The sequence below is a fragment of the Colwellia sp. Bg11-12 genome (genome assembly GCF_014076955.1).
Taxonomy (GTDB): Bacteria; Pseudomonadota; Gammaproteobacteria; order Enterobacterales; family Alteromonadaceae; genus Colwellia_A.
Genome location: NZ_JACGUZ010000081.1, coordinates 57,672 through 115,342 on the forward strand (window position 1 = coordinate 57,672; position 57,671 = coordinate 115,342).

At 37.5% G+C, this 57,671-nt stretch carries 55 protein-coding genes and 5 tRNA genes (2 of these 60 cut by a window edge); 18 read left to right on the forward strand and 42 right to left on the reverse strand.

The window, feature by feature from the left end; all coding sequences use genetic code 11:
• Positions 1-1,449: the 3' portion of a catalase/peroxidase HPI gene (gene katG, locus H4J39_RS17430; RefSeq protein ID WP_182229614.1), read on the forward strand. 726 nt of this gene lie to the left of the window's left edge; the window shows 1,449 of its 2,175 coding nt (coding positions 727-2,175); its start codon lies beyond the left edge, outside the window; its stop codon occupies positions 1,447-1,449.
• 203 nt (positions 1,450-1,652) lie between these two features.
• Here the strand turns inward: katG and H4J39_RS17435 are convergent, their stop codons facing one another.
• The 6 genes from H4J39_RS17435 to H4J39_RS17460 form a co-directional block, all read right to left on the reverse strand.
• Positions 1,653-2,762: a HupE/UreJ family protein gene (locus tag H4J39_RS17435; RefSeq protein WP_182229615.1), complete on the reverse strand. Its 1,110-nt coding sequence runs from the start codon at positions 2,760-2,762 to the stop codon at positions 1,653-1,655.
• 53 nt (positions 2,763-2,815) lie between these two features.
• Complete coding sequence (locus H4J39_RS17440; protein ID WP_182229616.1) at positions 2,816-3,880, reverse strand: lipopolysaccharide assembly protein LapB; 1,065 nt, start codon at positions 3,878-3,880, stop codon at positions 2,816-2,818.
• Between the two features lie 48 nt (positions 3,881-3,928).
• Complete coding sequence (locus tag H4J39_RS17445; RefSeq protein WP_182229617.1) at positions 3,929-4,483, reverse strand: Ig-like domain-containing protein; 555 nt, start codon at positions 4,481-4,483, stop codon at positions 3,929-3,931.
• A gap of 11 nt (positions 4,484-4,494) precedes the next feature.
• Complete coding sequence (locus H4J39_RS17450; protein ID WP_259368881.1) at positions 4,495-6,048, reverse strand: DUF4331 domain-containing protein; 1,554 nt, start codon at positions 6,046-6,048, stop codon at positions 4,495-4,497.
• A 195-nt stretch (positions 6,049-6,243) separates the two neighbouring features.
• Positions 6,244-6,942, reverse strand: a complete 699-nt coding sequence (locus H4J39_RS17455) for an anti-sigma factor domain-containing protein (protein WP_182229619.1) — start codon at positions 6,940-6,942, stop codon at positions 6,244-6,246.
• Entirely contained in the window at positions 6,939-7,469 is a 531-nt protein-coding gene (locus tag H4J39_RS17460) for a sigma-70 family RNA polymerase sigma factor (RefSeq protein ID WP_182229620.1), read from the reverse strand. The genes H4J39_RS17455 and H4J39_RS17460 overlap by 4 nt, the downstream gene beginning before the upstream one ends.
• Positions 7,470-8,026: 557 nt before the next feature.
• On the opposite strand from H4J39_RS17460, the gene H4J39_RS17465 reads away from it, so the two are divergent.
• On the forward strand, positions 8,027-8,797 hold the full coding sequence (locus tag H4J39_RS17465) for an ABC transporter substrate-binding protein (protein WP_182229621.1): 771 nt from the start codon (positions 8,027-8,029) through the stop codon (positions 8,795-8,797).
• Positions 8,798-9,195: 398 nt separating this feature from the next.
• Here the strand turns inward: H4J39_RS17465 and H4J39_RS17470 are convergent.
• The 18 genes from H4J39_RS17470 to H4J39_RS17555 all read right to left on the reverse strand — a co-directional run bounded on the left by H4J39_RS17470 (position 9,196) and on the right by H4J39_RS17555 (position 25,098).
• Positions 9,196-9,285 (reverse strand) — tRNA-Ser (locus H4J39_RS17470).
• A gap of 168 nt (positions 9,286-9,453) precedes the next feature.
• Entirely contained in the window at positions 9,454-10,497 is a 1,044-nt protein-coding gene (gene nadA / locus H4J39_RS17475; protein WP_182229622.1) for a quinolinate synthase NadA, read from the reverse strand.
• Between the two features lie 607 nt (positions 10,498-11,104).
• A tRNA-Lys gene (locus H4J39_RS17480) sits at positions 11,105-11,180 on the reverse strand.
• Between the two features lie 164 nt (positions 11,181-11,344).
• Positions 11,345-11,420, reverse strand: a tRNA-Lys gene (locus tag H4J39_RS17485).
• Positions 11,421-11,498: 78 nt separating this feature from the next.
• Positions 11,499-11,574: transfer RNA gene (locus H4J39_RS17490), tRNA-Lys, on the reverse strand.
• A gap of 80 nt (positions 11,575-11,654) precedes the next feature.
• Positions 11,655-11,730 (reverse strand) — tRNA-Lys (locus tag H4J39_RS17495).
• 162 nt (positions 11,731-11,892) lie between these two features.
• On the reverse strand, positions 11,893-12,705 hold the full coding sequence (gene ybgF, locus H4J39_RS17500) for a tol-pal system protein YbgF (protein ID WP_182229623.1): 813 nt from the start codon (positions 12,703-12,705) through the stop codon (positions 11,893-11,895).
• Positions 12,706-12,717: 12 nt separating this feature from the next.
• The gene (gene pal / locus H4J39_RS17505) at positions 12,718-13,266 is read right to left on the reverse strand and encodes a peptidoglycan-associated lipoprotein Pal (RefSeq protein WP_182229624.1); all 549 of its coding nucleotides are present in this window, start codon (positions 13,264-13,266) and stop codon (positions 12,718-12,720) included.
• Positions 13,267-13,319: 53 nt separating this feature from the next.
• A complete protein-coding gene (gene tolB / locus H4J39_RS17510; RefSeq protein ID WP_182229625.1) occupies positions 13,320-14,666 on the reverse strand; it encodes a Tol-Pal system beta propeller repeat protein TolB in 1,347 nt (448 codons plus the stop codon).
• Between the two features lie 55 nt (positions 14,667-14,721).
• Complete coding sequence (tolA, locus tag H4J39_RS17515; RefSeq protein ID WP_182229626.1) at positions 14,722-15,618, reverse strand: cell envelope integrity protein TolA; 897 nt, start codon at positions 15,616-15,618, stop codon at positions 14,722-14,724.
• A 3-nt stretch (positions 15,619-15,621) separates the two neighbouring features.
• Positions 15,622-16,047, reverse strand: a complete 426-nt coding sequence (gene tolR / locus H4J39_RS17520) for a protein TolR (RefSeq protein ID WP_182229627.1) — start codon at positions 16,045-16,047, stop codon at positions 15,622-15,624.
• A gap of 15 nt (positions 16,048-16,062) precedes the next feature.
• Positions 16,063-16,746 carry a protein TolQ gene (gene tolQ, locus H4J39_RS17525; RefSeq protein ID WP_182229628.1) on the reverse strand — a complete coding sequence of 228 codons (684 nt, stop codon included), beginning with the start codon at positions 16,744-16,746 and terminating at the stop codon, positions 16,063-16,065.
• The gene (ybgC, locus tag H4J39_RS17530) at positions 16,736-17,212 is read right to left on the reverse strand and encodes a tol-pal system-associated acyl-CoA thioesterase (protein ID WP_310649772.1); all 477 of its coding nucleotides are present in this window, start codon (positions 17,210-17,212) and stop codon (positions 16,736-16,738) included. Before ybgC ends, tolQ begins: the two co-directional genes overlap by 11 nt.
• Before the next feature lie 437 nt (positions 17,213-17,649).
• Positions 17,650-18,666, reverse strand: coding sequence for a Holliday junction branch migration DNA helicase RuvB (ruvB, locus tag H4J39_RS17535; protein ID WP_182229629.1), 1,017 nt, complete (start codon positions 18,664-18,666; stop codon positions 17,650-17,652).
• Between the two features lie 123 nt (positions 18,667-18,789).
• Entirely contained in the window at positions 18,790-19,413 is a 624-nt protein-coding gene (ruvA, locus tag H4J39_RS17540; protein WP_182229630.1) for a Holliday junction branch migration protein RuvA, read from the reverse strand.
• A 76-nt stretch (positions 19,414-19,489) separates the two neighbouring features.
• On the reverse strand, positions 19,490-20,026 hold the full coding sequence (gene ruvC, locus H4J39_RS17545; RefSeq protein ID WP_182229631.1) for a crossover junction endodeoxyribonuclease RuvC: 537 nt from the start codon (positions 20,024-20,026) through the stop codon (positions 19,490-19,492).
• 239 nt (positions 20,027-20,265) lie between these two features.
• On the reverse strand, positions 20,266-22,065 hold the full coding sequence (aspS, locus tag H4J39_RS17550) for an aspartate--tRNA ligase (RefSeq protein WP_182229632.1): 1,800 nt from the start codon (positions 22,063-22,065) through the stop codon (positions 20,266-20,268).
• A 186-nt stretch (positions 22,066-22,251) separates the two neighbouring features.
• Positions 22,252-25,098 (reverse strand): transporter substrate-binding domain-containing protein, encoded by a 2,847-nt coding sequence (locus H4J39_RS17555; RefSeq protein ID WP_182229633.1) that lies wholly within the window; start codon positions 25,096-25,098, stop codon positions 22,252-22,254.
• 180 nt (positions 25,099-25,278) lie between these two features.
• On the opposite strand from H4J39_RS17555, the gene cmoA reads away from it, so the two are divergent.
• Both cmoA and cmoB read left to right on the forward strand, forming a co-directional pair.
• On the forward strand, positions 25,279-26,013 hold the full coding sequence (cmoA, locus tag H4J39_RS17560; RefSeq protein WP_182229634.1) for a carboxy-S-adenosyl-L-methionine synthase CmoA: 735 nt from the start codon (positions 25,279-25,281) through the stop codon (positions 26,011-26,013).
• A gap of 8 nt (positions 26,014-26,021) precedes the next feature.
• Positions 26,022-26,984, forward strand: a complete 963-nt coding sequence (gene cmoB, locus H4J39_RS17565; protein WP_182229635.1) for a tRNA 5-methoxyuridine(34)/uridine 5-oxyacetic acid(34) synthase CmoB — start codon at positions 26,022-26,024, stop codon at positions 26,982-26,984.
• Between the two features lie 31 nt (positions 26,985-27,015).
• On the opposite strand, the gene H4J39_RS17570 is transcribed toward cmoB, so the two are convergent.
• Complete coding sequence (locus tag H4J39_RS17570) at positions 27,016-27,753, reverse strand: ABC transporter substrate-binding protein (RefSeq protein WP_182229636.1); 738 nt, start codon at positions 27,751-27,753, stop codon at positions 27,016-27,018.
• A 196-nt stretch (positions 27,754-27,949) separates the two neighbouring features.
• On the opposite strand from H4J39_RS17570, the gene H4J39_RS17575 reads away from it, so the two are divergent.
• Positions 27,950-29,290: an anti-phage deoxyguanosine triphosphatase gene (locus H4J39_RS17575; RefSeq protein ID WP_182229637.1), complete on the forward strand. Its 1,341-nt coding sequence runs from the start codon at positions 27,950-27,952 to the stop codon at positions 29,288-29,290.
• Positions 29,291-29,384: 94 nt separating this feature from the next.
• Here H4J39_RS17575 and H4J39_RS17580 read toward each other — a convergent pair whose 3' ends face one another.
• Positions 29,385-29,759: a VOC family protein gene (locus tag H4J39_RS17580; RefSeq protein WP_182229638.1), complete on the reverse strand. Its 375-nt coding sequence runs from the start codon at positions 29,757-29,759 to the stop codon at positions 29,385-29,387.
• Between the two features lies 1 nt (position 29,760).
• Positions 29,761-31,602 (reverse strand): protein kinase domain-containing protein, encoded by a 1,842-nt coding sequence (locus tag H4J39_RS17585; protein WP_182229639.1) that lies wholly within the window; start codon positions 31,600-31,602, stop codon positions 29,761-29,763.
• A 153-nt stretch (positions 31,603-31,755) separates the two neighbouring features.
• Here H4J39_RS17585 and H4J39_RS17590 point away from each other — a divergent pair, with 153 nt between their 5' ends.
• On the forward strand, positions 31,756-32,505 hold the full coding sequence (locus tag H4J39_RS17590) for a hypothetical protein (RefSeq protein ID WP_182229640.1): 750 nt from the start codon (positions 31,756-31,758) through the stop codon (positions 32,503-32,505).
• 80 nt (positions 32,506-32,585) lie between these two features.
• Here the strand turns inward: H4J39_RS17590 and H4J39_RS17595 are convergent, their stop codons facing one another.
• The 7 genes from H4J39_RS17595 to seqA all read right to left on the reverse strand — a co-directional run bounded on the left by H4J39_RS17595 (position 32,586) and on the right by seqA (position 40,975).
• Complete coding sequence (locus tag H4J39_RS17595; protein ID WP_182229641.1) at positions 32,586-34,178, reverse strand: dihydrolipoyllysine-residue acetyltransferase; 1,593 nt, start codon at positions 34,176-34,178, stop codon at positions 32,586-32,588.
• A gap of 10 nt (positions 34,179-34,188) precedes the next feature.
• The gene (locus tag H4J39_RS17600; RefSeq protein ID WP_182225031.1) at positions 34,189-35,166 is read right to left on the reverse strand and encodes an alpha-ketoacid dehydrogenase subunit beta; all 978 of its coding nucleotides are present in this window, start codon (positions 35,164-35,166) and stop codon (positions 34,189-34,191) included.
• Positions 35,166-36,350, reverse strand: a complete 1,185-nt coding sequence (locus H4J39_RS17605) for a thiamine pyrophosphate-dependent dehydrogenase E1 component subunit alpha (RefSeq protein ID WP_182229642.1) — start codon at positions 36,348-36,350, stop codon at positions 35,166-35,168. The genes H4J39_RS17600 and H4J39_RS17605 overlap by 1 nt, the downstream gene beginning before the upstream one ends.
• 241 nt (positions 36,351-36,591) lie before the next feature.
• Entirely contained in the window at positions 36,592-37,695 is a 1,104-nt protein-coding gene (astE, locus tag H4J39_RS17610; protein WP_182229643.1) for a succinylglutamate desuccinylase, read from the reverse strand.
• Positions 37,696-37,860: 165 nt separating this feature from the next.
• Positions 37,861-38,595 carry a GGDEF domain-containing protein gene (locus H4J39_RS17615; RefSeq protein WP_182229644.1) on the reverse strand — a complete coding sequence of 245 codons (735 nt, stop codon included), beginning with the start codon at positions 38,593-38,595 and terminating at the stop codon, positions 37,861-37,863.
• Positions 38,596-38,674: 79 nt separating this feature from the next.
• Positions 38,675-40,330 (reverse strand): phosphoglucomutase (alpha-D-glucose-1,6-bisphosphate-dependent), encoded by a 1,656-nt coding sequence (gene pgm, locus H4J39_RS17620; protein ID WP_182188804.1) that lies wholly within the window; start codon positions 40,328-40,330, stop codon positions 38,675-38,677.
• Between the two features lie 51 nt (positions 40,331-40,381).
• Entirely contained in the window at positions 40,382-40,975 is a 594-nt protein-coding gene (gene seqA / locus H4J39_RS17625; protein ID WP_182229645.1) for a replication initiation negative regulator SeqA, read from the reverse strand.
• Between the two features lie 160 nt (positions 40,976-41,135).
• Between seqA and H4J39_RS17630 the strand changes: the two genes are divergently transcribed.
• From H4J39_RS17630 to fldA, 4 genes are all read left to right on the forward strand, one after another.
• The gene (locus H4J39_RS17630) at positions 41,136-41,903 is read left to right on the forward strand and encodes an alpha/beta fold hydrolase (RefSeq protein ID WP_182229646.1); all 768 of its coding nucleotides are present in this window, start codon (positions 41,136-41,138) and stop codon (positions 41,901-41,903) included.
• A 168-nt stretch (positions 41,904-42,071) separates the two neighbouring features.
• Positions 42,072-42,293 carry a DUF2788 domain-containing protein gene (locus tag H4J39_RS17635; protein ID WP_070376277.1) on the forward strand — a complete coding sequence of 74 codons (222 nt, stop codon included), beginning with the start codon at positions 42,072-42,074 and terminating at the stop codon, positions 42,291-42,293.
• Positions 42,294-42,302: 9 nt separating this feature from the next.
• The gene (gene ybfE / locus H4J39_RS17640; protein ID WP_182178539.1) at positions 42,303-42,596 is read left to right on the forward strand and encodes a LexA regulated protein; all 294 of its coding nucleotides are present in this window, start codon (positions 42,303-42,305) and stop codon (positions 42,594-42,596) included.
• Between the two features lie 12 nt (positions 42,597-42,608).
• Entirely contained in the window at positions 42,609-43,136 is a 528-nt protein-coding gene (gene fldA, locus H4J39_RS17645) for a flavodoxin FldA (protein ID WP_182229647.1), read from the forward strand.
• 77 nt (positions 43,137-43,213) lie between these two features.
• Here the strand turns inward: fldA and H4J39_RS17650 are convergent, their stop codons facing one another.
• Positions 43,214-43,666, reverse strand: coding sequence for a DUF4442 domain-containing protein (locus H4J39_RS17650; RefSeq protein WP_182229648.1), 453 nt, complete (start codon positions 43,664-43,666; stop codon positions 43,214-43,216).
• Between the two features lie 190 nt (positions 43,667-43,856).
• Between H4J39_RS17650 and fur the strand changes: the two genes are divergently transcribed.
• The 5 genes from fur (at position 43,857) to H4J39_RS17670 (ending at position 49,270) form a co-directional block, all read left to right on the forward strand.
• On the forward strand, positions 43,857-44,300 hold the full coding sequence (gene fur / locus H4J39_RS17655) for a ferric iron uptake transcriptional regulator (protein WP_182229649.1): 444 nt from the start codon (positions 43,857-43,859) through the stop codon (positions 44,298-44,300).
• 97 nt (positions 44,301-44,397) lie between these two features.
• The gene (locus tag H4J39_RS19235; protein ID WP_259368879.1) at positions 44,398-44,529 is read left to right on the forward strand and encodes a hypothetical protein; all 132 of its coding nucleotides are present in this window, start codon (positions 44,398-44,400) and stop codon (positions 44,527-44,529) included.
• 730 nt (positions 44,530-45,259) lie between these two features.
• Positions 45,260-46,366 (forward strand): hypothetical protein, encoded by a 1,107-nt coding sequence (locus H4J39_RS17660; protein ID WP_182229650.1) that lies wholly within the window; start codon positions 45,260-45,262, stop codon positions 46,364-46,366.
• Between the two features lie 799 nt (positions 46,367-47,165).
• Positions 47,166-47,840 (forward strand): response regulator transcription factor, encoded by a 675-nt coding sequence (locus tag H4J39_RS17665; RefSeq protein WP_182229651.1) that lies wholly within the window; start codon positions 47,166-47,168, stop codon positions 47,838-47,840.
• Entirely contained in the window at positions 47,840-49,270 is a 1,431-nt protein-coding gene (locus H4J39_RS17670) for a HAMP domain-containing sensor histidine kinase (protein WP_182229652.1), read from the forward strand. The genes H4J39_RS17665 and H4J39_RS17670 overlap by 1 nt, the downstream gene beginning before the upstream one ends.
• A 52-nt stretch (positions 49,271-49,322) precedes the next feature.
• Here H4J39_RS17670 and H4J39_RS17675 read toward each other — a convergent pair whose 3' ends face one another.
• A complete protein-coding gene (locus tag H4J39_RS17675; protein ID WP_182229653.1) occupies positions 49,323-50,099 on the reverse strand; it encodes a DUF3108 domain-containing protein in 777 nt (258 codons plus the stop codon).
• Between the two features lie 176 nt (positions 50,100-50,275).
• Here H4J39_RS17675 and H4J39_RS17680 point away from each other — a divergent pair, with 176 nt between their 5' ends.
• The 3 genes from H4J39_RS17680 to H4J39_RS17690 all read left to right on the forward strand — a co-directional run bounded on the left by H4J39_RS17680 (position 50,276) and on the right by H4J39_RS17690 (position 54,399).
• A complete protein-coding gene (locus H4J39_RS17680; RefSeq protein WP_220462251.1) occupies positions 50,276-51,973 on the forward strand; it encodes a phosphoethanolamine--lipid A transferase in 1,698 nt (565 codons plus the stop codon).
• Positions 51,973-52,338: a diacylglycerol kinase gene (locus tag H4J39_RS17685; RefSeq protein WP_182229654.1), complete on the forward strand. Its 366-nt coding sequence runs from the start codon at positions 51,973-51,975 to the stop codon at positions 52,336-52,338. Before H4J39_RS17680 ends, H4J39_RS17685 begins: the two co-directional genes overlap by 1 nt.
• 93 nt (positions 52,339-52,431) lie before the next feature.
• Complete coding sequence (locus tag H4J39_RS17690) at positions 52,432-54,399, forward strand: LTA synthase family protein (protein ID WP_182229655.1); 1,968 nt, start codon at positions 52,432-52,434, stop codon at positions 54,397-54,399.
• A 98-nt stretch (positions 54,400-54,497) separates the two neighbouring features.
• On the opposite strand, the gene ybaK is transcribed toward H4J39_RS17690, so the two are convergent.
• From ybaK to H4J39_RS17720, 6 genes are all read right to left on the reverse strand, one after another.
• Positions 54,498-54,965: a Cys-tRNA(Pro) deacylase gene (ybaK, locus tag H4J39_RS17695; RefSeq protein ID WP_182229656.1), complete on the reverse strand. Its 468-nt coding sequence runs from the start codon at positions 54,963-54,965 to the stop codon at positions 54,498-54,500.
• A gap of 94 nt (positions 54,966-55,059) precedes the next feature.
• Positions 55,060-55,365 (reverse strand): DUF2007 domain-containing protein, encoded by a 306-nt coding sequence (locus H4J39_RS17700; protein WP_182229657.1) that lies wholly within the window; start codon positions 55,363-55,365, stop codon positions 55,060-55,062.
• An 89-nt stretch (positions 55,366-55,454) separates the two neighbouring features.
• The gene (locus H4J39_RS17705; RefSeq protein WP_182229658.1) at positions 55,455-55,832 is read right to left on the reverse strand and encodes a PH domain-containing protein; all 378 of its coding nucleotides are present in this window, start codon (positions 55,830-55,832) and stop codon (positions 55,455-55,457) included.
• A 106-nt stretch (positions 55,833-55,938) separates the two neighbouring features.
• Positions 55,939-56,532, reverse strand: a complete 594-nt coding sequence (locus tag H4J39_RS17710) for an HD family hydrolase (RefSeq protein ID WP_182229659.1) — start codon at positions 56,530-56,532, stop codon at positions 55,939-55,941.
• A 129-nt stretch (positions 56,533-56,661) separates the two neighbouring features.
• Positions 56,662-57,207 (reverse strand): DUF7010 family protein, encoded by a 546-nt coding sequence (locus H4J39_RS17715; protein ID WP_182229660.1) that lies wholly within the window; start codon positions 57,205-57,207, stop codon positions 56,662-56,664.
• 199 nt (positions 57,208-57,406) lie between these two features.
• On the reverse strand, positions 57,407-57,671 hold the 3' end of the coding sequence (locus H4J39_RS17720) for a GNAT family N-acetyltransferase (protein WP_182229661.1). The gene runs 380 nt beyond the window's last position; 265 of the gene's 645 nt are visible here — the last part of the coding sequence; its start codon lies beyond the right edge, outside the window — the gene reads right to left on this strand; its stop codon occupies positions 57,407-57,409.

A 57,671-nucleotide genomic window follows, 5' to 3' on the forward strand; every position in this document is an offset into this window, starting at 1 on the left:
CATGATATTCGTGTAACGTTTGAACGTATGGCGATGAACGATGAAGAAACTGTTGCGCTAACTGCCGGTGGTCACACCGTAGGAAAATGTCATGGCAATGGCGATGCTTCACAAATAGGTGAAGAGCCCGAAGCGGCCAATATCACTGAACAAGGTTTAGGTTGGAACAACAAAACCAAACGCGGCGTTGGTCGCGATACAATAACAAGTGGTATTGAAGGTGCATGGACGACGCATCCTACCCAGTGGGACAACGGCTATTTTTCGATGTTACTCAACCACGAATGGGAGCTCAAAAAGAGCCCTGCTGGTGCTTGGCAGTGGCAACCGATAAATATTAAGGAAGAACATAAACCTGTTGATGTTGAAGATCCATCTATCCGTCAAAATCCAATTATGACTGATGCCGACATGGCGATGAAAATGGACCCGGCATATAGAGAGATTTCAGAGCGTTTCTCTAAAGACCCAGCATACTTTTCTGACGTGTTTGCGCGTGCATGGTTTAAACTTACGCACCGCGATATGGGGCCAAAAGCGAATTATATCGGCAGCGATGTGCCACAAGAAGATCTTATCTGGCAAGACCCTGTTCCAGCAGGTGATACTGGTTATGATGTTGAATCAGTGAAGAAAAAAATAACAGCAAGTGGTTTGAGTATCAGCGAAATGGTCTCTACCGCATGGGACAGCGCGCGAACATTTCGTGGTTCTGACAAACGCGGTGGCGCGAACGGTGCTCGTATTCGTCTTGCCCCGCAAAAAGATTGGCAAGGTAACGAACCCTCGCGTCTTGCTAAGGTGTTAGCCTCGCTTGAAACTATTGCAGATGATAGCGGTGCAAGTATTGCTGATGTCATTGTTTTAGCAGGTAATGTTGGTATTGAGCAATCTGCAAAGGCGGCTGGCTTTGACGTAACCGTTCCGTTCTCACCAGGGCGTGGCGATGCGACAGATGAAATGACCGATATAGATTCCTTTGAGGTATTAGAGCCAACCCATGATGCTTATCGTAACTGGCTCAAAGGGGACTATATTGTTAGTGCAGAAGAACTCATGCTTGACCGTACACAACTGATGGGACTTACCGCTCACCAGATGACAGTGTTAATTGGTGGTATGCGTATGCTTGGCACTAACTACGGTGGCACAAAGCATGGGGTATTCACTGAACGCGAAGGTGTATTGTCAAACGACTATTTCGTTAACCTCACCGATATGAATTACACGTGGAAACCAATGGATGATAACCTCTATGAGGTCCGCGACCGTCATTCAGATAAGGTCAAATGGACAGCAACACGCGTTGACCTTATCTTTGGTTCTAACTCAATTCTTCGTTCATATGCTGAAGTTTACGCGCAGGATGATAACCAAGAGAAGTTTGTTGCTGATTTTGTTACAGCATGGGCGAGTGTGATGAACGCTGATCGCTTCGATTTAGTCTGATGATTAGCTAAAATTTCACGCCGCTATTTACCGCGGCGTGAATTATTAATCTAGCTAACTTAGTAAGTAGCGACTTAAAAGTATTGCACCCGCAATACTTTTAAGTCGCTATAAACCCTTCAACCCAATAGCTGGAATGACCCAGTATCCTTCAAAACTATCACTTGAGCTATAAGCCATTCCATTAGCAATAATTTTTAAGTTTACCAGCGCTCTACACTCCATTGCACGGCCATAATCGCAATTATTAGAGATCCAACATGTAGAACACCTCTCGTATAAAACGTGGTATTACGTAATAAAATTAATATCGGCAGTAAGATAACAAGTATCGCTAACTGGCCTATTTCAACACCAAGATTAAAGGCGAGTATACTCAGTAACTGTTGAACCGCAGGTAAACCTAATTCTCCTAAGACACCAGCAAACCCCATACCGTGTAACAAACCAAAAGCAAAAGTTAGCCAAGCTAAACGTAAAACCACTGGCCAAATATTATTTAAAGCGGTAAATAAAACCGATAGAGCAATGCCTAATTCTACCCAACGACTGCTTGGGCTTAACCAGCCTAAGGCGGTCGCTGTTAACGTTAGCGAATGGGCCAAGGTAAATGCACTAACGATCCATACGGTGTTAGTCAAAATAGTTTTAACGCTTGATATAGCTTGCCACTTTTTATCTTTTCGCTGAAGTACTGCTGGCAAGAGCAAAGCAAGCAAGAACAGGATGTGATCTATGCCAATCCAAATATGAACAACGCCTTGATAAACGAACTGTTTGAATGTTGTCCACGCACTGCCTTTGCTCAAATCTATATTAATTTTTCGCGTACTGTCGTCTAACACTATACTGTGTAAATGATTATCATCACCAATATTGAGGACCACTTCATGGCTACTATCTAAGGAGAATATCGCACTGTAGGCAACTTCTAGTTCACCACTTATTGGGCACTGCCCTGAAAAATCAGTAACAGCAAAAGCTTCATTAGCATGGTCCTGTAAGCGTTCCATGATCTCAAAGCGCAGGTTACACGACAGGCCGCCACGACTTAATAATAAGTGTTCCGCCAAATAGCTAGCAATCTCGGCTTGTCGACTCTTAACTTCTCCCCAAGTCAGCTCACCGTTTTCATTTATATCTAAACCGACAGCTAATTCCAAGTCGGTTAAGCTCAATTGCCACTCGCCACTGATTCGACCTGTGTCATCTATTTCGGCAATAATATAACTGGTGCTCAACTGATGAGCCGCGACAGAATTAGCTAGCATTAATGACAGACCGATTAGCCATAGTTTTAACCACTGTTTCATATTTTTATCTCACTACTTTTCTGTTTATTAAGGCTGTTGTATAAATATGTAACTTAGCCATGAGGCGAACTTTCAAATAACTTTTGTGCGGCTAACGCGCGTTTGAGTAGTCGCTCATCCGCCCCTAACTTGGCTTGATGCCAATTGATTTCAGCCCAGCGAAGCGCCTTAATAGGGTGAGGAACAATATCGAGATAATATTGAGCTATATCTGCAGCATGAGCAGTATCATTTCGTTGCAAACGTATTTCAATACGTTGGGTGAGTCGCAACTTCCATAGGTTACCTACTGAGTTAGTCGATTGTTCTGCAAGGGTTAAACGCAGCAGTAAAGCATCATCAAAACTGTCACTGGCTTCAACAATAGGACCGAGTGTATCAAGTACCATTTGACCTTGTCGTTGCGCTAAATAAATATCAGCCCATAACGCTAAATAACTAACGGGAGCCTGCGCTAAGGGATAACCCGATAAATGATCAATAGCTTGCTCTGTTAGCCCCTGTCGGTAAGCAAGAACAGCTAAAATTTGTTTAAGCCACACTTGTTGTTCAAGCGGTATATTACCGGCATCCTTAACGATATTTTGTAGCTGTTGGTAGCTCTGAACAACTTGCCCCTGCTCAGCACTCACTTCTAGCAAGCAGGCACTACTGACAAAAAGGCTGCCATGACCCAAAACCTGTAAACAAGCACTTTTTGCTGCAGCGAGATCACCTTGCACCATGTGAATATTGGCTTTCATTAGCCAAGCAGCAACGTTACCTGGCTGATATTGAAGTATCTGAGTAAGTAGTTGTTGCGCCTGATTAAATTGATGATAATGCTGCAATACAGTCGCCGAATAAAATTGTAATTGTAGATCATTAGGATCGGCTGCCAATAAGGGTTTAAGTAACGCACCCGCCCGGCCATAATAGCGACTTGCTAAGCCTGGTTTACTCGCATCGTTGAGCAGTTGCGCGATAAACACTTTTGGTTGTTGTGCAGATTTTGGTACCGTCCAACGAGCAACGACACTTTGATTAGATTTGGGTACATAACTTTCTGAATATACCGGACTTGTGATGCCTGTAAAAGCCAATAATAACAAGTAGGTGAGGTAACGTAGTATAGGCATATTATTATCCATAAAAGGGCGCCGTCCTTGGCGCAGTCAAGCTGGGTTTTACTGTGAAAATAAATCGTCGTATGCGGCTGGATCTTCAACATCTTTAATGAACGCACGACCATTTAAGACCAAAGGTTCATCTGTCGGTTGCTGATTAAAGGCAGCACGACTATTACTGGCAAACGATACTTCTAGTGTTTCAATAGTAATGTTAACCCTGCCCAAAACGGCCGGATTAATTCCATCAGTCACGTTAAAGGTAAAACTGTCCCTACCGGTTAACTCGTCATTAGGTTGGTAGGTAAATTCACCGTTGCCATCAATAGTGACCATACCTAACATCGCTTGTTGTTCTAAGCTAAAGGTTAGGCTGTTACCATTAGCATCAGTTGCACTTAACATATCGGTGATCGGTGTTTCTGTTTGCGTGATCAAATCGATTGTTATTGTCGTTGGTGATACATTTTTTATAGCCTCTGGCTCTTTTTTATCGTCACTATTAGAGAAGTTACACCCTGATATTATCAGTGTGGTAACTAAACTCAGCGCAATCCCTTTTAGCTTAAAAGCGTTATTAATATGTGAAACTGTATGTCGTTTATTATGTTGCATAATAGTGTTCCTTATTTAGAACCTGGTAACGGCATTGCTAAGTATGGAAAGCTCGTATCCATCATCGAGGCATGACTTGGCGCGCCATCAGTAAAGGGTACATTACCAACACTTGCATCTTCTGGTGCACATAAGCCCAAATCTGTATCTGTGCCATTAACAGGAATTGGGTAACATAAACGACCCATAACAACACGAAGCGCAATATCTACCACATCATCTCCTGGTCGGCGACCATTTGGAAAGCCAGCTAAATCGTCACCAGCAACACCAAAAGATGACTGCATATCGGCCGCCACTGCGGCAATACCAGTATTTAAGCGTAGCATTTCAGCTGCGGTCACTGTTGATAACTGATTAACACCTGGGAAACCTGTTAAAAATGCGGTAACTAAATCAACCCTAGGAAAATTAGTGGGTGCCAACGTTTCGATATTGGCATTCAATGTAGTATTAACAGCATCTCTAAACAAAATATTGAGCAACTCAGGTAACGTTGGATGCGTCACATAATCAGCAAACTGACCATCACCACTTGGGTGTGAGCTTGAGAACTTATCTTTGTCTGCCAAGCCAATAACCAATTCATTTACCAAAGGAGAGCCAAGACGGGAAACTTGCGTCAATGCACCACCATTGACTTCAGTGTTATCGAAGCTAGCATTTGGATTCAAAATTCTAGCCTGAGGTAAACTTGCTGTTGTCCAACTGCCAATCACGCCATTACCTGTGCCAGTTAAACAAGCAGTTGGTACCTCGATAGCAATACTGGTAACATTTTTGTCCGCTAAGTCATCATTCGTTGCTGATTGCGTAATTCCTCCAGGAAATCCCGCTGCATCGCCAGCACTGGGGGCGCTGTCACCTTCAACAGGCACGAAATTAACTAAATCAAATACCTTACCCAAATTTACTGTAAATGCGTCTTTACGCTGACCAACAAATACTTTTGCTGGTGCTTCACACCCCGGAATAGCGGCTGAATAGATGTGGCTATTAGCATAAGCGGAATACTGCTCAGCATTAGAAAATGTTTTGTTACCGATGTAATCGAGCGGCTTATCAAAACTTGCCCCGCCCGAAGTACTGTTAGTAACAGCAGCACTGGTACCCGTTCGCATTGGGCCAGAAATCATATTAACCATGTAACTTTCAGAGAAATTGGCCGCACTTTTATCTGCCATACTGATGACACCAACATTTTTAAGTGGCACACCAACAGATTTTTGTTCACCCGCAGTGCCAACCATTAAAGCAACACCGTTATTATTATTGGGTAACATCTGGTTGAAATTAAAAGTAAAGGTTATGTCTTCAACTGCGTCACCATCGTTATCAATATGTATGGCATAAGTTGCAGCAGGATCCATTGCAAAATAGTTTGGTCCACCGTAGGCATCTTGTAGAGGAATATAATTTGCGATGAGTGTAACGTAATCACCACGACCTGCTTCATAACTATTGAAGGCATAAAAATCGGTTGAATCGACTGTTGGCATACGTGTGACATTAGGTGCTTCACGGTGGCTTGATGCAGATACCGCTTGAGACAACGTTGCACTCATTATTGCTGATACAAGTAGTGTTAGTTTAAATTTTTTCATGACGTTTCCTTTATAATTTATAGTTCTTAATGGTTACTTTCTTGAAAGCTCATTAAGTGAAACGACTGAGATTACAAATTGGATGCAAAAAAGATAAAAAAAAGCGAAACTTTCGTTTCGCTTTTTTAAATCATACTTATGAACCTATAAAATTAACTAAAGAACAACCAATTTAGACGTATATAACACGGTGGTTGGTAAGCCATTAGGTGAGCCCCCAAGCGGTTCTAAACTAACCGCTAAAGCAGCAATCTCAATTTGATCAAACAACTTAGGTTTGTTTAAGATTAACTTTCCTGTTTTGGGTAACAAGCCTAAAGATATAGGAGCTCGACCATCAGCTGCTACTATCCATAATTGGTAATCAGCATTAGCCTTCGCCACAAATTGCTTTGTTGCTTGTACGCTAATTGTATCTGCACCAATTTCTAGTGCCCATAGCAAGTCAGCTTGTTCATTGCTCATCAAAGCGAGTTGCTGAACCTCGGGTTGAAGTGGTGGCTGAACGCTAAATAACATCACTGCAAGGACGATTGCAGCCGCCGACGCTAAACCAGCAATGCTTTGCCAAATTCGAGGTTTTGTCTTAGTTATTGCCACAACATTGGTTTGTATTGGCTCAGTAACAAAACCCAACTGACTTTCTATACGCTGCCACACACAAACATCAGGTGTCACGGGTGGAATTTTTTGGCCCAAACCATTGAGATTTTGCTCCCAGGTTTGGGTTGCGTCACTGATCAGCGGGAATTGCATCATCAGTTTTTGAAAGCGCTGTCGAGCAGGCCCACGCAAAGTACCGAGTACATATTCTGCAGCAAGCGCGTTTTTGAGGTCTTCAGATTGATAATTCATGGCGTTAAACAACTCTGTAAGCTCATAAGACCACGCCTTATCCAGCTTTTAATGGTACCCAGTGGGTTATTTAGGTGTTTGACCACCTCTTGATGAGAGCAACCATTAAAGTAAGCTAAGTAAATAGCTTGTCGTTGCTGAAGATCTAACTGCTGTAAACATTTATCGAGTAAGAGTTGTTCTGAGTCACTTATTTTGTCATCGGTGTTGAGATCGAAGCTTTCATTCTCTACGAGTTCATCTTCTTTTCTAATTTTGTGATAACGTAAAATGTCCAGCGCGCGGTAACGTACAATACTGACCATCCAGGTCAATACTGTGCCCTTACCTGTACGATATTCCGATGCGTTATGCCAAATACGGACGTAAGCTTCCTGCAAGGCGTCTTCAGCCAACTCTCTTCGTATTAACATTTTCAAACTTACCGCATAGAGCTGTTTACTGGTCGCTTGATACAGTTGAGAAAATGCCTTTTTGTCACCTTGGGCTGACGCACTAAGTAATGCTAAGTGCTGTTCATGTTCCATTATTTATTGCTCTTTTTAAGGAAAAGTTACGTACACGCACAAGATACTAACCTAAAGAGTCATTATTTAGCTATCACCATACTTGCAGTAAAATAAATGGTAATAGTCTACTAATAGAAAATTTATAGCGTAAGAGGAAAAAAGTAGTAGGAACAAATGTGGATCGTCATAAATAATGAAATGGCATCACCTTATGAGAAAATTTGACATATTATTTACGTTTTGTGATTATCTCTACTCTTTGAAATCAACCTCCCTTATGCTCACTAATGCCAACAAACCTGACCTAATTCACTGGTCAAAACACCCATGTTTTATGTTCACTTTGATACGATACCGGACGTTAACATCAATCGATTTTTGAGCTATACTTAGTGTTCGTGAGACGTTGAGCTACCTTCATCGTGATAGACAACTAAGCCACCAAAGCCGACATTAAATAGTTTAACTAATAATATAAAGGTCATATAAAATCTCGGATTAGAATAAAGAAAAATCCAAAAGTTACCTCATAGGGATTATACTTTTATATAAATTATTATTAGGATGTGGTGTTAATGAAGCTAAAATATCAATTATTATTACCTCAACTAAAAAACTATTCTTTTTTTTTAGTAGTCAGCTTTACTTTTTTTTCTAATCTTATATCTGCTGAAGATAAGTTTATAGTCGCTGTAGGTTTAGCAAAACCTCCTTATGTAATTCAAGCTGATGACTCTGGCTTTGAATTAGATTTAATACGCAATGTTTTAAAAAAAATGGGGAAAACAGCTACTTTTGTTTATACCCAGTTTGGCCATTCATTTAAAATGCTTGATGTTAAAGAAATTGATGCAGTTATAACGACAAATAGCAAGGTTTTCACTGATACCACTAAACTTAGCGATATATATATTACCTATCAAAATATCGCTATCTCATTAAAGAAAAAAAATATAAAAATAAATAACATCAAAGAACTAGAGTGCTTTTCTATCGCTTCATTTCAAAAGGCTGATAAAGTATTAGGAAAAGATTTTGCTGATGCTAGTAGCAAATCACCTTTATTTTTAAAAATAGCAGATCAAAGCCAACAGCCGCAATTATTACTAAAAGGTCGTATCGATTTATTGATTATGGATATCAATATTTTCAAATATTTTACTCATGAATTGAATATGAACAATAATGACATAACGAGGCTATTTACTTTCCACCCAATATTTCCTGAAACCCATTATAGAATGGCATTTAAGAATAAAACCTATATTCCTCTTTTCAACGAAACATTAGTCAAATACAAGCAAACCGATGAATATTTAGTTTTGAGAGAACACTATAATTTATAATACTTATTGGATAATTCTGTCTTCACAATAAATACCTAACGGTAGCAATAGGCTCTGAGCTGTCGTTAGTAACTCAAAAGCAAAGCGTACCAAACAAACTATATATATTAATCTCAAACCTAATGTTATTCAGTGGTCGCAGTAAATATAATTAGGTGACTGTATTAGATGATAATGAGTGGCAATTCTGATGCAATTATATGGCACAACTAATATAATTGTGCACATCACCTGCAACCTTAAATAAAATTATGGGGTTTTAATAAAAGATCAGGTTCGATTAATTTCATATGAGGTATATTTTTATCGTAATGAGAGTGTTTTACGGTATTCTTGACGGCTCAGAAAGTAGCAGATATAAAAAAGCCCCTGAAAAACAGAGGCTTATCTATGAAATGTGGCGGTGAGCGAGAGATTCGAACTCTCGAAAGGGATAAACCTTTACACGCTTTCCAGGCGTGCGCCTTCAGCCACTCGGCCAGCTCACCAATTTTGTTAATCAACACGCTAACATATTCTTATTAAGTCTTTAAACTTACACAAAATGCCACGAGCTGAAGTTGCGCTATGTTAGGTAAATTTAATTGCCAGCACAACTTAATTTTAATATAAAACGATCAACTGGTTACTTTATCGGCAAAAAATCTACTTGCGCGTTATTTTTCAGCTAAAGCTGCGTTAAACGTTAACATCCGATCTAGTGATTTTAAGGCACCCTCACGAAGTTTCATATCAACAAACACTTCTTTACCTAAAGGATTAATTAATGCATCTTCAATCTCTTTAAGACCATTCATCGCCATCCAAGGACAATGAGCACAACTTTTACACGTTGCTCCCTCACCTGCGGTTGGCGCTTCGAAAAATTCTTTACCAGGACAAAGCTGTTGCATTTTATAAAATATGCCACGGTCTGTTGCTACAATAAATTTCATATTTGGCATGTCTTGTGCGGCTTTAATTAACTGGCTGGTTGAACCAACAGCATCAGCAAGATCAATAATCTCTGCAGGAGACTCTGGATGCACCAATATAGCCGCATCTGGATGCAAAGCCTTCATATCCTTTAACGCTTTACTTTTAAACTCGTCATGAACGATACAAGCGCCCTGCCACATTAACATATCAGCACTCGTTTGCTTTTGAATGTATGCGCCTAAATGTCGGTCAGGTCCCCAAAGAATTTTTTCACCTTGTTCATCAAGATGTTCAATAATTTCTAAAGCACAAGAAGAAGTGACGATCCAGTCTGCTCTTGCTTTTACGGCTGTAGAAGTATTTGCATAAACAACAACAGTACGGTCGGGGTTTTCATCACAAAAAGCAGAGAACTCTTCGATAGGACAGCCTAAATCTAAAGAACAGGTTGCTTCGAGCGTTGGCATAACCACTGTTTTTTCTGGCGTTAGTACTTTTGCGGTTTCACCCATAAAACGAACACCAGCAATAATTAGCGTCGTTGCAGGGTGATTGTTGCCAAAGCGCGCCATTTCTAAAGAGTCGGCAACACAGCCACCTGTTTCTTCAGCTAACGCCTGAATTTCAGGGTCGGTATAGTAATGAGCAATAAGTACCGCATTTTTTTCTTTTAGTAAAAGTTTAATGCGATCTTTATATTGGCTTCGTTCATCGACTGAAAGTGGTGCTGGTTTGGCAGGAAATTGAAAATCAAATTCTACGGCTAAATTGCTTTGCGACATTATTTATCTCTGTTGATCTCTTTTAAAAACACAGCAATTATACGGTATAGATGAAAAGATGTGTATAAGACTTTTTGATATTAGATAGTAAAAACAGCGATAAAAAAGAAATAAAATTAAAGATGCTAGCTACGACAGCGTTTATTAAGATGAGTGCTTACTCAGATGTTGTCTATGGATAAGCATTTAAACTTTAGATGATGAGAATACAATTATTTAAGTAATACGCAGTGGTAAAGAGTATGAACCTTCGAGATAAACGGCTTAACGGTTAAAAGCCTACGCTTTAATATGAACTGACTATTGAAATATTTAAGAAGTGGTCGGCCGTGAAGAATATGAACCTTCGAGATAAACGGCATAACGGTTAAAAGCCTACGCTTTAATATGAACTGACTATTGAAATATTTAAGAAGTGGTCGGTCTGAAGGATTTGAACCTTCGAGATAAACGGCTTAACGGTTAAAAGCCTACGCTTTAATATGAACTGACTATTGAAATATTTAAGAAGTGGTCGGCCGTGAAGAATATGAACCTTCGAGATAAACGGCTTAACGGTTAAAAGCTTTGGCTTTAATATGAACTGACTATTGAAATATTTAAGAAGTGGTCGGCCGTGAAGGATTTGAACCTTCGACAAATTGGTTAAAAGCCAACTGCTCTACCAACTGAGCTAACGGCCGACATATAGATTTTAATGTTGATGTTGGTCATCAACGAATGCACAGTTAAATTGCATTATACTTGTAATAAAAAAATGGTTGATCACAAAAGATATAAAGCTTCAAGATAAGAGGTTGAAAGCCTTTGCTTTATTATGATTGTACTATTTGAATATTATAAGAAGTGGTCGGCCGTGAAGGATTTGAACCTTCGACAAATTGGTTAAAAGCCAACTGCTCTACCAACTGAGCTAACGGCCGACATATAGATTTTATGTTGATGTTCGTCATCAACGAATGCACAATTAAATTGCATTATACTTGTAATGAGAAAGAAAGTGGTCGGCCGTGAAGGATTTGAACCTTCGACAAATTGGTTAAAAGCCAACTGCTCTACCAACTGAGCTAACGGCCGCCATAATTTCTTTTTTCGAAATAAATTTCGATTCTTACAAGGTACTTCTTTTTCTTTATAAAGCATACATTATAAAGAAGTGGTCGGCCGTGAAGGATTTGAACCTTCGACAAATTGGTTAAAAGCCAACTGCTCTACCAACTGAGCTAACGGCCGACATAAGTGCTAATTCACACTGCGTTGCAGTAGTGCCTCAACGCGACGCATATAATACTCATTAATTTTTTTAGTGCAACCATAAATTCAACTTATTTCTTAATAACTGACTGTTTGCATAAAAAGAAAGCAGTTCGTGTAACTTGTCGTCGCTTTTATAGGTTATAAATTTTCTAACCTAGGTTTTGCGAGTTGTGCAGCACTTGAATCAGGGTATTGAGTGATTATTTTTTGATACCAAATTTTCGCTGCTGCGCTGTTATTTAGCTTTTGTTCAACCATTGCTAACTTTAACATTGCGTCACTTCGCTTATTTGAATCGATATATTGTTCAACCACTAAATTAAATTCATTCTTTGCTTGTAGATATTCAGTTTTATTAAATAATAACTGCCCCAACCAATAATGTGCATTAGGTGCGTAGCTAGAATTTGGATAATTTTGGTTAAACGCTTGAAATTCAGGTATGGCTTTGTCGTATTGCTTATCTTTTAAGACTAAATTTACAGCACGATCATAAGCTTGATTTTCAGTTAAATTAGTTGAGTAATTTATAGAAGCGTCTGAAGTTGATGTTGCAGGGGCTGTAATCGCCGCAGGAACGTTATTTTCAGGTTTTAATGCTTCGGTTACCCTGCGGTCAAGTTCTTGGTACAGCTCTCGCTGTCGATTCAAAACTTGGCTTAATTGATGGGTATGTAGCTCGGTAACACCACGTAGTTCATTCACTTCATTTTGAAGTTCATCAAGTTGGCGCTGTACATTAACTTGGGCGCGATTACGGGCATCAAGTTTACGTTCAAGGTTAGTTAACTGTTCGGCAATAGTTTGTGGTAGCGCTGAGGCATATTGCGAAGGGTTATTTTTATTTGAACCAGACTTGGTTATATCGATAACGGGAGCAGATTCTGCCGCTACTACCGCAAAGGTAGTAACAGCAAAGGACATCCCGAATAAAACTTTATTCAGTTTCATTTATATCCCTGATTAGTAAACTAATACCGCACGGCGGTTTTTAGCGAATGCATTTTCACTACGGTCTTTAATCATTGGCTTTTCTTCACCATAGCTAACAACACTTAACTGCATAGATGAAACACCCATATTTTCTAAGTAAGTCACTACTGCTTTAGCACGACGCTCACCTAAGGCAATGTTGTATTCAGGTGTGCCACGTTCATCGGCATGACCTTCAACAAGCACCTTAGTGTTTGCGCTATTGTTTAAAAATTTAGCATGTGCGTCTAGAATAGCCGAGAAATCGCGACTGACTGTAGAGGTATCAAAATCAAAATAAACAATGTGCTCTGCACGAAGTTTTTCTAATTCTTGACGTTGCTGTTCTTCAATTTCAGCAGCACGTTGTACGGCACTTACTTGAACATCAGCAGCAGTAGTATTATCAGTTACTGAAGATTCTTGAGCATTAGTAGCGACGTTGCTTTGTTCATCAGTTTCTGAATTTGAACTACAAGCAGATAAAGCCAATATTGGCAAAACAATCGCAAGAGCTTTCACAGTTTTATTCAAACGCATTATATTTGTCCTTATTATTCTAAAGTTATGTTTTAAATTAATGTTTAATTTTTTTATAAAAATGGTGACCAAGCAGGTGCTTTTACTTCACCATCAACCGCGGGTAAACGCGCTTTAAATCGTCCATCTACAGAAACTAAACTAAGCACTTGCCTATTATTGTGTAATGTACTGTAGATTATCATGCCACCATTAGGAGCAATGCTCGGTGACTCATCTAAACGTGTTTTGGTCAGCACTTGAAAAATCCCTGACGTTAACTCCTGTTTAGCTAAATGATAATTCCCTCGCGTTCTATTCACCATAATTAACTGGCGACCGTCTGGTGTAATTGAACCGCCAAGGTTCATTTCACCATCAAATGTTAGTCGTTTTACCCGACCATCGACTAAATTTACGCGATAAAGCTGAGGTTTACCACCCCGTTCTGAACTAAATACCAAGGATTTTCCATCAGGGCTCCAACTTGGCTCTGCATCAATGGCACGGTGACGTGTGATCCGACGCAATTTTCTAGTTGCAATTTCCATTATATAGAGTTCTGAGTTGCCATCTTTTGATAACATCATCGCGATTTTTTTGCCGTCGGGTGACCAACGTGGCGCACTATTTATACCTTTAGAGTCACTGATCATCGTGCGCTTACCAGTGTAGATATCTATAATATATATTTTTTGTTGGTTATTCTCAAATGTTGAATACGCTAATTGATTACCACTTGGGTGCCATGATGGCGACATTAAAGGTTCTTTAGAGCTTAATAAAACATGTTCATTAACACCATCATAATCAGCCATAACCAGTTGAAAAGGAAACTCCCCTTTATCTCGAACAATAACGTAAGCAATTTTTGTTAGGAATGCGCCTTTACTTCCTGTTAATTTTTCATAAATAACATTACTGATATGATGCCCGTAACGACGAAATTGGTTTGTACTAATTTCGAATGCACCTTCGGCATAGACATGGTCAGAGGTTTTCACCAATTCTCCATTACTTAGCATTTGCGATTGCCCACCCGTGATCTGTCCACGAATAACATCAACAAGTTGGTAACTAATCTTGTAACGACCAATACCTATTTGACTTATCTTCCCAACAACTACTGCTTCTACACCCTCATTTGCCCATGCGGAATAGTCAACCTCTTGATCTGAAAAAGGGGTTTGAGGGAAACGCTCACTTTTTATAGGGTTAAATTTACCACTACGTAATAAGTCTTCACTAATGATGCTCGAAATATTTTCAGGAAGTGGCTCTGCACCTGTCCACTTAAAGGGCAGGACAGCAATGGGTCTGGCACTATCAATACCCTCGGTGATCACAATTTCAAGCGTTGCAAATGCACTATTTGAAATCAGTACGATAAAGAAAATGAATGCTACTTTAAATTTATTCATATATTTACTATTTTCTCAGTCATGGATTATTTTTATTAAATATAAGCCGTTACGATTAAAATTCAGGTACTACAGTTAGACTAATCGTACGCATCTTGTTAAATACTTCTGGGTCTTTCGAAACAGGTAATGTCCCTGCTTTATAAATAGCTGTTTTTGAAGCACTACAAACTACCTTATCCCCCTTGCCTATCACAACATTTGTCACAAAACCTGATGGTGCAAGACTTATAGTTAATTTACAAGACTTACCTTCCATAGTACTGCGATCCGTCATTAAATTTCCTTGAATAGTTTGACGTATTAAGGCAGTAAATCGACCAACTTCTGTCATCGTTTGTTGATGACGTGCTTGTTGTCTAACGGCCATTTCTTCCGCCATTTGTTGCTCTATCATCTTTTGTTGTTGTGCTCGCTCTTTAGCTTCTTGTTCTTTACGCTTGCGATCTGCCGCTTTTTTCTTACGTAAGTCTTCAGCTTTTTTTGCCGCTATCTCTTCTTTCAAGCGTTTAGCTTTTGCGTCGGCCGCTGCTTTCTCAGCAACTTTTTGTTCTTCTTCTTTTTTCTTGCGTATTTTTTCTGCTGCATTGGCTTTAGTAAGTGCTTGTTTTGCAGCCGAGTCAGCAGCCTTTTTCTCTAGCTCTTTTTTCTTTCTTTGGCGTTCTAGGGCTTTAATGCGTTTCTCTTCTTTAGCACGTTTGTTCTTCGCTGCAGCAACTTGCTGTTCCATTTCTTTTAAACGTTTTGCATCATCAATTTTTTTCTTTTTAATTTTATTAACTTGCGCTTCAACTTTACTTCTATCGACAAGAGTCGCCTGAATAGTCTGTATCTGAACAGCTTTTGGGGGTGTTTTAGGATGACTGTCAAAATCGCCCATCAATAATACTGCGGCTAAAACAACATGCAGTAAAAAGCTAAGCGATAAGGCTATTGCAAATTTTCGACTCATTGATTATTTATCTCCAGGGTCTGTCATTAAACCAACAGAAGGTACACCGGCTTTTTGTTGTAACAACACCATCAATTGAATTACTGCGTCATAAGAAACAGCTCCGTCGCCATTTACAACCACAGGAGTATTTGGTTCAACTTTTAAATGCGCAGCAACCAGTGTTGCGACTTGTTCGGCTGACATTGGCTCATTTTTGCTGGTACCTACCGCTAAATAGTAATTACCGTCTGCATCAACGGAGGCGACTAATGGTGGTTTTGAATCTTTGTCTAGCGCTTCTGCATCTGCTTTAGGTAAATCAACTTTCACCCCCTGGGTGACAAGCGGTGCGGTAACCATGAAAATAATCAACAATACCAACATCACATCAATATAAGGAACCACATTAATTTCAGAAACTTTACGGCGTCTTACTCTTTTATACATAAGATATTACTCCGTTTATGCTTGATGTTCACTTGCACTTTGACGTTGCAAAATACTGGAAAATTCTTCCATAAAGTTACCATAACCATTTTCTAGTTTTTCTACATGATGACTAAATCGGTTAAAAGCAATGACCGCAGGTATGGCAGCAAATAGGCCCATGGCGGTTGCAATTAGTGCTTCTGCAATACCAGGAGCAACCATGGCTAATGTTGCCTGCTCTACAGCACCTAATGCAATGAACGAATTCATAATGCCCCAAACTGTGCCAAACAGGCCGATGTACGGGCTAATAGACCCAACCGTTGCCATAAAGGGTAAATGAGTTTCAAGGTGATCCACTTCACGTGAAAGCGCAACTCGCATTGCTCGGTGTGTGCCATCAACAATTGCTTGTGGTGAATCAAGATTACTCTTTCTCAAGCGTGCAAACTCTTTAAAACCTGAAACAAATAAACTTTCAATACCTGTTACGGCCCCCTTTGAAGAGACTTCATTATAGAGTTTGCTTAAATCAGCACCACTCCAAAACTTATCCTCAAAGATTTTCATTTGTGCTTGTGCCTCATTAAGAACTTTTCGGCGTTGAAAGATCATCGCCCAACAAGAAATTGAAAAGCCTAATAAAATAAGCATGACGGTTTTAACTAATAGACTGGCTTGAAGGAATAAATCAAAAATTGAAATTTCAGCTGACACGTTTTAACGCTCCTAATATTTTTTCAGGGATGGCACAGGGTTTAGAAAGTTGTAAGTTAACACAAGCAATTCGCACAACAACAGAACAAATAAGCTTGTTATTTTCATCGCTAATTTGTTGAGTAAAAACAAGACTCGCACGTTTAAATTCGCTGATCCATGATGTTACAATAAGTAAATCATCGAGTTTAGCTGATGCAGTATTGTCCATTTCAACTCTTCTGACCACTAAACCAATGTTTTGTTCTAAAAAAAACGATTGGTTAGCATTTAATTCTCTTAACCACTCAGTTCGAGCACGTTCACAGAATTTCAAATAGTTAGTATGGTAAACAATACCGCCAGCATCAGTATCTTCATAATATATTCTTACAGGATAGTCGTATTTAATATTTGGCATGACTTTAATAATATCAATAGCTCGTCGCTTCGAAATTTTAATTTTATCGTTAGAAATTAAATTCAAGGCATTTAATCATTATTTTCTCTATATTAATGATAATCGCTTCCTACGACAAGCGTTGAGTAGTAAACGGATGTAACATTTTTTATGAAATATAGTTTTAAAGGGCAAACGGCTTATTTGCGTTCATTAATGAAAGGAGTATTTGATAATAATAGCATTAGTTTTTCTAATGTAACTTATCAATTTTTTTAGCTTGTTAAAATAGAACAGTTACTCTAAAATTCATTTGTTCTTTGAGCTAACGCAATAATTATTCAAGTTTATCTTAACTGATGTAACGGGGTAGTTGATAGCCAAACAACTTGAACAGATTTTTATCTTTTCTCTCTGACATGTTTATTGGAACCCTATTTCCTCCTATCAACTTAATTTATAAGTTGGCCCACATATTTGTTGTGGGCTTTTTTTTGCCTAAAATTTAGTGCCTAACGAATAAACTAACTTTTGTCATTGACGGGTTTTTCTAAACCAAAATGCTGGTAAGCTCGTTCGGTGGCAATTCGCCCTCGTGGTGTTCTCTGTAAAAAACCTTGCTGAATAAGATAAGGTTCAATAACATCTTCAATCGTTTCGCGCTCTTCACCAATTGCGGCTGCAACGTTGTCAAGTCCAACGGGGCCACCCATAAATTTATCAATAATAGCTTGCAGTAGTTTACGGTCCATTAAGTCAAAACCTTGATCGTCTACTTCTAACATATTGAGTGCTTTAGCTGCGGTTGACTGGCTAACAATTCCTTGAGTTTTTACATCAGCGTAGTCACGAACTCGCCGTAATAATCGATTAGCTATTCTGGGTGTACCCCGTGAACGTTTAGCAACTTCAAAGGCCCCTTCTGCATCGATAGATAAATTGAGAAAGTGCGCTGAACGTTTAACAATTTCAGTTAAATCTTTGGTGTTATAAAATTCAAGTCGTTGCACGATGCCAAAACGGTCTCTCAATGGCGACGTTAATGCCCCAGCACGTGTTGTTGCACCTATTAATGTAAACGCCGGCAAGTCTAATTTGATGGAACGAGCAGCAGGCCCTTCACCAATCATAATATCAAGTTGATAATCTTCCATTGCGGGATACAATATTTCTTCAACAACAGGACTTAACCGATGAATTTCGTCAATAAAAAGTACATCATTTTCTTCTAGGTTAGTGAGTAATGCGGCTAAATCACCCGCTTTTTCTAATACTGGGCCTGACGTTGTGCGGATATTCACACCCATTTCATTGGCAACAATATTAGCAAGTGTCGTTTTACCTAAACCAGGAGGGCCAAAAATAAGTAAGTGATCAAGCGGTTCGTCTCGTCTCTTTGCTGCTTCAATGAAAATTTCCATTTGAATTTTTACATGATCTTGACCGGTATAATCAGCTAATAACTTAGGACGAATAGCGCGATCTATGACTTCTTCTTCTGGCTGTGCTGCAGGTTCTATAAGGCGATCAGCTTCTATCATTATTTTCTCTTGTATCTTCTATTATTTAGGTACAGCCAAATAAAAATGGGGAGTACAGCGTCAGTACTTCAGCTGTATTATTTAGGTTTTAGCTATAGCTACATTTTATACATTTAGTTTATATTAAAGCATTGATTTGAGTGCGTCACGAATAAGATTTTCACTCGTTGATTCAGCTTTAAATATTGCCTTTATCGCCTTATCCGCTTGTTGCTGACTGTAACCTAAAGAAACTAAAGCGTTAATCGCATCACCTTTAGCATTGGTCACAAAGGTATTTTCATGATGAAGTTCAATCGGCAAAGTACCGGATGCTAATGGTGATGACGTTTGAGTAACCTGCCAATCTTTTAAACGGTCACGCATTTCAATGAGTAAACGCTCTGCTGTTTTTTTACCGACACCTGGAATTTTCACAATACTGGTCAAGTCATCATGGGCAACACAACTCACGAATTGGTCAGCAGACATACTAGAAAGTATCGCTAATCCCAATTTAGGACCCACGCCATTAACTTTAATAACTAGCCTAAATAATCTACGCTCAATTTTATTAGCAAAACCATATAATAATTGCGCATCTTCGCGCACCACAAAATGTGTGTAAATAATGGCTTGTTCATTTAATTCAGGTAATGCGTAGATACTCGTCATTGGCATAGTAACTTCATAACCAATGCCACCACATTCAATTAAGACTTCTGGGGCTAATTTTTCTAATAACGTTCCGCGTAAACGACCAATCACAGCTAAAACCTTCAATTTAATAAGCGTTTCGCAACCATACCACTATATATTTATACAGTAAAGTGGCTTGCGTGGTTTATCGTAAACGCCCTCTTACAATTTTACTGACCTGCCCTGCCATTTTCGAGAGGGTGTCGTGACTATGGGCATGACAAAGTGCAATAGCGAGTGCATCAGCAGCATCGGCTTGTGGCATAGCGGGCAGTTTTAAAATAGATTTTACCATATGTTGCACTTGGCTTTTATCCGCAGCGCCCGTTCCAACAACAGACTGCTTTATTTGTCTTGCTGAATACTCAGCGACGGGTAGACCTTTATTCGTTGCTGCAACAATTGCGGCTCCTCGCGCTTGGCCAAGCTTAAGTGCTCCACCCGGGTTGACTCCCATAAAAACTTGCTCTATGGCAAAGAGTTCAGGTGAAAATTGCACGATTAACTCAGAAACGCCTGCAAAAATAGTTTGTAAGCGCAAACTAAAGTCGTCTTCTTCTTTGTTGCCCGCATACGCTTTGATGCAGCCACTGCCCAAATATGAAATTTTACGACCTTCTTTTTTAATAACACCGTAACCGGTAATGCGTGAGCCGGGATCGATACCTAGAATTATGGTCAAATTGGGTTCTCTTGTTTAATTATATTTTAACGAAAGCTGAAGTAACTTCACAATAATATCGAGATTATGCGTTGTAGCTGGTTAAATGGCAATATCGTCGTTACTTGTGACAATGTTCATCATCAAACAGTCACCGAGTTAGTGAAATCAATTCAGCATGACAACAAGATACCCTGCATAAATCCTGACCATAAAAAAAGCAGCTAATTAGCTGCTTTTTATCAAACGCTATTTATAGACTATTCAGCTGAAGGTTCTTCTTTCTTTTCTGCTTTTGGCAGACAAGCAATACCGAGTTCAACTAACTGTGCAGGATTTGCCTTACCTGGCGCATTGGTTAATGGACAAGCCGCCGTCGTTGTTTTTGGAAAGGCCATAACATCACGAATTGATGAAGCACCGGTCATTAGCATGACTAAACGGTCTAAACCAAACGCTAAACCTGCATGTGGTGGAGCACCATACTGGAGTGCTTCAAGTAAGAAACCAAATTTCTCTTGCGCCTCTTCATCACTGATACCTAAAATTCTAAATACAGCAGCTTGCATATCTTGGTTATGAATACGTACCGAGCCACCGCCTAATTCACAGCCATTTAAAACCATATCATAAGCATCAGAAAGTGCGCCTACAGGATTCGCTTCTAATGCATCAGCAGTTAAGTTGATTGGCGCTGTAAACGGATGATGAATCGCATGCATGCCTCCATCAGCTTCTTCAAACATTGGGAAGTCAACAACCCACAGTGGTTTCCAATCACCTTCTAACAAGGCTAAATCTTCACCAAGTTTAAGGCGTAACGCGCCAAGTGACTCAGTAACTACATTGTAGTTATCTGCGCCAAAGAAGATAATATCGCCTGTTTTCGCATTAGTACGTGTTAATAAAGCTTTGACTGCGTCTTCATTTAAGAACTTTAAGACCGGCGATTGTATGCCTTCTATTCCAGTACTTAACGCGGCATCTACATCGTTAATTTTCATCCATGGCATACCTTTAGCGCCATAAATACCAACATACTTGGTCAATTCGTCAAGACCTTTGCGTGAAAACTTTGCAGCGCCACCCGGTACACAAATTACCGATACACGGCCTTTTTCGTCATTCGCCGGACCAGAGAAGACTTTAAATTCTACGTCTTTTACAATATCAGCAATATCCACTAACTCTAATGGATTACGCAAATCTGGCTTATCCGAGCCAAAACGTGTCATCGCCTCTAAATAAGTCATGCGCGGGAAAGTGCCTAAATCAACATTCATTAAGTCTTTAAACAACTTAACAATCATTGTTTCTGCTACGGTCATCACTTGCTCGCTGCTCATGAATGACGTTTCAATATCTATTTGAGTAAATTCAGGTTGGCGGTCAGCACGTAAATCTTCATCACGGAAACATTTAACGATTTGATAATAGCGTTCCATACCAGACATCATTAACAATTGTTTAAATAACTGAGGAGACTGAGGTAAAGCAAAGAATTGACCTTTGTGCGTACGACTTGGCACTAAGTAGTCACGTGCGCCTTCGGGTGTTGCCGCTGTTAAAATAGGTGTTTCAATATCTAAGAAACCTTGACCTTCTAATGACGTGCGAACCGCTGAAGTTACTTTTGCGCGAAAACGCATGCGCTCTGTCATTTCAGGACGGCGTAAATCTAAATAGCGGTATTTTAAACGCTGTTCTTCTGAATTATTTTGGTTTGAGTCAAGCGGTAATGGCGCAGATTTATTTAAAATAGTAAGTTCTAAACCTAAAATTTCAATGCCGCCTGTTTTCATATCTTTATTGATTTGACCTTCAGGACGAGCACGCACTTTACCTTTAATTTGAACACAAAACTCATTACGTAAAGTATTCGCTTTAGCAATAACTTCAGGTAAATCTGGATCATAAACGACTTGAACCATACCTTCACGATCACGTAGATCTAAAAAGATCACCGCACCTAAGTCTCGACGACGGTTAACCCAACCGCATAAAGTAATTTCTTTGCCAATGTGAGATTCGTTCACATCGCCACAATAAAGATCGCGCATGTCTGTTGTCCTGATAATACTAACTCGTCCATGCAAGTATTAGCATGGCAATTCATTAGGATGGAAAATTGCCGACATTATAAAGGAATATGCCGACAAGAAAAGGTTTTAGAGAAATAGTGTGGGTAAAATATGCTAAAAATAACATTACTTGCCAAGAACAGCTTAATTCACGGGTGTGTCAATTTATTTAATGTCCTTGGCCTCTGTGTTAAAAACATAATGATTTTTACCATTTGCTTTCACTCGATACATTAATGTATCGGCAATTTTAAGGAGGTCATTATCGGTAACACCGTCATCTGGATACATGGCAATACCAATACTACAGCCGATATTTACCCGCTCAGCTGACAATTGAAAAGGTTGTTGCATAAGTTTTAATACTTTATCTCCAACATAAGCGGCTTCATTTTTATTATGCAAGCCGGTAAGTAATAAAACGAATTCATCCCCGCCAAAGCGAACAACCGTATCAGATTGTCTAACACAGCTTTTAAATTTATCTGCCACTTGCACTAACAATTCGTCGCCAACATCATGACCATGGGTATCATTGATCGTTTTAAAACCGTCAAGATCGATAAACAAAACGGCTATTTGTAATTGCTGACGTTGATGAAAGCTAATCGCGGTATTAATTCTATCTTTTAACAGTACTCGGTTAGCTAAGCCGGTTAATTCGTCATGAGTTGCCATATGCTTCATTTTTTCTTCAAGCTGCTTACGCGTATTTATTTCGCGGTATAAGCGTCTATTCCAAATAATAATAGCCACAATGATGATGAGGATCAGTACGCCTATTTGAGCGGATACTCGCATAACAATATCTTTATCAAACCCCGTTTCAATATTGACACCAAACCAACGGTCATAAATTTTTTGTTTTTCATTTTCAGAAATAGTCAGTAATGTTTTATTGATGATCTGTTGTAATTCTTCCCAATCAGGCCTGATTGCAAAGTGACTGCTGTCTCTTTCGAGTTCTTCTAATACTGATATATCTAAAACACTTAAGCTTTCTCGTTTCATTAACTCTGACGCAGAAGCTATATTCGAAATAAAGCCATCAACTTTACCTTGTTGTACCGCAAATAACCCTTCCTTGTGGGTATCAACGAGTTTTAGCGATATTTGAGGATGATATTTTAGAATGCTAGACGAGAGATAATAGCCTTTAATTACCGCTAATCGTTTTCCATAAAAGCTTTTGAGATCTAAATTAGAGCCTAGTTGACGTTGATGAAGAATAACCCACGGCATACTCCAGTACGGTTGCGTAAATATAACCTGCTTCTTACGTTCTTGTGTAACAGAAACGCTCGCCAGCATATCAATTTGTTGGTCAATGAGCCCTTGGTATAACTCATTCCAGCTATTAAAAAAGGTGAATTCGAACGATAACCCAGAACGATCAGATATCAGCTTCATTACATCAGGGTTTATACCACTGACTTCACCATTTGCATTAATAAATTCCATTGGCATCCAGCTTTTAACTAAACCAACATTTATTTTTTTATGGTTATCGAGCCATAATTTTTCAGAGGTCGACAAACTCACTTTTTCCGCAGAACGAACAAAATAGCCATTGTTCTTATGAATGAGCCAATTCCGTTCTAGTGAAATAAGTTGTTCGATGGGGATATTGTCAAAACCTTCTTTAATAAGCTCAACAAGTTTATCGTTACCTTTTTTTACTAAAGAAAAAACGGGGGTTGGAAAGTTAACATTTTTTAATTGATAGAATGATGACTGTAAATTACTTTGTATTAAACGTGCATTCAGGTACTCCTGTGCGCTAACCATCACATCAATATTCCCTAACTCAGCCTCATTAAGTAATTCGTTAGCCGTCTGATAAACTTGTACATTTATGTTAGGAAACAGATTAACGAGCGTGCTTTTATAGGTAGTACCCGCTAGCACACCTACTTTTTTTCCCTCTAAGTCTTTCATTGAATAAACGTTATCAATTCGGGTAGAAACGAAAACACCTGCATCAACACCGTATATTTGTGAGGCAACTTGTAATTTATTATCAAAATTATCAGCAGAATAACCAATATGAATGTCGACATCGCCGTCTTTTAACATCGCTAATTCTTGAGAAGGTGATTGAGCAATAAACTCAATTTCAATACCACTTTCTTTTGCCCATAAACGCCATAAATCAATAAATAACCCCTGAGGTTGACCTGTGGGAGAAACGGCCATATAAGGTGGCGCTTGTGTTAAAAAGCTTAATAATAGGGTGTTATTTTTCTTATCTCGTCCTAACCATTTTTTTTCTATCGTCGACTTTTCTGCTGCGGTAATTTTGTCAAATCCTTGCACAATAAAGTCTTTCAGCAACTTGTTTTTTAATGATGTGGCGGCTACATACTCACCTTGATAAAAACGAATTCTTTTGTAAGGTGGGTATTGTTTATTTAATTCAAAATATCTGGTAAAAAATTTAGAGGGTTTCTCGAGCCCCGTATAAACCATTATTTCGTTATCTAATGCAGCTTTATATAAGGCATGTCGATTAGCATATAAACGCAACTTAAGGTTTGGGTAGTTTTCTAAAATAAATGACGCATGACTTGATCCCCGAACAGACCCGATGATATACGGCGATAGTTGGCTAATTTTAGTTAAGTTTGTAAAGTCTCTGTGGGTATAAAAATAAAAATCCTGAGAGAAAAAGGAGGGTGTGAGCGAAAATACTTTACTGCGGGCTGCAGTCTTAGTCATACCACCGTGTATATCAATTTCACCTGATTTAACGCGTGATAGAGTCGATAGCCAATCGGTAGCAACAAATTCAATTTCTCTGCCTTGACGCTCGGCCCATAGTCTCCAAAGATCAGGCATTATGCCATCGGCTACCCCTTGTTCATTAAGAAACATATAAGGATATGTTGTTTTATTTATCGCTATTGTTAGTGATTTCTTAGACGTTTCAATAGGTTCATTCTCTGCTTCTACTTTTAACGTAAAAAAAATAACTAATAAAATTAAACAACGGAAGAAGTAATCGAGCTGCAACAGCAATTCCTTAAAGAATAAATTAACGAAAAATAACAACAATTATAGACCTTATTCACCTAAAATTGCAGCGTAACTTTTAGCTTTAACGACTAAACGTATGCAATACTACCCCATGACAATAAATTTAAGTTAAAATAACGCAAAATTGATATTTAACACCAATACAAGTTCAACGTAATGAAACCATCAGAGCCCGATTTAATTTTTTCAAAAAAACAAAGCCAGATTAAAGACTTTACTTTTGACGCACATGTTGTTGAAGTTTTTCCTGATATGATTTCCCGCTCTGTGCCGGGTTACAATACCATTATTGATACCATTGGTCGTTTGAGTCAGCGTTTTGTTACAGACGATAGTAATATTTATGATTTGGGTTGCTCGCTCGGCGCTGCAACCATAGCCATGCGAAAAGCTATCACCGCAAAAAACTGTAAAATTATAGGTGTTGATAATTCTTCGGCGATGGTGGAGCGCTGTAAAATGCACGTTAATGCATTCAAAGGTGATACCCCCGTAGAAATAATTGAAAGTAACATTTTAGATGTTGTGATTGAAAACGCTTCTATGGTGGTGCTTAATTTCACCTTACAGTTTATTGAACCTGAAATACGCGCTTCATTAATAAATAAAATAGCCCTTGGCTTAAAACCGGGTGGTTTATTACTATTATCAGAAAAAATCTCAGCAGATGATGAGATATGTAATGAACTGCTTGTCGATTTGCACCTCGATTTTAAACGCGCCAACGGCTACAGTGAGTTAGAAATAGCCCAAAAGCGTACTGCCATTGAGAAAGTTATGCTTATTGATAGCTTGCCTGAACACATTGAACGCTTGAAAAATGCAGGTTTGAGCCATCAAACGCCTTGGTTTCAATGTTTTAACTTCTTTTCACTCATCGCTATTAAGTAACTTTATTCATGTCATTCAATAAATTCTATCAAGAAATCGCCCAAAACCGCCTAAACCATTGGTTAAATACGCTACCCGCGCAACTAACTCAATGGAAAAAAGAACATTTACACGGCGAATTTGCCCAATGGCAAAAAACATTAGCAGCGTTACCGAAAACAACACCGTCAGTTATTAATATCAGTGATGGGGTTAGTGTGGGTAAAAAAGAGGATATTAGTGAGGGAGAATATAAACGTTTAGAAAACTTATTGAAAAAATTCAAACCTTGGCGAAAAGGCCCTTATCATATTCATGGTTTGCACATAGACACCGAATGGCGCTCAGACTTCAAATGGGATCGTCTAAAAGAGCATATTAGTCCGTTAAAAAATAAATACGTGTTAGATATTGGCTGCGGTAGTGGCTATCACTTGTGGCGTATGCGCGGCGAAGGCGCTAAATTTGTGGTGGGCATCGATCCCACACAGTTATTTTTCACTCAGTTCAATGCGATTCAGCACTTTGTTAATGACTCTAAAGTAAATTTACTGCCATTAGGTGTAGAGCAGCTGCCTGAACTTCACGCTTTTGACACAGTGTTTGCAATGGGTGTTTTATATCATCGCCGCTCTCCTATCGACTTTATCTATCAATTAAAAGCACAGCTAGTAAAAGGCGGAGAATTAGTATTAGAAACGTTAGTGGTTGATGGCGACGAGAATACCGTTTTAGTGCCTGGTGAGCGATACGCTAAAATGCGTAATGTCTGGTTTTTACCCAGTTGTGATGCAATGTGCGCGTGGCTTTCACGTTGCGGATTTAAAAATATACGTGTCGTTAATACGGATATTACCGCTCTTGATGAACAGCGAAAAACTGACTGGATAGACACTGAATCACTGGCCGATTTTCTTGACCCAAACGATAGCAGTAAAACAATAGAAGGTTACCCAGCACCCAAACGGGCTATTTTTATTGCCAATAGTTAATTTACTATAGTAATAATTATTACCCTAAAGATCATTGCTGAGTAAGGTATTTGTCAAGAATAAATTGGTAAGTACCCTGTTCTTTAATTGTTTTAATACCTTTATCGAACAAATCTCTATTTTGCTCTAACTTAAAAGCAGCGGAATACTGACGTTCATTAAAAATATAATGAACGTTATAAGGTTGAGAATAACGTCCTGAACGATGCGTTTTCATAAAATATTTAAAAATATTAATATCAAGAATAATAACTTCTGTACGCCGTAAAAATAGCATATCTATTTGTTTCAATTGTTCAGCAATTTCCCTGTAATTTATCGAGTAGCTGATCACTTTATTAAAATCGTCACCTAGGTATTTTTTTGCATTTTGAAAAGCAATAATACTTTTACCCGCTAATGATTTTACATTATCAATTTCAAAATTATTATCAAGTAAACTAACCGCAACATTTTGATAAGTAATATAAGGCTTAGAAACAAATAAACTAGGATGTTTATAACTAGGTAGCACTGTTACAATACCATCCGAATTCAGTCGATGAAAACTCATTGTTGTTCGCCCAAAAGGCACATGAATAAAATGAACGTTTTTATTCACTGTAGCGAAAGTATCACGAAAAATATCTAATTCAATACCTTCACCATTCTCTTCAATGATAAAAGGCGGCTTAGGTAAACCAGCCATGATTTCTAATGTGTATTTATCAATAGCTCTATTATCAACTTCAGCAAAAATAGGGTGACTAAACAAGACTATTGACATCATCAAAATAACTTTAAAAAAACAAACCATCAAAACAAATAAATCCTTTAAAGATAAACGCTTGCATTCGCAAATAGGAAATGTGTACAGTGTATAATCATAATTGATAAACTGTATTACCTGATCCTATATATTAATTATTAGCATAATAACTTGGTATGTATAGTTAATCTAAAGGTTAAATTGAAAAAGGGTGTTTATGAACGAGATTTGGGCAGAGCGAAAACAAGCCAGTGTTGCAAAACGTCAACATGATCACCGCAGTTCTTATCAACGAGATCGTGCACGAATACTTCATTCAGCGGCTTTTAGGCGTTTACAGTCAAAAACCCAAGTGATGGGCAGTGGACAAAGTGACTTCTACCGTACTCGATTGACACATTCTTTAGAAGCGGCACAAATTGGCTCTGGAATTAGTGCTCAATTAAGGAATAAGCATACAAAATTATCTGCTGAACTTTTCCCTGCTGACGAAACATTAATTGAATCTATATGCTTGGCTCACGATATTGGCCATCCACCTTTCGGTCATGGTGGAGAGATTGCTCTTAATTATATGATGCGAGATCATGGTGGTTTTGAAGGCAACGGGCAAACATTTCGTATCGTTTCACACTTAGAGCCCTTTAGTGAATTTTATGGAATGAATTTGTCTCGTCGCACACTATTAGGGTTAATAAAATATCCACAAACATTAACAAACTTAACAACATTACCTTTACCACTTGCGCCTCAAACGTTTAGACAATTAAAAGCTTCTGACTGGCATCCAGCGAAGGGATTATATAGCGATGATGCTGAAATGTTTGCGTGGGTTCTATCACCTTTATCTGCTAATGACCGTGCGCTTTTTCAATCAATCAAAAGCATCGATAGTAGCCATGATAAAACAATATTTAAATCACTCGATTGCTCTATTATGGAGCTCGCTGACGATATAGCTTATGGCATTCATGATTTAGAAGACGCGATTGTAACAGGTGTTGTGGGCCAACAAGATTTTGAGCGAGAAGTCATCGCTAAACTCGAAAAAATTGATGAACCTTGGATACAAGATTATTGTAAAAACTTAACCGTTATGCTTTTTAATGAACAACATTATATTCAAAAAGAAGCGATTGGCGGCTTAGTTAATTATTTAATAACTGAAATTTATTTAAGTGATTTAAATGAAAGCTGCGACCTAAACTTTGCTGAACCACTGCTACGATACAATGCAAAGCTACCAGAAAATGCCGCAAAAGCCCTGCAAATATTCAAAGATTTTGTCTTTGCATTTGTTATTAAACAAACGAGTATTCAGCAACTCGAATATCGGGGGCAACAAATAGTGATGGAATTATTTGAAGCGCTGGCGAGCGATCCGACACGTTTATTACCTAAACATGCAACACAGCGTTGGCTTTATGCAAAGGAGCATAACTTAAACGAATATCGGGTTATCGCTGATTATGTTTCAGGGATGACTGATGACTATGCAACTCACCTTTACCAACGTTTATTCTTACCCAGCGGTGCATTTCCACTAAGTGAGCGCTAACACTAAAAATTTAATGAAGCGAAGCGACCACTTAACGTTGTTATATTAAACGTATCAAATAACCAAAAAAATTAACAATCTGTAGCGGCAGATATCAACCTTTTTGATAAAGTGAACAAACAGCGCCAGCGGGATCTTTAACAACCACATACTTGTCGTTACCCGCTTGTTTTATTTCAGTCACCAGCTCACCTCCAAGCTTAGTAACATGGGCAATAGATTCATGCAGGTCTTTAACTAAAAAATAAGGTAACCACGCAGCAGGCATATCAGCATTTTCCCCTTTAGCATGACAAATACCACTAACAGCTTCACGAGTTTCTGGGCTTTTCATGACATAATCATTATGATCCCCCATTGCAACGTCTTCGGCTTGCCAACCGACAACTTTCTGATAAAAGTCTTTCACTTCAGTGGCATTATCTACCGTTAAATCTAGCCACGCCATTTCACCAATTTTGTTATTCATCTTATTTCTCCGCTGATTCAATCGTTTTAGGATTTCTAGGATAGTACTTTTCAGGTAAAGCGCTAATATGTTCGAAATATCGTGTGTCTTTGTAGGGTAGTTTCATAAACCCTGAAATTCCTTGCCCTTTAATTGTCGGTAATAGGTTAATAATTTCGGCTAAACACTCGGTAAATTCTTCCTTTTTTTGATGATTAAGCAACATTAAATAACTATGAATTTTTAAGTGCGTTGGTAAAACTTCAAAAATAATACAACCGGTATGATGAATTAAATTCAAACGCCCTAATACAGCCATTATCTCATCAGGTAAATATAAGTATTCATCGGGATCTTTGCCGTCTTCGAAATATGAATGTAGACGAGTAATATCGTCAACTTCTGCAATATCACTCACCTCGAAAGCAAACGTTTGTCCCAATTGGGCAATAAAATCATGTTCACTGCTCTGCCTTTCCACATGAAGCGTATTTCTGGCGTTAAATAAACAACTCTTAAACATACCGACACGATGAATACCTTGTGCGAGGTGCACCATATTATTCACTGCACTTTGAAAAGAAGCGTTCAAGCTTGGATCAAATAAAGTTAAATTAGAATCGATATACACACCATCAGCTTGCCAACGTATCGCTAAACCTCCCACCACAGGAAAGCTGCCCAAACGGCCTACTGCTGCAATAAATCCTTTTTCGGTATCGCCCATGCCCATAAGAAAATTTTTATAATATTTTTCAAGTTGCGCATCATCAATCTCATTTAATTCATCACTTTCTGTTGATTCTCTTAAAAATGATTTTCTTGAACCATAAACAACGGTATCAATAATTTTGTCTGTCTTTGACTTTAGCCAAACAGGGATCAGTAGTTCCGTATCTAAAGAGCTATGCTGTTTAGCCATAACCATACGTTTTAAGTAAGGTAACTGCTTGAAAAAGTAATCGCCGGCACTATTACGTGTTTGTTGATTTTCACTGAGCATCCCTTCAATGATTTTTGCCAACAGCTTTGGTAAGCCTAGTGAAAGCGGTGAAATAACCTGATGACCGTACCGGCATGATTGACCTGATGCTATTGCATAGAGTGTTGCGGCTAATCCCTGCTCATCAAAACGTGGTGACGACATAGCGCCACTTATTTGGTCTTGACCAATAAAGTAAACATCGCCCAAGCGCGCATTGGTGTTTTGTAAATCACTGCTCATTAAATCCATAATGCTATTGGCAGTATTTTGTCCTGAAGCATCTAACTGAGCAATAACAGCCGAGCCCCAATCCACTAAGTACACTTTGCCTGTTTTTTCGTTATACACAACATTTGAAGGTTTTATGTCACCGTGCACATAGGGCTTACCTTTTTCATGTTTACTTGGATCACGTAAATATAAAAGGATTTCGGCCAACTGAATGGCAATACTGACAACAAGCTCAGGTGCTAACGGGCCATGCTGATGAGAATACTTCTCTAAGTCAACACCAGGGGCACGTTGCATATGAACAATAGATTGGCGCTTTATTTTGTAATACTTAACAACCTTTGGAATTCGTCTATGCGATAACTCCCCTTGAATTTCAGCTTCTTCTGCTAAGCGGTCTTGGACATGCTGGGGTAAGTTCATTCGTGAAAATTTGAAAACAAACGCATTACCCAAATCATCGTCGCCATTAAAAACAAAACCATAGGCCCCCTTTCCTAATAAAGCGATATTTTGATAGCCAAGTAAACCTAATTGTTGCTGACATAACTCGACCCAGACTTTTAATTTAGTAGAGTCTTTGGTGTTCAATAAGTAAACAGATTGCTCTTCGGCAATATAAAAATGTTGAAGTTTATTTTCGTGCACGTAATTTCCTAGCCAGCCCACTCTACTAAAAAGTATATCGTTAAAGTCACTTGATGTTAACTTAAAGCACTTTTAAAATTTAACCGCTTGAAAGATAATTTTATTGAGGTAATATCTTTAAAAACAATAATAAAGCACGATAAAAGGATTTATATGAATTCACTAAAAGCGCTGGTACTTTTGGCTGTTGGCGCAATACTCGGCTATGGTTTTTCATCGTTGAGCACAGAAAGTTATCAAGATAATTTGACTCATCCTACGGTAATGGCAGTTAAGACATCACCAACCGCAAAGATATCAAAATTAAAAGTCGCTCCGGATGTACTCGATCAAACCGTTGTCGCTACTCAAGTCCAACCACAAGTCACCAATAACCAGACATTAACAACTGTTGAAGATGACGAAATGTTAAATCAGCAGCACCTAGATTTAATCGCTGAGCATCAATTATTAAAAGACAAATATAAAAAATCAAAAAATAAAATTTCATTATTGAAAAATCAATTAAATGAATTTGATGGTAGTGAAGCAACTGACGAAGAAATGCAAGCACTCGCTCCAGAGCCCTTCAAATTTTTCTTGAGTTCATTTCGAGGAAAAACAAGAAATGACATCTATGATTTTCATCAAAAAGAAGACGATGTAGATTGGGGCTATAATATGAAAAATAATATTTCTGACTTTGTATTAACCCACTATAACGGCATGAATGTTGATTTAATATCAGTCACTTGTAAGCAACCTCAATGCGAAATTCTAGTAACTGAAAACCAACAAGCTGCTTGGGACAATATTATCAAAGACTTATCGGTACAAACATGGTGGAAATTCTCATCATTTTCAACGTCAACAAAGTCTAATGAAGATAATGAACTCTCTATCTATGCTTTCTTCACTCAATAAAACGCCTCCTTGATAACCGATACCACCATAAACAAAAAAACCTGCATGAGCAGGTTTTTTTAATATCAAAAAGCGTCAAACTAAGACATATGCATCAACATATTACTTGGTTCTTCTAAAAATGATTTCCACAAGTTACAAAAACGAGCAATTGAACCACCATCAATAACACGATGATCTCCAGACCAACTTACCTGCATAATATAACGTGCTTCTACTTCACCTTTATCATTAAAGCGTGGTAATTTTTGTAATTTACCTAACGCTACAATCGCAGATTCTGGTTTATTGATGATTGGTGTCGCAACTGTGCCGCCAATAGCGCCAATGTTTGAAATGGTAATAGTACCACCCTTCAAATCTTCTGCCCCAACACGACCTGCACGGGCAGAATCAGTTAAACGCATGATATCTTTAGCAACGTCAACAATAGATTTATTCTGTACTTGCTTAACATTAGGCACGAGTAAGCCAACTTTAGAATCAACTGCCATACCAATATTATGATCGTCAAAATAAGTAATTTCAGTACAATCATCATTAACTTGTGTATTAACAATCGGGAATTCTTTTAGTGCTAAAGAAATCGATTTCATGAAAAACGGCATCATAGTTAATTTGATATCTTGTTTCGCATAAGCGTCTTTCATACCGCTGCGTAACGCCATTAGATTCGTCATGTCAATTTCTTCACAATAAGTAAAGTGAGGGATCGTTGACACTGAACGTACCATAGCCTTTGCCATCGCCGCTTTAATACCGCGAATAGGCTCAACACGTTTACCGCCACTTTGTGCAACAGCAACAACTGGCGCTACATTTTCAGTACTTATAACTGGCGCTTTAGTGAAAGAAACGACGTCTTCTTTATAAACACGCCCTTTCTTACCACTGCCTGGTATTTCATGAATATTAACATTTAATTCGCGAGCTACACGGCGTACCGCAGGGCTAGCAACAGCTTTACTGTTAATAACCTTCTTCTCAACAGCTGCTGCAGTGGTTGTTAAAGCCACTTTTTCAACGGCAGAAACCGTTGGTGTTTCAACAGTTTTTGCAGCGACAACTGCAGTCTGATGGCCATTAGCCGCCAATTTTTCTATTTCAAATAAAGGCGCATGTACTTTCGCAATTTCACCTTTAGCATAATAAAGCTTAGTCACAGTACCGTTATGCATCGCTGGAATTTGTACGAGCGCTTTGTCTGTCATTACATCAGCAATGGGTTGATCTTCAACAATCACATCACCTTCTTTAACTAACCATTCAACGAGTTCACACTCAACAATACCTTCACCAATATCAGGTAAGATAAAGTCTTCACGTTCAAGTGTTGGCTCACCATGAGTCGAAGCCGCAACTGAATGCTCAGCAACTGGCGAACTTGGCGCAGCAACCACTGGGCTTGCTTGCACAGGCGAAGATGCCTGCTCTTGATCGGTTGTCATTGAAAAAAGTGGCTGATGTACTTTCGCAATATCGCCCTGCGCGTAATAAAGCTTAGTAACTGTACCATTATGCATCGCCGGAATTTGTACCAGCGCTTTATCGGTCATCACATCAGCAATGGGCTGATCTTCAACAATAACGTCACCTTCTTTAACTAGCCATTCAACTAGCTCACATTCAACGATACCTTCACCAATATCGGGTAGAATAAAATCAATACTCATGACAAAAACCTTAGTAATTTATGCTGTGTTTAATGGCTTCGTACACTTTTAAGTGGTCGGCAACATATTCTTTTTCTAGTGATAATGGGTAAGGAGTATCCATACCACAGATGCGTGCAATCGGTGATTCAAGATGTAAAAAACACTCTTTTTGAATCGTTGCAGCAATTTCACTAGCAAACCCCGCCGTTAATGGCGCTTCTTGGCTAACAACTAAGCGTCCTGTTTTGGTAACAGAATTAACAACCGTTTCAATATCCCATGGCAAAATAGTACGTAAATCAATGATTTCACATGAAATACCGTCAGTTGCAGCCATTTCAGCCGCCTTCTCTATTATTTCCATTTGTGCACCCCACGCTAATAACGTGATATCACTACCTGGCGTAACAACTTCAGCTTTGCCTAAAGGTAGTTGATAATCCTCGGTGGGCACTTCGCCAACAGAAGCACGATATAAACGCTTTGGCTCGAAAAATATGACCGGATTTTTATCGCGAATAGACGCTAACAACAAACCTTTTGCTTGGTAAGGGTTACGCGGTACAACAACTTTTAAGCCTGGTGTATGAGCAAAGTAAGCTTCTGGTGATTGACTATGATACAAACCACCCGCAATACCGCCACCGTATGGTGTGCGTATTGTTAAGTTACCCACATCAAATTCATTACCACTACGGTAGCGAAATTTTGCTGATTCGTTAACAATTTGATCGAACGCAGGGAAAATATAATCAGCGAATTGAATTTCAGCGATAGGCACACTACCTTGTGCCGCTAAACCATTAGCAAAACCAATAACGCCTTGCTCAACTAAAGGTGTGTTAAAACAACGCAATTTACCAAACTTTTCTTGCAAGCCACTAGTTGCACGGAAAACGCCACCAAAATGGCCAACATCTTCACCAAAACATACGGCGCGTTCATTTTCTGTCATTGCAATTTCAAGTGCGTTATTAATTGCATGTAATAAATTCATTTGTGCCATTATTTAATTCTCCCCGCGGTGAATGGGTAGGCTTCTGGATACTTTTTGATATGCACTTTTAACTCTTCAAGTTGAGCTTTTAATAACGTTGGCGGTTCATCGTAAACATCAGTGATCAAATCTTCAACGGGTGGTTTATCAATGATTTCTGCAACTTTAACAGCGGCTAATATCTCTTCACGCAATTTATCAAATAAAGTGGTTTCTTGTTCTTCATCCCACCATTTGTTTGCTAACATCCAATTTTTCATACGAAGAATTGGGTCATGAGCCTGCCATTTAGCTTCTTCTTCTCGGGTACGATACCCTGAAGGATCGTCTGAAGTTGAATGCGCCCCCAAACGATAAGACATTGCTTCAATAAGTACTGGCTTGTTTTCTGCTAATGCATAAGTACGTGCATCTTGCGTCGCTTTTAATACCGCTAATATATCGTTTCCATCAATTCGAATCGTTTTAATACCGTAACCAACACCACGAGAAGCAATACCGTTACCTGCATATTGTTCATCAGCAGGAGTTGAAATTGCGTAACCATTATTACGACAGAAAAAGATAACAGGAGCACGATGCACTGCTGCCATATTTAAACCGGCATGAAAATCACCTTCGGATGCAGCGCCTTCACCGAAATAACAAATAGTTACCGCGTCAAGACCTTGTAACTTCTGGCCATATGCATAACCGGTAGCTTGTGGTATTTGAGTAGCAAGTGGCGACGAAATAGTCATGTAGTTTAATTCGCGACTACCATAATGAATAGGCATTTGACGACCTTTGCCTAGATCTTTTTCATTACTGAACATTTGATTCATGAAATTTTCAAGTGAGAAGCCACGGTACATTAATGCACCTTGCTCTCGGTATTGCGCCATGATCATGTCTTGAGGTTTTAAACCTGCTGCACCGCCAACACTTGCTGCTTCTTCGCCAAGTGCTGTCATATAAAAGCTTAAACGACCTTGACGTTGTGATGCGACCATTCTCTCGTCGAGTACACGGTGAAACGCTAATGTTTTATAAATTTTAGTCGCTAATTCCTGATCAATTTCAGGAAGTTCGGCACCGTCATATACGTTGCCGTCTTGTTGTAATACTTTGAGGATGGGAATTTCAACTGAATGACCATCGATAAAAGCGGGTTGATGTACCACCGGACTTTCTTTATATACGTCAGTGTTCATAGCCTTCTCTTCTCTTTTTGTCTTATGGAATATGTTCATTGCAGAATATGCTAAACCATTATTCTTTATGTAAGTGTACTTAGTATGTACTTATTGGGTTTTGCGCAATGAGCTGTTGTAAAATAATCGAACGTACTTTACCTTTACGTAAACTGAAACACAAGTTGTGTAAGCGAACTAAAACTCTGAGCATACGTGTTCAGGATAAATATGCCCATAAAAGTTTACATCGCTACATTCATTATTCGATAAATGCAGGGATCACGGTTAAGAGTGCTCGCTGGCCAATGGCGACATTAGCATTTGGGAAAATAATAGCTTCTCCCGCTTTTTCTGTTTTAATTTCTTTACCATCATCTAAAGCAATAACGGTGCCTTCGGGGAAATCAGTAAAGTTTTCAACATCATCAGAAAAATTCAACGAAAATTCTTCACCGTAACGATTAATTGTTTGATAAATTTCATAGATACTAAAGTCTTTTTCATCATAGTCTTTTAGACATAAATCTTCACCTGAGACCAAACGCGTTAATGTTTGCTTAACTTGAGAAAACTTAGTCATATCATTTTCACCAAAAGGTTTCACTTTGCCTAATTCAACCGTGAAAGCGTCAGCGTTAAATTCATTTGATGAAAAATAACTAAACGTTGTGGTTGGTGAGTGCGAAAGTAAAATGGTGCTAACGCCACAGGCATGCATAAATTGTAATTGTGATTTTTTCCAAGCTTTACCATGCCTAAAAGGATAAACCGCAAACTTATCATTTTTTGAACCACGAATAGCAGTGTGTAAATCGTAGTGACAACGTTCGCGCTCGGTATTATTGACTAACGATTGACCTTGTTCAAAAAAATCTCGCACCGTATTTTCAAGTAATAAAGCACGATGGCGTTCTTTATTAATTAAACCCGCGCCATGACCTTGATCTGCCGAGTGACCACCAGAGAATAAACGATTCATATTTTCTTCAATAAAACGTTCAGAAATATTAATCGAAGCAGGGTTACCAAAGATAAAGAGTACTCGCTCCATGCAAGCAACTTCTCCTAAGATAAGCTTTTTAATAAGCTCGGCACAAATTTCAATTGGCGCTGTTTCATTACCGTGCACGGCACTAGAAAGCACAATATCTTTATTTGATTGCGATAAGTTACAAGGTTCAAACGTAATTAAGCCGGTATCAAGTACCGTGACCTTTGTTTGGCTATTACTTGCTTGATGTTGAACTTGAAAGGAAAAAGCCCCTGCTAACGACCATTCATTAGCGCGAGTTAAGGCGAGAAAATCACCTGTTGTTTGTAGCGTTTGCTGTTGTTCTTGTAATACTAATTGTAATTTATCCAAACCACTTTCACTAAGCCAATAAAAATTACTGTGTATTGTACAAAAAAATTGAGATTATTGCTTGGATTGATAACAATAAAAGTAAATAGCACAGTAATTAACACATCATTTTTTGACTAAATAGCTCTATAAATATTCCCCTATACAACGACAATAAGAGTAATATTAGACTGCTTTGATATTATTCTTCCCTGAGTGCTTAGCTTGCATTAATGCGTTTTCAACTTCATGTAATATATCCTCTGAATTTTGACCTTTTTGTGACATTGAAAAACCAATACTACACGTTAGCGATAATGTAGACGGCATTATTTTACCGCGAATATTTTGCTGTATTTTATTCGCGATCTCAAAAGGTAATGTATTAGTAGAAATAGGTAATATCACAATAAAATTATCATCAAGCCAACGATATAGAAAGGCTTGTTCAGGTAAACTGCTTGCGATAATCTGCGCGGCTAAAATAAGTACTTCATCACCAACAGTTTCTCCATAAAGCTCATTCACCGCTTTAAAATCGTCTAAATCTATTTGGAAAACACTGAACGCTTTATGTGCTTTGTCTTTATTTTTGCACCACGAAAGTAATTTTATTTGTCCGGCTCTTCGATTAGGTAGGTGGGTTAGCGGGTCGACAAGCGAAAGCTGCTCTAACGTTTGAGCCATGAGACCCAGCTCACTAATGCGTCGATAAGAAAAGACTAACAGGCTCAAGGCGACAGTTACCCCCAGCGGTATCATTTCATCTAATTCAAAATATTCATGTTTTCTAGAGAAGTCGTAAATAGTTTCTAATACATCATAATTTAGAAAAATTATATACATCAATAAATTAACAACAGTGATAAACAAAAGATCTTTAATCACTGTTGGTTTGTGTAGATACTGATTATGGGGCATCACTAAAACTTATATTATTATTATATTTAAATTTTTGACAACGATTAAATGAAAGAATTCATTATTTTTAGATCATCAACTACAAACCTGCTTTGGTAAACGCTGCGCTGACCAGTACTTGTGCCTCAGTGATAATAAGTTGCAAATGCTTTTGGTCGATAAAGCTTTCTGCATAAATTTTATAGATATCTTCGGTACCTGATGGGCGGGCAGCAAACCAGCCATTAGTGGTGGTAACTTTAACCCCGCCTATAGCTGCATTATTACCGGGTGCATGTGAGAGTACTTGGTTAATTTTTTCTCCTGCAAGAGTCTCTGTAGTAATGTCATCGGCACTTAATGACGTTAGCACTTTCTTTTGCTCAAAACTTGCAACAGCTTCAATGCGTCCATAACAAGGTTCGCCAAGTTTTTCTGCCAGTTCTTGGTACAATTGAAATGGGTCTTTACCGGTAACGGCAAGAATTTCAGCCGCAAGTAGTGCCATAATAAAACCATCTTTATCTGTTGTCCAACAGCTACCATCGCGAGCAAGAAAAGACGCGCCAGCGCTTTCTTCTCCGCCAAAGGCGTATGATGAGTCACTCAAGCCATCAACAAACCATTTAAAGCCAACTGGCACTTCTGACAAAGGGCGATCAATGTATTGTGCAACACGGTCTATAAGAGAACTTGATACCAAGGTTTTGCCAATTTTACTGTTTTTAGGCCAATCACGATGTGTCATTAAGTAATAAATAGCTACCGCTAGGTAATGATTTGGGTTCATCAACCCCCCTGTTCTTGTCACAATACCGTGACGATCAAAGTCAGGATCATTACCTACTGCAACATCAAACTTATCTTTTAAAGCAATTAACCCTGCCATTGCATAGGGTGATGAACAATCCATACGGATCTTGCCATCTTTATCTAATGGCATAAAAGCAAAACTAGCATCGACAACAGGATTGACAATTTCCAAGTTCAAGCCATATTTTTTCGCAATGACTGGCCAGTAATGAATACCAGAACCGCCTAATGGGTCAACACCAATTTTAACACCAGCTTTTGCTATAGCTGCCATGTCGACAACTTGTTCAAGTTCGTTAACATAGAAAGTAATAAAATCTTGCTTTAACAATAATGGCGAAGAGCAGGCTTTTGCGTAGCTAATTTGCTTAACATTTACAAGGTTCTCTGCCATTAAATCATTAGCACGTTGTTCAATTTTTTGAGTGACGCCACCCTCAGCAGGCCCGCCGTGCGGAGGGTTATACTTAATACCGCCGTCGGTTGGAGGATTGTGTGAAGGCGTAATAATTAAACCGTCTGCTTGATTATCTTTATTTATGGCTAATTTATTATGAGCAATAATCAATCGAGAAATAACAGGTGTAGGCGTAAAGCCATCATCATTTTGAACAACTACCGGAATATTATTAGCAATTAACACCGATAGCGCATTAGCAAAGGCGGGTTCTGAAAGCGCATGGGTATCTTTACCTAAAAATAATGGCCCTTTCAAACCTTGCTCAGTTCGATGCTCAGCAACCGCTTGGCAAATAGCAACAATGTGTTGTTCATTAAAACTGCTCTTACTTGCATTACCTCGATGGCCTGATGTGCCAAACGTTACACGTTGTTCAATGATAGAAACATCGGGTATTAATAAGAAATAATCACTGACTAGTTTACCAATATTGATACGGTCTTGTGGTCTAACTGGTTTTCCTGCATGTGCATGTATAGTCATGATATTCCCTATTTTTTATTTCAATGTTTATCTGCTGTAATTTTTTACACGTTATAATAGATCGCGAATTTTCTCAGCATCTTCTTCAGTATAACCTAAGGTTAACGACGCTTTGGTTAACATCATTTTTTTACGTGTAGTATTTGAATTTGTCATTACCCAAAATGGGCTATCAGGTATTTGTAATGGTTTGGTACTACTGCCACTTGCAGAGAGTTCCTCTTTACTTTTGGCAAAGTATAAACGGTCGCGACCTCTAATTTCAGAGACAACAGCAAACTTTTCACTGTGTACGCGATATAAAGCAGCAAGAATAAGTAAAAATCGTCCGACAGCACCACGCTGCGTTGCTAATTCTTCTTTATTAATATAGTTAAGCACATTATCAATGCTAGGGGGCTCAACACTTTCTTCTATAATAACAACCACTTCTTCTTTTTCAATAGTTTCTTCAATTTGAAGTGGTGAGCTTTCAACAGCTTCTTCTTTATTCTCAGACAATATGACTTCAATATCGCCAGCGGTATCTTCAGCTAAGGTTAAGCTAAGTAAACGGCGTAAGATTGACGAAGCACTTTCGCCAATAAATTGGGTATTCGACACTATGTATTGATAAAGTACTTCATCTATTTCAATGTTTTTCATTAATTACCCTAAAATTTCATTAATCGCGCAGGATTATACTTAGCTTAAGGAAAACTTTCCAGCGACAATATCTTGATAAAGCCTCAAAAATAATTGCATAGGGCTATAAAAGCTAAGACAATAAAGCTCTAGACAGAAATATTCATTGAATGAGCTATCCATGACACAAACTTTACATTATCAACAACAAGGCTCTGGCGCCGATATTATTTTGATACACGGCTTACTGGGCAGTTTAGAAAATCTAAATATGGTAGCAAAAGGCCTCAAAGATAATTACCGAGTGACGAGTATTGATGTAAGAAATCATGGTCTTTCATTTCATAAAAACTCAATGAGTTACGAAGAATTAGCTCAAGACACCGTAGACTTAATGAAAACACTTAGAATTGAACGTGCTCATTTTCTTGGACATTCAATGGGAGGTAAGATTGCTATGGAAATTGCGCTAGAACACAGCGAAAAAGTTGAGAAACTAATTATTGCTGATATAGCCCCTGTTGCCTACCCTCCTCACCATAATCATATTATTGAAGGTTTACAAAGTATTACACTTGAACATGTTAAGAGTAGAAAAGATGCCGACGAGCAATTAGCACATTTCGTTGATGAAATTGGTGTTCGGCAGTTTTTATTACGAAATTTGGCAGTTAAAGATGGAAAATTTACTTTTAAGTGTAACCTTAATAATATTCAACATTGCTATCCTCAAATAATGACAGGTTATAAAGGCAAGCAACATTTTAAAGGTGAAACTCTATTTATTAAAGGTGGTGATTCTGATTATATTACCGCAGAGCACCGCGACATTATTAAGGTCTTGTTTCCAAAGAGTAGAGCAAAAATAATTCAAGGTACTGGGCATTGGTTACATGCCGAGAAAACGACGATATTTAACAAAATTACAAATGACTTTTTACAGCTTTAAACACCTATAGAAAGCCTTTTGAACGATTTGATGTAATGTCACCTTTCATCTTGCTACAATGAATTCATTACAACAAATGATGTTAATGTGCACTGTCATTTATGGTAAAAATTATGTATTTAAGAACAGAGTTATGCTACAGTGCGCCTGAAATTTTTAGGGTGAATTATGTTAGCTGAAAACTTAGAACTTATTGAAACCATCGGTTTGAATTTATTTTTCGCTTTTATCTTTATTTTCATTGGCTTATCGGTCCATGATGTTATGACAAAAAATGATGTTCCCAAAATGGGCCGTATGGTCGTTTATTTGGTCTTATTTTTAGGTTGTGCAGGCTTTATTGCCAAAGGCATTATTCAACTGGTTTGGGAAAGCCAAGGGGTTGGGTAAAAGTTAACGATGGCAAAAGAAGCAAGTGATTTAACCACTATTGATTTGTTTAGTGATGAAAAGCGTCCTGGACGCCCAAAAACAAATCCTCATTCGCGTAGCGTCCAAGTAAAAATAAATAAGCGCAACCAAGTTAAACGCGATAAAAACAATGGCTTGAAGCGAGTTGAATTTAAGATACATCAAGAATTGTTTGAACAGTTAGACGACTTAGCAATAATTCAAGGCATTAGTCGTAGCGAACTTATTGAGTCGATATTGAAAAATTCAATGACGGCAAAAGCATTAAATATTAGTAAATAAGGGTTTTATACCATGGCAATTGTAGGTTTATTTTTCGGTAGTGATACAGGCAATACTGAAGCTGTCAGCAAAACTATCCAGAAGAAGTTAGGCAAAAAATTTGTTGATGTAAAAGACATCGCAAAAAGTACTAAAGAAGAAATCGCTGAATTTGACTTAATCATTTTAGGTATCCCAACTTGGTATTACGGTGAAAACCAATGTGATTGGGACGACTTTTTGCCAGAGCTTGAAGAAATTGATTTTACCGACAAGTTAGTCGCTATTTTTGGTTTAGGTGATCAAGAAGATTACTCTGAATATTTCTGTGATGCTATGGAACCTTTGAAAGATATTGCCGAATCAAGAGGCGCAGTTATTGTAGGTAACTGGTCAACTGAAGGTTATGAGTTTGAAGCGTCTAAAGCCTTAGTGGATGAAAACACTTTTATTGGCTTATGTATTGACGAAGACCGTCAACCAGAGCTAACTGAAGAGCGAATTGATAAGTGGGTTACACAAGTATATGAAGAAATGTGCTTAGCAGAACTTGCTGACTAATTCTCGCTATCAAAAGAGCTGATATTAAGCCTGCATTCGCAGGCTTTTTTGTACCCTAAAATTATTTAGGTAAAATATTATTTATTTTTTTGACGAATATATAGACGCCGGTTCAATTGAGCAACCAACTCGCCATCACTATTTTTCACATACACAACCACCGTGGGTTGATACTTTTCACCGTGACAAGTATTCTCAATAATTTCATTAATAAAATCATCACTTACATAAAACTCTGCATTTACCACTCCTACCCCTGGTTTTATAAAGTCAATATCAGCAGATTTATCCCAAACATAATATTTATTACCTAAGCGCGCTAAAATCATCAATACGTAAAAAGGGTCAGTCATCGAGAATAATGAACCCCCAAAGTGTGTACCTAAGGCGTTTTTATTCCATGATCGCATTTTTAAACGAACTTTAGCTTGTCGAAAATCACTAGAGAGTTCTGTGACCTTAATACCCGTAAATAAAAATGGTGGCCAAATATTTAACAGTAACTTTAGTAACCATGCTTTTTTTAGCATTAGAATTTCCTTTATTTTTAAATGACTAACTCACCCAAATAACTCATCGTACCAGTAAAGCAGTTACAGTTTACTATAATTTTATAAATCAAAACCTATGTATTTAATAATCATTTCAACTAAGTCTTCCATCAAGCACTAGAACCCCCTATAATTTTGTTTAACTTATCGAATTAGAGAATTAAAGTTAATGGCAGACCAAAATGAAGAGCTAAAAAGAGCCGGATTAAAGATTACCCTGCCGCGAATCAAAATCCTCACTATTTTACAAAACCCTAATAATCAGCATATTAGCGCAGAAGATGTTTACAAAATATTGTTAGTGCAGAATGAAGAAATTGGTTTAGCGACTGTTTATCGTGTACTAAACCAGTTTGACGATGCTGGGATTGTTAGTCGTCATCACTTTGAAGGCGGAAAATCAGTCTTCGAGTTAAGTCATAAAAAACATCATGACCATCTTGTTTGTTTAAAATGTGGCAAAGTAGTTGAATTTGAAGATAACGTTATTGAGCAGCGTCAAGAAGATATCGCTAAATCACATAAAATAACGCTAACAAACCATAGTCTCTATTTATATGGCGAATGTGAAGATGAAGAAGCTTGTGATGCATACCGAACTTCTAATAGTTAGTTATTGCGTGACTTTAAATGAATAAAAACCTGCTTTAGCAGGTTTTTTTTTATCACCATTGAAATACAACTATGAGTGTTACTGCTAACGTAAAATTATGAATGACGACCAAGCAAAACACTATGTCGATTATCTATTTTTAGGCAAAGAAAAAGCGACTCATAAGCCGCTTTTATTTCTTTATCAATATAATGCTGCAAATCCATTTGCCAATTTTAAACGTCCTTAAATAATATGGAAATTATTTTTGTTTAAAAAGCCTATTTTACTCAAACTTTAAACTATCCTTAGTTAGACATCCATTCCAGTACTAACCGCTCATTAAATCCGTTTAAATAGCCCTATATAAAAGAGCGTTAACTCTCTATTTGCTTCCTTTCTCGATTAGTTTCATCCATAAATTTTCATTCATTATATGCGTGGTAAAATAAGTTAACTTTAGCGCTAGCTATTGCATCCATTCAAGTAAATTCCATTTATGTTCCATTCCATTGGAAATAATAGTTTCCTTACGGCTAAATCCTTTATCAACCAAATGTTAACTTAAACCACTTCCTTTTTGCACTTCCTGCACAATATCCAATAAACAATGTTTATCCTTTAACTTATTTATCGTGTTATCCATAACGGTTGTCTTCCTGACACAATTAATAATAACACCCATAAGTTTTCTCGCTATAAACGTAAACCAAAAAAATTTAGTTAGAATCACTTACATTAACAATTAGTAAAATTTATAACTAATTAACAATAAGTTATAAATTAAGTTTTTTTACGCTTACAATTTATTGAATGATCACTGACGTAATTGTGCGAAATGGCTTACACCCTACGTATGATTTTGTCGGGGGAGTATCAGAATTATAAATGTAACAATATGCAAATATCGCTGAAAATTTAAAAAAAATTCGTTACTCTTGCCAACGTTTTTAGTTCAAATATTATTTTTAGGAGTTTATGTGCTTTTTTTGAAGTCACTATTTTGTTTAACCGGTTCAGATAATCGTAGTCGATTCATTGCTATTCATTTTAGTTGTTATTTATTATTTGCTATTTTTAGTGCAGTTTTTTCATTTAGTGGCTTATTATCCTTCCTGGTATTATCTTTGTTTGCCAGCATTTGTACACTTTCAACAAAGCGCCGCTTAAACGATGCTAACCTCAGCATAGCTTGGTTACTCGCTCCAACAGGGAGTTTTTTAATTGCCGGGTTAATTATCATTATCAGTGATTACACGCCAAGCTATTGGTTACTTTTATTGCCTTTAATCATTTCCATATTATTAATGACATATAAAAGTCAAAAAAATAGTCATATATTAGGTTACTGCGGCAGTGTTGATTTAAGTGGCTATGTAAAGAAGCAAGGAAGTTTCCTAAACAAACAGAGAATAGAGCCTACATTTAATCAAAATGGAGTAGACCATTCACAAGTAAATAGTTATCAAGATACTCGCCAGAATTTTGTTGATAACGCCAAGGTATCTGCAGAGACGCATAAGCAATCGAGTGATGATTTCGGTGAAGCGATCAGACTAAAGCTGTTCAACATTAAAAATAAAACCTTAATATTAAGCATACTCACTTTATTCGTCTTGGTGTCAATAATATTGGTAGCTATTTCTTCGTTCTTAAATGATGAACAACGTATAACGCCAGATAAGAGTGACAAAACTCCCAGCATAGAATCAAAGCAGGCTTTATTACATAAAATCACTCTACCTGATAACTTTTCTTTATTCGTATCTGCTTTCGATGGTATTACGATAAAGTGGCAAGGCGCGGCGGTTCAGGATGAGTTTTTATGGCAACAAGACACGGCTCAAGGCGATAATACGTGCCAGGCGATTACCTATGATAATGGAGAGATGATTAGAACATTAGACGTAATTCAAGCAGATAAAAGTGATAATTTAGCTAGGTTTTCTCCTTTAGATACAAAAGTAATTGTGAGAAACATTGCGATGAGAAGCAGTTTTACTTTATGTGGGTATACGTTTTCACTGAAAGGTAGCCAATCAATTTTAGGTAAGCACCGTTATTATTCAACCTATCTTGAGTATTAATTTAAGCAAAAAAATACGGCTCTTAGAGCCGCATTTCTTGAACTAGCTTATATGCATCCTGCATAATATTGTGTCCCGCTTCATCCATAAAGAACTGTCCGTAGTATATCCTAATAGTCCTTTTCTTTCCTTTCATCTTCCATGATTGCCACTCATCCTAAGTAACATCTATAGTGATTTTCCGTCCTTGTGAGCTCTTCCGTTAGCTGTTAATCCTTTAACCTAATTCCTTTTATTTCCTTTGATGATTCCTATCATCCTGCCTAATCCTTCAAGCGTCCTTTAAAGAGTTATCTACTCTATTGATCTTCCTGATCTGCATCTTCTTGATTGAGTAAATAATACGTTGATTTTGATATTTTCCAAGTCATCATAATTTTTTAATTTAACAATATTAATTTGTAACAAGTATGTAAAAATATAAAAACACAGTGTAATCATGAAGTAATGTAAATTAACAGTCTATTTACTAGAAGTGATTTACTCAATATCTTACGTACTTGTAAGATATGTCTCACAAGAATTCAATCCAAAAGTGAAACACCCAAAGGCTAAATTGATCAGGATAATTCTAAAGAAATAGTCATTAACTTTTTATAGGTCAATAAAGCTACACCTCGCTGTTATTAAGAAGATGAGTTATAAATATAGTCCAGAGTAAGGTCTCTATGCTTTTTGTAGATACTTTTATACCGATATATTTTAAGCGCTCTAGAGCATAATCTAAGTAAAAACTCAGCTAACCTTAAGTTAACTCTGCTATGTTCTATAAATAAAACATATTTATAGTAGGCTAACATTGAAAATATTGATTATTGAGGACTCAACTTCGTTGCGAAGGAGTCTAAAAATAGGATTGTCAAACCTTGGCTTTACTGTCGATGATACCGGTGATGGCTCAGAAGGTTTAAGCATGGCTTTAGCGGGGGATTACTCCTTACTCATACTTGATTTAATGCTACCATCTGTTGACGGTACGGCTATATTAAAAGCCATCAGAAAAGCGAACAAAGACCTCAGAGTACTGATACTTTCAGCACGCGATCTTACAGAAGATAAAATTTCAGGCTTATTAAATGGGGCTGACGACTACTTAACAAAACCTTTTTCCTTTGACGAACTTCATGTTCGCCTGCTCTGCTTAATGCGCAGGGGTAGCTTAAATATCAATGACAGTAAGATTAATATTGGTTTGTTTTCATTAGACATTCATTTAAAACAATTACTGTGTAATGGGGCAGATGCTCATTTAACACCTAATGAATATAAGCTCGTTGAATGCCTTTTTACTAATCAAGGTAAAGTGGTTTCACCAGAAAAATTGAGTGAGTACTTAGCAGGACAATATAATGCAGTGGCTAAAAACTCAATTGAAGCTCACCTTTCCACTACCCGAAAAAAAGTGAGAGATATTGGGCATGATTTACCGATAAAAACTAAACGTGGTTTTGGTTACTTTGTTGAGAACTGTTAATGAACTCTATTAAGAAAAAGTTAAGTCGATATATATCAATTTCTATATCTGTATTATTGGTATCGCTTTTTTTTATAACAGATATAAGTGTTGATAGCTGGATCAGTAATGAATTTGATCGCGCGATGGTAAACAAAGCAGGCTTGTTAGAGACATTAGTCAGCGAAGCCCCTGAGAAAATAGATTTTGATTTTGCTGATGAATTTATGCCTGAGTTTTCAGGGGTAAACGATCCCGAGTACTTTCAATTATGGCGTGACAATAAAATATTTGAACGTTCAGAAACACTTAAGCTCTTTGAAGACAACGAATTACCAAGGTTAGCCGTTGCACTACATAAATCATCAATAATAAATATAACCCTACCAGACGGACGTTCTGGCAGAATGTATTTCACAAGATTTAAACCTCAAATTGATAGTGATATTGATGTTAAAGAGGCGTTTGGTTTAGCGAGAGAGGAATTTGTAAAAAATCAAAAACCAATGGAGTTGGCTTACGCAACAAGTAATGAGGCTTTAAATCAAATTCTTTGGTTTGTAGACATTATTTTTATATTTACCTCAATTTCAGCTGTTATCGCGGTAAGACTTATTGTTTTTAATGTTGTTGAGCGTGGTTTAAAACCACTTGATGAATTAAATGCTGCGCTAAAACAGATAAATTTAAACTCTGAAGTTAGTGAAATTTCGACAAATACATTACCAGAAGAACTTGTTGCTATCGCAGAAGGTATTAATCATTTTATCAGTGAAAATAAAATTCTCTATTCAAGAGAAAAAAGAATCACCTCAGATATTGCTCATGAGTTAAAGACGCCTATTGCTGAGTTACTTAATTTAAGTGAAGTTGCGATAAAATTTCCTAATGAAAAACAATTAGCAGCAAGCTTTAAGACTGATGTACTGACGATTACTCAGCGCTTAAAAAATATAGTCAATGGTATACTTTTACTGCAGAAAAGCGCTTCTTTGTCTGAATTAGAAAAACAACAAGTTAATGTTACATTGTTGATCAATACCATTATTATCACAGAAAATAAGAATGCTCGAGATGTTAAGTTAAGCGTTCATCACCAATGTGAAAATATTAAAACAAATGAATTTGCTTTCACTACTGTGCTGACCAACCTCATTAATAATGCCCTTTACTATAGCTCTGACTCAACGCCTATAATGATTGATATTGCCCCTGATCAAAAGACAAATAAAATGAAGGTTACAATTTCAAATTTCAGTACATTTGATTATTCAGAGCAAGACTTAGTTTTGTTTTTTGAACCTTTATGGCAAAAAGATTCATCAAGAACCTCTGAAGAAAGGTATGGGCTAGGTTTAGCCATAGTTAAATCATACTGTGAAAAAATTGGTGCAACTATAAACGTTTCAATAGAACACGACCAAAAGATTGTTTTCACTATTATAATATAATCCGCTTAGCACCTTTAACAACTAATTAGTTAACTAACGTGTACACCGTTATTTATCGATTACTGGACGCAGTTGGTAATGTCAGTTTTTCTATTTCAAGTGTCGCAACTTCTTTACCATCCTTTTCTTGCTCTACTCTAAAAGGGATAAAATGATGCTCTGTGCTCAACCAAAAGTGAGTTTTTCTTGAGCTGTTCTTTTTTACTCGTGAAACTTTTATCGTATCAACTGTTCCCATCGTTGTTTTAATCTTTTCTCTGCCTAAAAATACGAATGAATATGTTTTAACGGCTCCTTCATCATAAACTAAATACTCCAAGTTCTGTCTTTGGTTGCCGATTTCGTTCCTCATTTTTTCTATAACTAACAAAGGGTCAAGTATATTAGGCGTTAAAGGAAGTGACCATTTTTGCGCTATATCTTCACCTAAAACGACTTCTGCCGCATAATCAAATTCAATCATTTGATGTTTGGTTTCTTTAAAGGTTCGCTCATCACTACTGATATATTTTAATGGTTTTACTTGCTGTGCATCATATGTAAACTCACTGGACTCTTGGGTATTTATGACATAAAAATATTTTGAAGCTTCAGTTTTAAACGTCAACTTATAAAGAGCATCATCAGTTCTCGATAACGTTCTTACTGCTTTCCCATATTTATCACCTTTTCGGTAAACGGTATAATGTGCAGCATATTCTATCAAAGTAGCATTGTTTGCTACGGTAGGGGTTTCTGTACTTTGTGCATAACAACTGACCATAGCCAAGCAGGACAATAAGTAAGTTCGAGTAAGAATTGAGCGTAGCAATTGTGAATAGAGAAACATCTAAATCGTGCCTTATTGTGATTATGCGGGAAGCGTTATTTGTAAAACCCTCTCTTTTTAGCGTAAATCAACCCTAAGGTAAATTGATTATTCAAATAAAGGCTTTTTTCAGTTTAAGCTAAGCCAACCTTAAGCTTATATTATTAGTATGAAGACACTTACCTATAGGTGTTTTTATGAATTTAATCACTCACTACATTTCTTATTTTAAACGTTTAAAATTAACAACAAATCAATTGTTGTTTTTTACCTGTTGTTATATTGCACTGATCTTAAACTTGCCATTTTTGGTGAAAACAGTAGATATAATTACCGCATTAGATAATTATAGTTTTTTATTCTTATTGTCTTTGCCAATATTTCTTTTATCGCTAACCGTTATTATACAAGGCGTTTTTTCATTTAGATGGTTAACTAAACCCTTGCTTATCGCGACTGTGATTTGTTCGTCATTACTCTTTTATGGCACTATTTCATACGGGATCGTCTTTGATTATGGCATGGTTCAAAATACCCTTGAAACCGATACAGCAGAAGCCTTATCTTACATAAACCTTCACGCTATTTTATTCTTTATATTTTTTGGATTACTTCCCTCATTCATCATCTACTCCGTTCAATTAACTTATCAACCCTTTTTAAAAGAGCTTTTAAGCCGACTAAGACTGCTTAGTTTAAGTCTTGTTACTGTATTTTTAATCTGTGCTTTTTTCTATTCAAATTATGCAGCGGTCGGCAGAAATAATAAAGACCTCATTACCTACATAACGCCTTATAAAATGGTGGTAGCTTCATTCAAATTTGTCCGCAATCACTATTTTTACCCACCACTTGAATTTAAAGTTTTAGATACCGCGCCATCAATTGTTCGTGACAATCATAAAAAACAGGTCACCGTTATGGTGTTGGGAGAAACAGCTCGCGCCCAAAGCTTTTCACTTAATGGCTATAGTAAACCGACTAACCAATATACTGAAAAACAAGGCGTGATCTCATTCTCAAAGATGAGTTCATGTGGAACAGCAACAGCTGTATCTGTGCCCTGTATGTTTTCAAGGTTAAATAAAGACGGCTATGAAAAGCGTATTGCAACAGCCCAACAAAACGTCATTGATATTATCCATTTAGCTGGCGCTGATGTTTTATGGATAAGTAATAATAACGGCAGCTGTAAAGGTGTTTGTACCCGGGTAAAAATGCAACAAATAGACACTGATAAATCAAACCCTTTATGTGATGGTGAGTACTGCTATGACGAAGCACTTTTAGCGCCTCTAAGAAGTAAACTCGGTAAGTTAACACATCAAAACACACTCATTGTACTGCATATGATCGGCTCTCACGGGCCTACTTACTTTAAACGCTATCCTAAAAAAAGACGTGTTTTTATCCCTGATTGTCAACGTAGCGATATTCAAAATTGTACACAAGAGCAACTGATTAATAGTTATGACAATACTATTGCTTATACCGACTTCGTACTCTCGCAGGTTATTAATGAATTAGATCAAGTTGCTGATAAAAATGATATCGAGACTTCTTTACTTTATATTTCAGATCATGGCGAATCGCTTGGCGAGAAAGGACTTTATTTGCATGGGTTACCTTATGCCTTTGCACCAGAGGAACAAACCCATGTACCGATGCTGTATTGGACTGATCCAATACAAAATGACTTTAACCTTAATTGCTTAAATACGTCAGCAAAATCACCTATAACCCATGACAATTTTTTTGACGTTTTGCTGAGTATTATGTCAGTTCGAACAAAAGCATATGATATTGATAATGATCCTTTTATAAAATGTAAATCACAAGGTGCTATAGCACGTACCACGATAACTAAAGACATAACCATGGAGATACAAGACTAATGTTTGACAATACCACTAAACCTAAAGGCGTGCGAAGAATCTATTTGGCCGCATTAAACTCATTACGCGCTTTTAAGTGGTTATACGACAATGAATCTGCTTTTAAACAAGAACTCTTACTGCTACTTGTTGTTATACCCACATCTTTTGTTTTTGATATCAGTATTAAAGAACAAGTGATATTAATACTCGCAATTGTCTTTGTTATATTTACAGAAATAATAAACACAGCTATTGAAGCGGTTGTCGACAGAGTTGGCTTAGAAATTCATCCATTGTCAGGGCTTGCAAAAGATTTAGGATCAGCAGCAGTCATGGTAAGCCTACTTGTAGCAAGTTGTATTTGGCTAATAGTATTACTTTAAAGACTATACTGGCTTAACTTCAGTTTAAGTTAAGCTTTCCTTAAGTTTCATACGATAGTGTAGCAGAGTGTTTTATAAGAGATATTAATTACGATGTTTACCTCTGCTATCGCTTTATTGCGCCCATTTATACTATTTTCATTTTTGCTAATTTTCACGCTTTTTATTACGAGAGTTGGATTAGGTATTTGGCAAGTTGACCGTTTTAACGATTTAGGCACTATCTTTACACTCGTCTTTAATGGACTAAAAATTGACTTGAGTACCGTGGGCTATTTACTTATTTTACCTGCGATATTTCACCCTTGGCTCATGCTGTCTAAATTTCGCAAAGCATGGCTTAGCGTATTAAACGTTATATTTTTCTTCATTTTTATGAGTGTGCTTTTTTTTGAACTAGCAACCCCTGCCTTTATTATTGAATATGGTTTTCGGCCCAATAGATTATTTATCGAATATCTTGCTTACCCTGATGAAGTAATGAAAATGTTATTCAATGGACATTTACCCACCATAGTCGTTATATCATCACTCTTGATTATTCCCAGTAAATACATTTGGCAAAGTATCAACAAACTTGTTTATACAAAAAAAACACTCATCAATTTGTCACCGTTATCCTCAGCACTTTCATTTATTGTGCTCTTTTGTGTACTCTTTCTCTGCGCTAGAGGAACAATGGGCCATCGCCCTATCAATCCGTCCTATGTTTATTTCTCTAACGACCCATTAATTAATTCATTAACACTCAATTCTATTTATAGTGTTGCTCATGCCTATAAACAGTTCGGTAATGAAGAAAATGCTTCAAAGCTTTATGGAAAAATGGCTACTGATGATGTTATTCAGCTTATTCGCCAAGAAACAGGCTTAACCGCACAGGCATTTAACAGTAAAGCCCAGCCGTCTTTTACCTCTCGAGCACCTTTTTACCAAGGTAAGCCTAAAAATCTAGTGATTATTTTAGAAGAAAGTTTAGGAGCACAATTTGTATCGTCCTTAGGAGGACTACCACTAACACCTGAAATTGATAAGTTAAACGCCGAAGGATGGGCGTTTAAAGACTTGTACGCAACAGGTACACGCTCAGTCAGGGGGATTGAAGCAGTAATAACAGGCTTTACACCTACACCTGCAAGAGCCGTTGTTAAACTTGATAAATCTCAACATGGATTTTTCACTATTGCAAGTTTACTGGAAAAGAACGGTTACACCACGCAATTTATTTATGGCGGTGAAAGTCATTTCGACAATATGAAAAGCTTCTTCCTAGGGAATGGGTTTACTGACATCGTTGATTTTAATGATATAAAAAAACCTAAGTTTGTTGCTTCTTGGGGGGCCAGTGATGAAGACTTATTTAATCAAGCTAATGTCGAATTAAACGCGTTACACAAAAATGAAAAGCCTTTCTTAAGTTTTATTTTTTCATCGAGTAATCATGATCCCTTTGAAATACCTGCAGGTGTGGTGACACCTATTGAATACTCAAATGAACAATTAGCGAAGTATGATTCCAAAGAGTTATTGCGTCATAAAGCCATTCAATATGCTGACTATGCGCTTGGAAGATTTATCGACAAGGCAAAAAAACAACCCTATTGGCAGGATACCGTCTTTATGGTTGTTGCCGATCATGATGCCAGAGCATTAGGTAATGAGCTTGTTCCCATTAAGAACTTTCATATTCCAGGCGTAATTCTTAATTCAGGTAAGCCTCCTTTCTTTGACAAAAGGATAGTCAGCCAAATCGACCTAGCTCCGACATTACTATCATTAATAGGGGTCACCAACCATTCGCCTATGCTTGGGCATGATTTAAACCAGCCAGATGCTTCTGGGCGAGCAATGATGCAATATGCCGAGAACTTTGCGTATATGGAAGATGGTGATGTCACTATACTTCAACCACAAAAGCCGCCTGTAAATTTTGAATATAATTTCAAAGAAAAGAAACTTATACCTAAACTCATTAACGATAAACTCGCTAAAATAGCTTTAGCACATGTGTTATGGGGAAGCCTAGCTTATGAGAATGAATGGTACTCTAGTGAACATTGATTAAGTCATTTATACATGTTCAACAAGGTTGATAAAACACTGCATGAATATTACTTAATGACCTAAATAGTCACTGGATTAACTTGCTAAATAATCGGTCATTGACATATTTCAGCAAGTTTACCTTTTGTCAGTTTTATGAGGTCCCTAGGGCTCAACTCAATTTCTAAACCTCTGCGGCCACCACTAACATAGATGGTAGTAAACTGATTTGCCGATGAATCAATAATCGTCTTAAGGGGCTTCTTTTGCCCAAGCGGACTAACCCCTCCAAGTACATATCCAGTAGAGCGTTCAACATCAGATTTATCAGCCATGGTGGCTTTTTTAGCGCCCACCGCCTTGGCGATAAGCTTCATACTGAGCATAGATGAAACTGGTATTACGCCAACAACTAACGCCTTATTGTCGAGTGTCACTACCAAGGTTTTGAAAACTTGACCGGCATCAACACCTAATTTATCGGCGGCTTCAAGTCCATAAGATTCACTTAATTCATCATGAGAGTACTCATGTATTGTATGTGTAACTTGATGCTTTTTGGCGATGTTAATACCTGGTGTCATTTCAATCTCTAACGCTCAAATCTGTGTTGTTCAAGGGAGAAAAATATAAAGCAAACAAGAGCGCTTTTAATTTTAGCGAGCTTCTACTGCTTGGTTATAAATGGTCATGCTGACAATTCCAACATATTTCAAAAGAAGGATCATTTTTCTCCTTACAGTTTTTACAGAGCCAATCTTCACCTTTAACATCACGTTGAGATGATGCCAATATCGCTAACGCGCGTTCATAGTCCTCGTCATTTGCCACCCAAACTTCTGGCCAAGAATCGAAGGCTGAGATTTCACCTACAGCACCTTGTGCAAATTCATTCTTAATAAATGAACTGATGCTTTCGGCTTCAATAATGTTTTTCACATTATTTACAAGAAATTGATTTTCGTTAGAATATAGCAGCTTCATCGTTAAGTCCTTATAAGGTCGTAAATTTAGGTCGCTAACGTATTAATAGGCAACAGCCTATAACTTTTCTCTTCATCGTAATCTATTTACTAAGCAAGTACATATTGGCTAATACATTGATTAAACTTTATGAGATCGAACGAACCTTTTATTTCAAATTTAGCCATACCCAATTCACTTAAATAAACCTCTATTTCACAATCTAGGTCTAATGTGCCGGATGACTCAACTGAAAAAGCTTGAATTTTACTGTAAGGCAAAGATGTATAATCTACTTTAGAGCCAGTAATGCCTTGAACGTTAGCGGCAATAATACGTTTATTTGTGAAAATAACTTGGTCTCTAATACTTTTAAAAGCAGCAAAAATTGACTCTCCCTCAATCATAAATTTATGAAAGTCCTCTCTCGCATCCTCAATGTGAATAGGTTTTAACTTAAAAACCGATGAGTTCTTAAAATCTATCATACTTACTCCTTATTAAAATAATATTCCACCACGTTAAATAAACATCAGTAGTCGTTGCAGTTAAAGAGAAAATAAATCAACAATATTTAAGCTTGTATCGTTGCTATTACCCATCTTGCAACCAACCTTTTGCTACGGCAATATCAATTTGCTGACAAACATATAACCATAATTGAGGAGCAAGTCCTTCAAGAAAGTTATTACGTTTCATCACTTGTGATTTTTTAACTTTATGATTTACCCAACTTCCACCTTCATTCCTCATATTTTGTAATAAAGGTAATACACTGTCCATGGCTTTGGCAAATCGAGCGTCTATTGTTTCAGCATGTTCAAACTCTAACCATAAGTCATTAAAAGCTTGAAACTGTTTTTCAGGCAATAAACCAAATAGTCGTGTTGCGGCCTTTATTTCTTTATCTTTTTGCTCGGCAAGCGCTTTTTTATCAGAAAAAGCAAACATATCCCCCGCATCTATTTCAACAATATCATGAATAAGTAACATACTCATAACGCGTGAAATATCAACTTTTTCTTCGGCATATTCTTGAAGTATTTGCGCTGTTAATGAAATATGCCAGCTATGCTCAGCGCTGTTCTCAAATCTATTTTTATCAGACTTAACGAGTGCTTGACGATAAACACCCTTAAGTTTATCTAGTTCAATAATAAAATCTAATTGTTTGTTTAATGCTTCCATTATTTTTTCCGAAATGATCATGTAAAGTAAATATTAATAGAGTAATCTATCGCACCCTCAACGTTGGAAAATGACAGTTAGTTTGTGAATAAAAAAACGATAGATAACCTTAGAGATGTGTTTAGCCACTTAAGCGATGTTAACAGTCAAATCTTTCGATTGCGTTATAATCACAAATGAAAAGACAATTTCCGTTACACCACCGATAAAGGCGCCAATAACAAAGTCAGCGCCTGATAAGATGCACAATATACCAGAAATCATTAATAAAGCGCCTAAAGCCCAATAAGTTTTAAGACCATATAATGTATTAAAAACTAAATAGCGTACGCCAATAATCATCAACATTATTGGATAAAACCACTCCACTTGCAGCTTAGCAACATAGAAAGCTAAAAAAAAACCAACAAATAATATAACTGTGCTTTCTAAAGCCAGCTTACCCAGAGGATTATCAGGGCTATGATTTCCTGGGCGTTTAAGTGTTTTTGAAAATAACATCGCTAATGGATGTATAAACATGCCACCAAAGAATAGTGCTAGCATGCTCAATTGATTTGAATAAAGCAGCGCCACCCCTCCCGCAATACACCAAATAACGCCAGAGACTAAAACGCCTGTTCCACCACCAAAATATGAGAAATTCATATTTCTTTGTGCTTCTTCAAATTTCATTAACACGCCTTAACATATACTGAATACTCTGTTACTTGATAATAATATAGTTGACTAAGATAGAGAACAAAGCGAAGTAGTCAACCTGTGACATTTGATTGATTTTTTTAGGTAAAGCTCACTGAAAATACAAAGTAATAAAAGCAAAATACCGAATTAAAATTCGGCATTTATCTAAAACGTTATTATAAAATTGAGCTTAATTTTTACTTCTGTAATGAATCATCAATGACCCCGTAACATTTCCAACGGAAAGCTCTTGAACAAATTCATAATCAACTTCTTTAAAAAATTGTTGATATTTCTTTGTTGTCGCATAAACAGCCACCCCTTCACTATCAGAGTGCTCTTCTAGTATCGTATTGACGGCAGCCAAAAGATAATGCCCAAACCCATGGTGTTGATGTAAAGGATGAATGGCAATAAACGAAAGCATATGAAACTTTTTCATTGGAATAGCAGCA

Coding starts and splice junctions, on each gene's coding strand:
- H4J39_RS17460 (WP_182229620.1), bottom strand. CDS start 7,469: ATGGAACATGAACAGCACTTAGCATTACTTAGTGCGTCAGCCCAAGGT.
- H4J39_RS17630 (WP_182229646.1), top strand. CDS start 41,136: ATGACACAAACTTTACATTATCAACAACAAGGCTCTGGCGCCGATATT.
- H4J39_RS17680 (WP_220462251.1), top strand. CDS start 50,276: ATGAATTTAATCACTCACTACATTTCTTATTTTAAACGTTTAAAATTA.
- H4J39_RS17605 (WP_182229642.1), bottom strand. CDS start 36,350: ATGAACACTGACGTATATAAAGAAAGTCCGGTGGTACATCAACCCGCT.
- H4J39_RS17445 (WP_182229617.1), bottom strand. CDS start 4,483: ATGCAACATAATAAACGACATACAGTTTCACATATTAATAACGCTTTT.
- H4J39_RS17710 (WP_182229659.1), bottom strand. CDS start 56,532: ATGGAAGCATTAAACAAACAATTAGATTTTATTATTGAACTAGATAAA.
- H4J39_RS17705 (WP_182229658.1), bottom strand. CDS start 55,832: ATGATAGATTTTAAGAACTCATCGGTTTTTAAGTTAAAACCTATTCAC.
- nadA (WP_182229622.1), bottom strand. CDS start 10,497: ATGTCGCAAAGCAATTTAGCCGTAGAATTTGATTTTCAATTTCCTGCC.
- fur (WP_182229649.1), top strand. CDS start 43,857: ATGGCAGACCAAAATGAAGAGCTAAAAAGAGCCGGATTAAAGATTACC.
- H4J39_RS17595 (WP_182229641.1), bottom strand. CDS start 34,178: ATGAGTATTGATTTTATTCTACCCGATATTGGTGAAGGTATCGTTGAA.
- H4J39_RS17435 (WP_182229615.1), bottom strand. CDS start 2,762: ATGAAACAGTGGTTAAAACTATGGCTAATCGGTCTGTCATTAATGCTA.
- H4J39_RS17690 (WP_182229655.1), top strand. CDS start 52,432: ATGTTTACCTCTGCTATCGCTTTATTGCGCCCATTTATACTATTTTCA.
- fldA (WP_182229647.1), top strand. CDS start 42,609: ATGGCAATTGTAGGTTTATTTTTCGGTAGTGATACAGGCAATACTGAA.
- H4J39_RS17635 (WP_070376277.1), top strand. CDS start 42,072: ATGTTAGCTGAAAACTTAGAACTTATTGAAACCATCGGTTTGAATTTA.
- tolR (WP_182229627.1), bottom strand. CDS start 16,047: ATGTATAAAAGAGTAAGACGCCGTAAAGTTTCTGAAATTAATGTGGTT.
- seqA (WP_182229645.1), bottom strand. CDS start 40,975: ATGAAAAACATTGAAATAGATGAAGTACTTTATCAATACATAGTGTCG.
- H4J39_RS17580 (WP_182229638.1), bottom strand. CDS start 29,759: ATGAATAACAAAATTGGTGAAATGGCGTGGCTAGATTTAACGGTAGAT.
- aspS (WP_182229632.1), bottom strand. CDS start 22,065: ATGCGCGATCTTTATTGTGGCGATGTGAACGAATCTCACATTGGCAAA.
- H4J39_RS17590 (WP_182229640.1), top strand. CDS start 31,756: ATGAATTCACTAAAAGCGCTGGTACTTTTGGCTGTTGGCGCAATACTC.
- H4J39_RS17685 (WP_182229654.1), top strand. CDS start 51,973: ATGTTTGACAATACCACTAAACCTAAAGGCGTGCGAAGAATCTATTTG.
- H4J39_RS17615 (WP_182229644.1), bottom strand. CDS start 38,595: ATGCCCCATAATCAGTATCTACACAAACCAACAGTGATTAAAGATCTT.
- tolA (WP_182229626.1), bottom strand. CDS start 15,618: ATGAGTCGAAAATTTGCAATAGCCTTATCGCTTAGCTTTTTACTGCAT.
- pgm (WP_182188804.1), bottom strand. CDS start 40,330: ATGACTATACATGCACATGCAGGAAAACCAGTTAGACCACAAGACCGT.
- tolB (WP_182229625.1), bottom strand. CDS start 14,666: ATGAATAAATTTAAAGTAGCATTCATTTTCTTTATCGTACTGATTTCA.
- ybgF (WP_182229623.1), bottom strand. CDS start 12,705: ATGAAACTGAATAAAGTTTTATTCGGGATGTCCTTTGCTGTTACTACC.
- H4J39_RS17700 (WP_182229657.1), bottom strand. CDS start 55,365: ATGAAGCTGCTATATTCTAACGAAAATCAATTTCTTGTAAATAATGTG.
- H4J39_RS17450 (WP_259368881.1), bottom strand. CDS start 6,048: ATGAGTGCAACGTTGTCTCAAGCGGTATCTGCATCAAGCCACCGTGAA.
- H4J39_RS17570 (WP_182229636.1), bottom strand. CDS start 27,753: ATGATGTCAATAGTCTTGTTTAGTCACCCTATTTTTGCTGAAGTTGAT.
- cmoA (WP_182229634.1), top strand. CDS start 25,279: ATGAAACCATCAGAGCCCGATTTAATTTTTTCAAAAAAACAAAGCCAG.
- H4J39_RS17670 (WP_182229652.1), top strand. CDS start 47,840: ATGAACTCTATTAAGAAAAAGTTAAGTCGATATATATCAATTTCTATA.
- H4J39_RS17715 (WP_182229660.1), bottom strand. CDS start 57,207: ATGAAATTTGAAGAAGCACAAAGAAATATGAATTTCTCATATTTTGGT.
- H4J39_RS17465 (WP_182229621.1), top strand. CDS start 8,027: ATGAAGCTAAAATATCAATTATTATTACCTCAACTAAAAAACTATTCT.
- H4J39_RS17600 (WP_182225031.1), bottom strand. CDS start 35,166: ATGGCACAAATGAATTTATTACATGCAATTAATAACGCACTTGAAATT.
- pal (WP_182229624.1), bottom strand. CDS start 13,266: ATGCGTTTGAATAAAACTGTGAAAGCTCTTGCGATTGTTTTGCCAATA.
- cmoB (WP_182229635.1), top strand. CDS start 26,022: ATGTCATTCAATAAATTCTATCAAGAAATCGCCCAAAACCGCCTAAAC.
- ruvB (WP_182229629.1), bottom strand. CDS start 18,666: ATGATAGAAGCTGATCGCCTTATAGAACCTGCAGCACAGCCAGAAGAA.
- ybaK (WP_182229656.1), bottom strand. CDS start 54,965: ATGACACCAGGTATTAACATCGCCAAAAAGCATCAAGTTACACATACA.
- ybfE (WP_182178539.1), top strand. CDS start 42,303: ATGGCAAAAGAAGCAAGTGATTTAACCACTATTGATTTGTTTAGTGAT.
- H4J39_RS17675 (WP_182229653.1), bottom strand. CDS start 50,099: ATGTTTCTCTATTCACAATTGCTACGCTCAATTCTTACTCGAACTTAC.
- H4J39_RS17455 (WP_182229619.1), bottom strand. CDS start 6,942: ATGAATTATCAATCTGAAGACCTCAAAAACGCGCTTGCTGCAGAATAT.
- H4J39_RS17440 (WP_182229616.1), bottom strand. CDS start 3,880: ATGCCTATACTACGTTACCTCACCTACTTGTTATTATTGGCTTTTACA.
- H4J39_RS19235 (WP_259368879.1), top strand. CDS start 44,398: ATGAATGACGACCAAGCAAAACACTATGTCGATTATCTATTTTTAGGC.
- H4J39_RS17650 (WP_182229648.1), bottom strand. CDS start 43,666: ATGCTAAAAAAAGCATGGTTACTAAAGTTACTGTTAAATATTTGGCCA.
- H4J39_RS17575 (WP_182229637.1), top strand. CDS start 27,950: ATGAACGAGATTTGGGCAGAGCGAAAACAAGCCAGTGTTGCAAAACGT.